Source organism: Mesorhizobium sp. 113-3-9, assembly GCF_016756515.1.
Classification (GTDB): Bacteria; Pseudomonadota; Alphaproteobacteria; order Rhizobiales; family Rhizobiaceae; genus Mesorhizobium.
The window spans coordinates 6,116,973-6,174,192 of sequence record NZ_AP023246.1; the positions used below are offsets into that span (position 1 = coordinate 6,116,973).

Consider the following 57,220-nt stretch of genomic DNA (forward strand, 5'->3'; position numbering starts at 1 on the left):
TACATGGCGTTCCAGCAGGCAGCGTCCGACCGCATCCTTTCCGGCATGACTTCCGGGCACCAAGCCGCCCAGGTCGTTGCCGATCTCAATCGCCTGTTCAGGGAGAGTTCCCCCGCACAGGTGTCCGGCGTTGCCGGTGGAGGAGCCTGAACGAAACCGAACGGAGGAGACACAATGAAAAACATGATGCGCGGCCTGATGGCCGCAACCGCCTTTGTATCCATAACAAGCGTTGCCCATGCCCAGGATGTGCAAGGCGTCATCGGCGGCCTGCCGACCGAACTCAAGGCACAGTATGACGGCGCGCCGCAGAAGGTGATGCCTTCGGCCTGGGACAATTTCACCCCGCCGCCGAAGCCGTGGAAATGGTGCCATTCGGAATCCTACCAGGGCAATCCGTGGCGTGTGACGGTGACCAAGGAGCTGAAGCGTCTCGTCGACGGGCTGATCGCCGATGGCACGGTATCGAGCTTCGAAGTGTCTGATTCCAACAACGATGCCAGCCAGCAGATCAACCAGATCCGTGCCTTCATCGACAAGAAATGCTCGATCATCACCTCGATCCCGGGCTCGGCTACCGCACTCGATGACGCCATCGATGCCGCCGCCAAGGCCGGTATTCCGTTCATCACCGCCGCCGGTTCGGTAACCAGCCCGAATGCGATCAACGTCGATTCCAACTATGCACGCTGGGGCTATGACATGATGACGGCGATCGGCAAGGCTCAGCCGGACGGTGCCAGCATCCTGCTCGTCGAAGGCATTGCCGGGCATCCGATCGTGGTGCAGGAACGCCAGGGCGCGGACAAGGCGCTGGCAGAAAATCCGAAGCTGAAGATTTCGCGCAACGTCAACGGCAACTGGACGGCTAACGTCACCAAGACGGTGGTTCTTCAGGCGATCGCCACCAATCCTGCACCGATCGATGCGGTGTGGACGACCGGCAGCGAGAGCCGCGTCGTCGCAGAGGCCTTCGCCGAGGCAGGACGACCGGCGCCGCTGATCACCGGTTCAATCACCGGTGACGCGCTGGGCTATTGGAAAGCCAATCCCGACAAGTACCGCTTCGAAGGCCATGCCGTGCTGCCGCACTGGACCGCCGAGACGCTGTTCCGTGTCGGTGAGCGCATGCTCGACGGCCAGAAGCCGAAGCTCAACACACTGCTGATCCCGATCCCGCCGGTGCACAGCGCCGATCTCGGCCAATGGTACAAGGACTGCATGACGACGGATGCCGTCTCGATCTTCCCGATCCCGCCCAAGGATCCGATGCCGGAGGAATGGCTCGATGCCTATTTCTCCAACCCGGCGCCGACCAAGGGCTGGGATTATTCAAAGGTACCCGACGCCTGCGCCAAGTGACGGCTAGGACAGACCCAGAAAGCCGGCTCCTTTCGGGGAGCCGGCTTGCCAGCTTCGAAACACGGCATGCTTGAAATCAGAACCATATCCAAACGCTATGGCGAGACGGTCGCGCTCGCGGACGCCTCGATCGCGTTCCGGCCGGGCACCATCCACACCATCCTGGGCGAGAACGGTTCGGGCAAGAGCACGATGGTCAAACTGCTGTCCGGCATCGTCCAGCCGGACAGCGGCGCGATCCTGCTGCAAGGCAAGCCATTTTCCGGCGCCAGGCCTTCGGCCTTCCAGGCGCAAGGTTTTGCCACGGTGTTCCAGGAGGTGCTGATCGCACCGGACCGCAGCGTGACCGACAACATCCTGCTCGGCCTCGACGGGCTGATCCGGCGTGCCGTGCCGCGCAACGAGCGTCGCGACCGGGCAGCCGCCGCATTGAAGCGCTTCGCCGTCACCAAGGTCCCCCTCGATACACCAGCCGGCCTGTTGCCGTTGGCCGCGCAGCAATTGGTCGTTCTCGCCCGCGCGATCGTGCGCAACCCGAAAATCCTTATCCTCGACGAGGTGACCGCGGCGCTCGACTTCGCCGACCGCGAATCCGTCTTTTCACTGATGCGCACCCTTGCCGGCGAAGGCTGCCTTATTCTGTTCATCACCCATCGCATGGATGAGGTGATGTCGCTCTCAGATCGCATCTCGATCCTGCGCGGCGGCGGCGTGGTGCGGACCGAGGAGCGCGGCACCTCGACGCCGGCGGAACTGCTCAAGGCGATGGCGCCACGCACGGCAGCGGAGCTGGCACATGGCTGATCTAACGGCTCCCGACTTTCGCGGCCTCGCCATTCGCGGCCTCGTTATCGCGCCGGGCGCCAGCGCGATAACGCAAACCATCGCTCCCGGCGAGATCGTCGGTCTTGCCGGCCTCGACGGCCATGGCCAGGAACTGTTCCTCAAGATGCTTGCCGGCCTGACGCCTTCACTGGGCGGCGCGATTGAACTTGCCTTGCCGAATGGCCGCCGAGAGATCACCGGGTTCCGCAAGGCGGTCGCCAGCGGCATCGCCTACCTGCCACGCGACCGGCGCGCGAACGGCATCTTTCCCACGCAATCGGTGCTCGATAATTTCGCCGTTTCGACCCTGTCGCGTGATACGCGCCTTGGCCTGATCAGCCCGGCGGCGCGCAAGGTGCGCTACGACATCTACCGCGAAAAACTGTCGATCGCAGCGCCCCGTCCCGATGCGCCGATCACCACGCTGTCTGGCGGCAATCAGCAGAAGGTGCTGCTGGCACGGGCGCTGGCGCTGGAACCGGCCATCCTGCTGCTCAACGATCCGACGCGCGGCGTCGACGTGGCGACGCGGCATGTGCTCTACGACGTCTTTCGCGGCCTGGCGGCCGACGGCATGGGGCTGGTCATCCTGTCCAGCGAGATCGAGGAGATCCTTCTCCTGTGCCATCGCGTGCTGGTGTTCAGGGAAAACGAGGTCGCGGCCGAAATCACCGGTGAAGCGATGACCACCGGCAGCGTGATCTCCGCCATGTTCGGACGCGCGGCATGAGCCCTCTCGCGCGCATTCTGTCGCTTGGGCGAAGCCTCGGCTTCGCCGTCGTGCTGCTGGCCATCCTGCTTGCGGTCAATCTCATCCTCAGCCCGGCACGATTCCAGCCGGGGTCCTGGGGCGCGCTCATCGGACTGGCCGCGCCGCTGATCGGCGCAGCGATTGCCTCAACGCCGGTGATCCTCGCCGGGCGTGGCGGCATCGACATCTCGGTCGGACCCTTGATGGGGTTCGTCAATGCCGTCGTGATCCAGCTGTTGTTTCTCAAGGCCGGCATCTCCTCGCCGCTGCTGCTTGTCCCGGGGGCCCTGCTCATCGGCGCGCTGGTCGGCGCGGCGAACGGTTTCCTGGCGACGGTCGTGCGCATCCAGCCGATCGTCGCCACGCTCGGCACCTATCTGATCCTAACCGGTGTGACGCTGACCATCCTGCCGGCGCCGATCGGCCCGGCGCCCGCCTGGCTCAAGGCGTTGGCGGGTCCTTGGTCGCTGCTGCCGCTGCTGTTGATGTTCCTCGCCTGGTGGCTGGTACGGCGCACGCCCTACTACGACCAGCTGATGGCGGTCGGCAGCGACGATCGCGCCGCCTACACCGCCGGGGTCGATGTCACGCGCGTGCGCTTCATCGCCTATGTCATGACCGGCATTCTCGGCGGCTGTGCCGGGCTCATGCTGACGGCGCTGATCGGTTCGGCCGATCCCAATGTCGGGCCGACCTACACGCTGATCGCCATCGCCGCCGTAGCACTTGGCGGCGTCAGCCTGGCCGGCGGCCGTGGCGGCGTCGCCGGTGCCGCGATCGGCGCCATAGACATCTTCCTGCTGCAAAGCGTGCTGACGACGTTCAACGTCTCCACCTTCGTGCTGCAGATCGCCTATGGCGCAATACTGGTTCTGGCCGTGATGCTGACGGCGCTGCAAGAACGCCTTGCCACGAGGGGACGCTGACATGACCGGGCGAAACCTGTTCGCGACCACCAATGCCCGCGTCGTCGGCGCCTTCTGCGTCGCGGCGCTCCTGCACCTCGCCGGTGCAGTCCTCATTCCCGGCTACTCCTCGCCTTTCGCGGTGCGCGCCATGCTGGTGCTCGCTTCGCTGCTCGCGGTCGCCTCGATCGGACAGACGCTGGTCGTCATCATGGGCGGCATCGACCTGTCCATCCCCTTCGTCATCGGCTTCGCCAATGTCGTGGCCGCGCAACTCTACGGCGATGGCTGGAATTTTGCCCTGGTCTGCAGCCTCGTCGGTGTACTGGCGATTCTGATCGGCGGCCTGAACGGCCTGATCGCGCGCAGCCTCGACATCCAGCCGCTCATCGTCACGCTCGGCGTCGGCATGGTGGTGCAGGGGCTGGTGTTGTTGTGGACAGCCGGTTTCCCGTCAGGCTCGGCACCGCAAGCGGTTTCCAGCTTCGTGTCGATCGGCGGATCGGCCGGGCCGCTGCCGGTGCCGTGGCTGGTGCCAAGCCTAATCGTGGTGGCGGCACTCGTCGTGTTGGTGCTGGAGCGGACGCCCTACGGGCGCCGGCTCTATGCGCTGGGCAGCAATCCGGGCGCGGCACCGTTGGCGTTGATCGATCCGGTTCGCATGTGGATGATCACCTACGCGGCGAGTGCCTTCGTCGCGGCCGTCGCGGGCGTGCTGTTGCTCGGCTTCACCGGCTCGGCCTATGGCGATGTCGGCCAACCCTATCTGTTCCAGACCATCGCGGCCGTGGTCGTTGGCGGCGCCGCACTTGTCGGCGGCCGCGGCAGCTATCTCGGCACCATCGCCGGCGTGCTGGTGCTGACCGAGATCAACACGCTGCTGATCGGCCTCGGCTTCCAACCCTCGGCGGTGCAGGCCGCACTGGGGCTCATCATCGTGCTGCTGGTCTCGCTCTATGGCCGCGAGCGGCACGTCTCGACGACGATCTGAAGGCGATTGTTTGTTTGACGCAATTCCGGACGGAAAACCGCTCCGCACTTTTCCTGGAATTGCTCTACTTCAACCGCCAGAGCTTGCCGGCATTGCCCGACAACAATCTGTCGCGCTCCGCGACGCTGCAGCCGGAAAGCAGCGCATGGGTAGCGGCAACCCAGGTCGAGAGCCCGCCGCCAAGCGTGCAGACCGGCCAGTCGCTGCCCCAGACGACACGGTCCCAGCCGAACGCAGCGATGGTGTGTTCGACATAGGGCCGCAGCGTCTCGACCGTCCAGTTGCCAGGATCGGCATAGGCGACGACGCCGGATATCTTGGCCATGACGTTCGGGCGCCGCGCGATCTCGCTCATGTGCTCGCGCCATGGGTGCTCGCCATTGCCCTTGATGTCGGGGACACCGCAATGGTCGAGAACGAACTGGACATCGGGCGCCAGGTCGGCCAGCGCGACCGCCTTGGGAATCTGGTGCGGCAGCACGACGAGATCGAAGGTCAGGCCGGTGCCGCCAAGCCGCTTGATGTTTTCACGGAACAGATCGCCTTCCGACAGGTCATCGGGCACAACGTGGAGCACGCGGCGGAAGCCCTTGACGAAGGGATTTGCCCGCTGGCGTTCGAGATAGGCGGCAAAGTCAGCCTCTTCCGGCCGACACGATGCGATCACTCCCGCCAGCATGCTGCCCGCCTGCCGCGACAGGCCCTGGACGCGGGCGGTCTCTGCCTCGATGTCGGCCGGATCGACATCGACCTCCATGTGCAGCACGCGCTGGACGCCGACACGTTGCGCCTCGGCAGCGTATTCCTCATAGGAGAAATCGCGGTTGAGCGCCGGCACGCCGGCAAGCCAGGGATAGCGCAAGGCCGAGCGATCGATGAGATGCAGATGGGTGTCGATGATCATGGCGAGGCTCCTCCCCCAGCGCTTTCAAATCATCTCACGGAGGAATTCTTCATTCAAATAAGAATTCATGCCGATGAGCCGACAGTCGAACCTGCCAGATGCGACAGCTTCTCGCATGTCGCCAGCAGGAGTTCGATGGTCCGGGTAATGTCCGGCGCGGAAGGCGTGTTGACGACGGTGATGTAGGGGATCGACAGGGCGGCGATCGCCTTGCCGTCGGAACTGCGCACCGGTGCCGAAAGGTTGAAGACGCCGGCGGTCTGCATCGAGGCCATCATCTCGTAGCCACGGTCGCGGATCTGGTCGAGACGAGTGAAGAACTCGGCCGATTGCGCCGTCTTGTCGGTGCTGCGGACGTGCTCGGAGATCATCATCTGCCGCTCTTCCTGCGAGCGGAAGGCGAGCAGCACATGGCCCGAACCGGTATCGAACAGGCTGATGTGCGAGCCGACCCGGATCGAGATGCCCCAGTAATTCGGCGCCTCTTGCTGGGCGATCACGACGGCGGAACCACGATCAAAAACAACGAGTTGGTTGGCCTGTTGCGACGTCTCGGCCAGTTCGCGCATCAGTGGCGTGGCGTAGGAAACCAGTCGCCGCACCGGGGCATGCAATTGCGCAAGGCCGAACAGTTTGAGCGTCAGCGAGTAGCGGTCGCCGTCCAGCCTTGTGACGTAGCCGCGCCGGACCAGCCGGTCCAGCATGCGGTAGAATTCGTTGGGACTGCGGTCGAGTTTCTTGGCGATTTCCGCCTGCGTCAGGCCGCCATCGACGCCGGCCAACAGCTCCAGGATGTCGAGCCCCTTGTCGAGCGCCGGCGCGCGATAGCGCTCGTCTTCGCTGTCATCCATGGGCATTTCTCCAGTGAATTCTGTCCTTCATATACGCAGGAACGTGGCCGGCGGAAACAAATTTCGCCTTGACGTATGTATGAATGTTTTGTTTGTATATGAATGTAGCACTTCTTGTCACGCGGACAAGTTGCGGTCGCGCCAAGGCGCACCCAGGGAGGAAACCAATGAACAGACTGCTTTCCGGCGTCTCCGCCGGCGCATTGGTGCTTGCATTTGGTGCAGGCACGGCCCTTGCCGGCGACCTGCCCGGCAAGTTCGAAGGCGTGACCGTCGACGTGAAGCTGATCGGCGGCCAGCAATATGAAAAGCTCTATGAGCGCATTCCCGAATGGGAGAAGGCGACCGGCGCCAAGGTCAACATCCTGACCAAGAAGAACGGCTTCGACATCGACAAGGAGCTCAAGTCCGACATCGCCTCGGGCAGCACTAACTGGTGCGTCGGCTGGAACCATTCGTCCTTCGCGCCGCAGTATACGGGCCTCTACACCGACCTCAGCAAATTGCTGCCCAAGGCGGAGATCGACGCCTTTGTGCCGTCAACGATCAAGGCCGCGACCATCGACGGCAAGCTGGAAATGCTGCCGCGCGCCCAGTTCGACGTCTCTGCCCTCTATTACCAGAAGAGCCTCTACGAGAACGCCGACAACAAGGCCAAGTTCAAGGCCAAATACGGCTATGACCTGGTGCCGCCGGACACATGGAAGGAAGTCACCGACCAGGCCGAGTTCTTCGCCAACCCGCCCAATTTCTACGGCACGCAGTTCGCCGGCAAGGAAGAAGCCATCAACGGCCGTTTCTACGAGATGGTGGTCGCCGAGGGCGGCGAATATCTCGACAAGGACGGAAAGCCTGTCTTCAATTCCGAGGCCGGCATCCGGGCTCTCGACTGGTTCGTCAACCTCTACAAGGCCAAGGCCGTGCCGGCCGGCACCACCAATTACCTCTGGGACGATCTCGGCCAGGGCTTTGCCTCGGGCACGGTGGCGATCAACCTCGACTGGCCGGGCTGGGCCGGATTCTTCAACGACCCGAAATCGTCGAAGGTCGCCGGCAATGTCGGCGTGAAGGTCGCGCCGAAGGGGTCTTCCGGCAAGCGCACAGGCTGGTCGGGTTTCCACGGTTTCTCCGTCACGGAAAACTGCCCGAACAAGGAAGCCGCGGCTTCGCTGGTCTGGTGGCTGACCAATGAGGACAGCCAGAAGCTGGAAGCCGCCGCGGGCCCGCTGCCGACCCGCACGGCGGTCTGGGACTGGGACCTGAAGCAGGCCGAAAACGACCCTTACAAGAAGGAGGTTCTCTCAGCCTTCCAGGAAGAAGCCAAGCACGCCTTCGCCGTGCCGCAGACACCTGAATGGATCGAGATCTCGAATGCCGTCTATCCCGAACTGCAGGCGGCGATCCTTGGCGACAAGACCTCCAAGCAGGCACTGGACGAAGCGGCCGCCAAGGCGACGCAGATCCTGCAGGACGCCGGCAAGCTCTAGCAAAAGCTCCCAAGGCTGCCTCCCCCATCAGGAATGGGGGAGGCGATCGCGTCTTGCCGGTGCGGCCCCTAACCTTATCCCAGCTAGGGCTCGACGAACGGGGATACAAACCCAAAGGACTCTGATGAAGGACTTCAAGCCATCGGCGCCGTTCCTGCTGCTGCTTCCGGCCTTCATCGTGCTGGCGGCGGTCGTTGTCGTGCCGCTGCTCTTGTCGCTCTATTCCAGCTTCACGCCCTTCCGCCTGACCAAGCCCGAGACATTCTTCGTTTTCGTCGGCTTCCGGAACTATCTCTCGATCCTGGCCAACACCGATTTCTGGTGGGCATTCGGGCGCACGGTGCTGCTGCTGACCATCGCGCTCAATCTCGAAATGCTGCTGGGCCTCGGCCTCGCCATGCTGGTCGAGAAGGCGACGCGAGGCCAGCGCATCCTGCGCACGCTGATGATGTTTCCGATGATGTTCTCGCCGATCCTCGTCGGCTTCCAGTTCAAGTTCATGTTCAACGACAATATCGGCCTGGTGAACAACGCCCTGCAGTCGCTCGGCATCACGCAGGATGCCATACCGTGGCTGATCGAAGGCCATCTCGCCTTCATCGCCATCTCGATCGCCGAGATCTGGTCGTCGACCGCGATCTTCGCCATCCTGATCCTCGCCGGCCTGCTCGCCATGCCCAAGGAGCCGATCGAGGCGGCGCGCGTCGACGGCTGCACGCCATGGCAGACATTCCGTTATGTGACGTGGCCGTTCGTCATGCCCTTCGCCTACATCGCCATGACCATCCGCTCGCTCGACGTGGCGCGCGCCTATGACATCGTCAAGATCATGACCGACGGCGGCCCGGCCGGCCGCACTGAACTGCTCTGGACCCTGGTGGCGCGCACCGCCTACAGCGACGGGCGCATGGGCATGGCCAATGCCATGGCCTATTTCTCGATCCTGCTGTCGATCGCCTTCACCGTCTACTTCTTCAACAAGCTCGCCGCGGCGCGCACGCAGATCGGTGCGGAGTGGTAATGGACGAGAATTCTTCCGCCCGCCTGAAGCGCCGGCTGCTGGGTGTCGTCTACCGCATCGGCCTGTTCCTGGCGATGTTGACCATCTGCCTGCCCGGACTGTGGATCGTCATCTCGTCGCTGCGGCCGACCGTCGAGATCATGGCCAAGCCGCCTGTGTGGATCCCGCAGGAAGTCTCATTCGACGCCTATGTCGCGATGTTCTCAGGCATCGGCAAGGGCGGCATCCCGGTCATCGAATATTTCCGCAACTCGCTGATCATCTCAGTGACTTCGACTGTCATCGCGGTCGCCATCGGCATGGCCGGCGGCTATGCCTTCGCGCGCTATCGTTTTCGCGGAAAGTCCAGCGTCTTCCTCGGCCTGATGCTGACGCGCACGGTGCCCGGCATCGCGCTGTCGCTGCCGCTGTTCTTTCTCTATGTGCGGCTCGGCATCATCGACACGCATTTCGGGCTGATCCTTGCCTATGTCGCGCTCAACGTGCCGTTCACCATCTGGCTGATCGACGGCTTCTTCCGCCAGGTGCCGAAAGACCTCGCGGAGGCGGCCCAGATCGACGGCTGCACGCGCTGGCAGGCGTTCTGGCAGGTCGAGTTCCCTCTCGCGGGGCCGGGCATCGCGTCGGCCGCCATCTTTGCCTTCCTGACCTGCTGGAACGAGTTTGCCTTGGCCTCGCAGCTGACCCGTTCGGTCAGTGCCAAGACGCTGCCGGTCGGCCTGCTCGACTATACGGCCGAATTCACCATCGACTGGCGCGGCATGTGCGCGCTCGCCGTGGTGATGATCATCCCGGCGCTCACCCTCACCTACATCGTCCAGAAACACCTTGTCGGCGGCCTGACCTCCGGCGCGGTGAAAGGCTGATCCCATGGCAACGGTTTCCCTCAAAAAGCTGACCAAGCGCTACGGCAATGTCGGGATCGTGCATGGTATCGATCTCGATATCACCGACCGCGAATTCATCGCGTTGGTCGGTCCCTCCGGCTGCGGCAAGTCGACGACCTTGCGCATGATCGCCGGGCTCGAAGAGATCAGCGCCGGCTCGATCGAGATCGGTGGGCGCGTCGTCAACGATCTGCCGCCGCGCTCGCGCAACATCTCGATGGTGTTCCAGTCCTACGCGCTCTATCCGCACATGACGGTGCGCGAGAATCTCGGCTTCTCCCTGAAGATCGCCGGTGCCGCCAAGGAAGAGATGGACCGCCGCGTTGCCGAGGCCTCGGCCATCCTCGGCCTCGACACGCTGCTTGACCGCCGACCGTCGCAACTGTCCGGCGGGCAGCGACAGCGGGTCGCCATGGGCCGCGCCATCGTGCGCGACCCCGACGTCTTCCTGTTCGACGAGCCGCTTTCCAATCTCGACGCCAAGCTCAGAACGCAGATGCGCACCGAGATCAAGAAGCTGCATGCCAAGGTACAGTCGACGGTGATCTACGTCACCCACGACCAGGTCGAGGCGATGACGCTGGCCGACCGCATCGTCATCATGCGCGACGGATACATCGAACAAGTCGGCACGCCGGACGAGGTTTTCCGGCGACCGGCGACACGCTTCGTCGCCGGCTTCATCGGCTCGCCGCCGATGAACCTGCACGAGGCGACGATCGATGACGGCCAGATGGTGTTCGCCAGTGGCGAGAAACTGCCTTTGCCCGGCCAGTTCAAGGCCAATGTCGCGACCGGCGACAAAGTGGTGTTCGGGCTGCGGCCGGACGACATCTATCCGACCGGCCACGGCATCAGCTCCGGCGGTGCGGCAGATGTCCACCAGATCGAATTGCCGATCACAGTCACCGAACCGCTCGGCAACGAGACGCTGGTGTTCGTCGAATTCAACCGCGAAGACTGGGTGTCGCGCATGCTGAACCCGAGGCCGCTCAAGTCGGGCGAGCGGGTCGCCATGAGCCTTGACCTGTCGCAGGCACATCTGTTTGCCACTGAGACCGGAAAGACATTGCGGAGCTGACCGATGGCTAGAATCGAGAAAATCGAACTGCGGATGGTAGACCTTGTGCCCAAGGTCAAGCGCACCGACGCGATCCAGAGCTTCGTCAGCCAGGAAACGCCGATCGTCACCATCACCGATTCCGACGGCGCGGTCGGCACCGGCTACAGCTACACGATCGGCACCGGCGGTTCATCGGTGATGCGGCTCTTGTCCGATCATCTGGCGCCGCGCCTGATCGGCCGTGACCCCGACATGATCGAGGCTATCTGGCACGATCTCGAATTCGCCACGCACGCCACCACGATCGGCGCGATCACGGCGATCGCCGTCGCGGCGATCGATACGGCGCTTTGGGATCTCAGGGCGAAGAAACAGAACCTGCCGCTGTGGAAGCTGGCCGGCGGCGCCAAGGACCGCTGCCCGCTCTACACCACCGAGGGCGGCTGGCTGCACATCGAGACGGCCGCACTTGTCGACGATGCGCTGGCCGCCAAGGCCAAGGGCTTTCGCGGGTCGAAAGTGAAGATCGGCAAGCCGCACGGTTCGGAGGATCTGGCGCGCCTGTCTGCGGTGCGCAAGGCGGTCGGCGACGGCTACGAGATCATGACCGATGCCAACCAGGGTTTTTCCGTCGACGAGGCGATCCGGCGTGCGGCGAGGCTGCGCGAACTCGACCTTGCCTGGATCGAGGAGCCGCTGCCGGCCGACGACATTGACGGGCACGTGCGGTTGTCGAATTCGACGCCGACGCCGATCGCCATTGGCGAGTCGCTCTACTCCATGCGCCATTTCCGCGAATACATGCAGAAAGGCGCCTGCTCGATCGTCCAGGTCGATGTCGGCCGCATCGGCGGCATCACGCCCTGGCTCAAGATCGCCCACGCGGCGGAAGCCTTCGACATTCCGGTCTGCCCACATTTCCTCATGGAACTGCATGTCAGCCTGACCTGCGCTGTTCAGAACGGCCGCTATGTCGAGTACATTCCGCAGCTCGACCAGTTGACCGGCAAGCATATGCGCATCGAGGATGGGCATGCACTGGCGCCCGACGAGCCCGGCATCGGCGTCGATTGGGACTGGGACGCGGTCAAGGCCATGAGCATCGCCGAGTTCACCACGGCGATCACCAAATAGGAGACGGATATGCAGCGGATGGGGATGGTGCTGGGGTTGAAACCGGAAAAGGTCGAGGAGTATGTCCGCCTCCACGCCGCCGTCTGGCCCGACGTGCTGACGATGATCTCGGCCTGCAACATCAAGAATTATTCGATTTACCTGAAGCGGCCGGAGAATCTCTTGTTTTCCTATTTCGAGTATCACGGCACCGACTACGCGGCCGACATGGCCAAGATGGCAGCCGACCCGAAGACGCAGGAATGGTGGGCGGTCTGCATGCCGTGCCAGGAGCCGCTGGCGACCCGCAAGGAGGGCGAATGGTGGGCTTCGATGGACGAGGTCTTCCATCATGACTGAGGTCGGTTTCGACCCTGCCTCGCTCATCCAGTCCTGGCCCAAACCCTCGAAGCCCCGGCCGATCGTCACTTTCGGTGCAGGTTCGATCGTCGGAGATGCGCATTTCCCGGCCTACAGAAAGGCAGGCTTTCCGGTCGCCGGACTTTATGATCCGGACCAGACAAAGGCGCAGACCCTGGCCGAGAAATGGGGCGTCACCGCATTCCGCTCGGTGGAAGAAGCGGCCACCGTCGAGGATGCGATCTTCGATCTGGCTACGCCGCCGGGACGGCACGCCGAGATCCTGAAGGCTCTCCCGGACGGCGCGGTCGCATTGATCCAGAAGCCGATGGGCAACTATCTCGGCGAGGCAACCGAAATCCTCGAAATCTGCCGCGCCAAGGATCTCAAAGCGGCCGTGAACTTTCAGCTGCGTTTCGCGCCGATGATGCTGGCGCTCAAGGATGCCATCGCCAAGGGCTGGCTCGGCGAGGTCGTCGATTTCGACGCCTGGCTGGCGCTGGCGACGCCGTGGCAATTGTGGGAGTTCCTGCTCAAGGCACCGCGCGTCGAGATCGCCATGCACTCGATTCACTATCTCGACCTGATCCGGCAGTTGCTGGGCGATCCGAGTGGCGTCCACGCCAAGACGCTCGGCCATCCCAACCACAAGGTGGCGCAGACGCGCACCAGCGCCATTCTCGACTATGGCGAGACGGTGCGTTGCGCCCTGTCGATCAATCACGACCATAAATTCGGCCGCCGGCACCAGGCCTGCGAATTCCGCATCTGCGGTACCGAAGGTGCGGCCTACCTCAAGCTCGGCCTCAATCTCGATTATCCCACTGGCGAGCCGGATATCCTGGAAATCCATCCGAAGGGCGGAACGGACTGGGTTACCGTGCCGCTTGCCGGTGAATGGTTCCCCGACGCCTTCGTCGGGCGCATGGCCAATGTGCAGCGCTTTGCGGCCGGAGAAGACGACGAACTGGTAAGCTCGGTCGAGGACGCCTGGAACACCATGGCGCTGGTGGAAGCCGCCTATAAATCGAGCGCGGCGCCGGCGACGCCGATCGCGGAAAGACCCTGATGGAACGGATTCAATATTTCGAGGATTACGAGATCGGCTCGTCGCGCCTGACCAGCGGCCGAACCATCACCGAGACGGATTTCATCGTCCATGCCGGGCACACGGGCGACTTCTTCCCCCATCACATGGACGCCGAATACATGAAGACGACGCCATTCGGCCAGCGCATCGCGCATGGCACGCTGGTGTTCTCGGTCGGCATCGGCTTGACGGCAGCCATCGTCAACCCGGTCGCCTTCTCCTATGGCTATGACCGGCTGCGCTTCATCAAGCCGGTGTTCATCGGCGACACGATCAAAACCCGCACGACGATCACAGCCCGGGAAGACGATCCCAAGCGGCCGGGTTCGGGACGGGTGATCGAGCGCTGCGAGGTGATCAACCAGCGCGGCGAAGTGGTGCTGGCGGCCGACCACATCTACATCGTCGAACGCAAGCCGGCGCAGAGCTGAAGCTCAGGCAATCCTCAAGAACCGGTGGCGCGTGCAGTGATGCGCTCGAGACCAAGCAGCAGAACCAGCGTCGCCGCCACCAGGATCATGGTGAGCGCTGCTCCGGCAAAAATATCGCCGCGATCAGTGAGGCTGAAGATCGACACCGGCAGCGTCACCCAGCCCGGGGGATAGACCATGACGGTGGCGCCGAGTTCGCCCATCGACAGCGCGAAGCTCAAGCCGAAGGCAGCGACCAGATAGGGTGCGAGCAGTGGCAGCGTGACGTGCCAGAGCCGGTAGGCCGGCCGCGCGCCGAGGCTTGATGCCACTTGCTCGAAGTCGGGCGAAAGCCGTGCCAGCCCGGCCGAGACATTGCCGAAGGTGAAGGCCGAGATCAGGACGAAATGCGCGATCATGACGATCGCCACCGTGCCGTTGAGCAGCAGGGGCGGATGGCTGAACGCAACCAGCAGGCCAAGGCCGACCGACACAGAAGGCACCGCACTGGGAATGAAGAACAGCAGGCCGAGCAGGCGCTTCAAGGCGTGCCCCTGAAGGCGAAGCGAAAGGGCAGCCCAGGTACCGCTGACCAATGCCAGCGCACTGGCCAGGAAGCCGGTGATCAGACTGGCCTTGACCGAGTTCCAGGCCGACCCTTTGACCACATCGGTGTAATGCTCCGTCGTCAGGCCATTGGGCAGCACGCCGTTCCACTGGTCGGCAAGGCTGGACAGAAGGATGACAGCCAGCGGCGCCAGGAACAGCACGCCGAAGATCAACGCAAAAAGCAACCACAACACGATGCGACCAGGGCGAGACCAGACCAGCATGGCTAGATCCCCAACCGGCCGGCGGCGAAACGGTAGAGACCGAACAGGCCGAGGGACAGCGCGATGTTGACCACTGCGATGATGCAGGCCACCTGATAGGCCGATTCCTGGATCGCCTTGCCATAAATCAGCAGCGGCAGCGTGATGACGCCCTTGGCGCCGATGAACAGCACGATGCCGAACTCGTTGACGGTCAACAGCAGGCAGAGACTCCCGCCGGCTATGAGCGCGGGCACCGCCGCCGGAAGGATTACCTGGCGCACGATGCGGAACGGCCTGGCGCCGAGCACGCTTGCCGCTTCGATCTGGCCCCGGTCGACGAGCGAAAAGGCAGCGAGCAGCGGCCGCAGGATGAAGGGCGTGTAGACCGTGACTTCGGCCAGCACCACGCCCCATGTCGAATAGAGGAAATCGACGGGGGGCAGCGGCAGCGAGAAGGCCTCCATCAGCCCGGTGTTGAGCATGCCGGCGGAGCCGTAGAGGAAGGTGAAGGCGAGCGTCACAAGGAAGGTCGGCAGCGCGATGAAGGTGTCGATCAGCCGGGCGATGAAACCGCTGCCGGGGAACGGCACAAAGGCCAGGATCAGCGCCAGCACGAGGCCGACGATCAAGCATCCGGCCGTCGCCGCTACCGAGATCGTCACTGTGTTGATCAGCGCGTTGAGGAAGAAGCGCGAATGCAGTACGCGAAAAATCTCGGCGGCATTGGCAACACCACTGTCGTCAAGGAAGGCCTGCCGGGCAATGAGCGCCAGTGGATAGAAGAACAGCAGCGCCAGCAGAGCCGCCGGTGGCACGATCCAGAATTTGCCGGGTTCCCGCCTGATCGCCGGCGCGTCAAGGGCGATCGCCTCAGACACCGGCGTCTTCCGGCAGGAGCGAAGTGTCGGCAGGGGAGAAGAACAGCGGCACCTGGGCGCCGGGTTTGGGCAAGGCGATCGGCAGCTTCGTCGCCGAGACGCGAACCGGCGTGCCCTCGACATCGAGTACAAGATGAGTGAGTTCGCCCTGCCAGTGCACTTCCCTCAACGTGCCGACGATGCGGTTGGTGTGCTCTGCGTCGGCCGTCAGGCTGAGATGCTGCGGCCTGATGCAGAGCAAGCTCTTGTCGCCGGCCTTCTCGTCGCGACCGGCGCCTGTGAGTACCGCATCGCCATGCCTTGCCGTGGCAAAGCCCTTCGACCCAACGCCCTCGGCGACCGTCACCGGCAGGAGATTGGCGCGGCCGAGGAACTCGGCGGTGAACCGGTTCGGCGGGCGGCGGTAGAGTTCCGTCGTCGGTCCGTGCGAACAGACCCTGCCGTCACGCATGATGGCGATCTTGTCGGCGAGCGTCAGCGCCTCGGTCTGGTCGTGAGTGACGTAGAGGATGGTCAGGCCCGGCAGGCTGCGGTGCAGGCGAGCGATCTCCTCGACCATGTAGCGGCGGATCTGTGCGTCGAGCGCCGACAGAGGCTCGTCGAGCAGCAGCACACGCGGGCGCACAGCCAAGGCGCGGGCAATCGCGACGCGCTGCTGCTGGCCGCCCGAAAGCTCGCGCGGATAACGCCGGGCAAAAGTCGCCATGCCGACGGTGCCGAGCGCATCCCTGACCCGCTCCGCGATCAGCGCCTTGTCAGAGCCTTGAGCCCGCAGGCCAAAGGCAACGTTGTCTTCCACCCGCATATGCGGAAACAGCGCATAGTTCTGCACCACCATGCCGAGCCCTCGCTCGTAAGGCGGCAGATCGGTCACGTCTGTCGCGCCGATGCGGATGCGGCCACTTGCCGGCCGCACGAAACCTGCGACGGCCCGCAAGGCGGTGGTCTTGCCGGAACCGGACGGGCCGATCATCGCCAGGATTTCACCGGGCGCGATATCCAGGGTCAGCGGATGCAGGACGACATGCGCTCCATAGGCGACGCTGACCTTGTCGAAGTGGACATTGGAGCCGGCGCCGCGAATTTTCGCGGCGTCGATGTCCATGACACTGGTCCCAGTAAAGGCGGCGGCCGACATGGCTTGGTCCTCCGGATCTCTGCCCTCGGGTATCAGCTTCCGGTCGCCTCGTTCCATTTCTTGACGTAGTCGGGAAGCTTGCTCAGCGCCTCGTCCCAATTCGGCGACCAGATGGTGACGCCCTTCATCGCCTCCTGCGCCTTTGCGAAATTGGCGTCATCCGGCTTCACGTCCTTGCGGGCCGGTAGGCCGAGCGCAACCGAGCTCACTGTCGACTGGGCTTCCTTGGAGAGCAGGAAGTCGATCAGCTTCTTGCCGTTGTCGGCATTGGGTGCGCCGGTGACCAGACCAATTTCATAAGGCAGCGCAAAGGTGGAGCGGGTGCCATCCGGGCCGGCGGGCCAGAACACCTTGATGTTGGGATTGTCGGCCATCTGCGACATGTTCATCTGCAGATCGCCATTGGCGACATGCAGTTCGCCCTTGTTGACCAGCGCGGTCAGCTTGCCGGTCGACGCGGACGGACCGACATTGTTGTCCTGCAGCTTCTTCATGAACTCGAAGCCGGCATCCTCGCCGCCGAAAGCATGGATGATCTGCAGCATGACGGCGGTGCCGTCGCCGGCCTGGCCGGGGGTCGAATACTGGATCTTGCCTTTGAACTTCGGGTCGAGCAGATCGTTGTAGCTCTTGGGCGCTTCCGACAGCACGGCGCTGTTGTAGATGAAGTTCATGTAGTTGTTGACCAGCGGCCGGTACTTGTCGGCGCCGCCGTCGATCTGGTCGGCGCCTGCCGGCTTGTAGTCCTGCAGCAGGCCGTCGGCGGCGGCGCGCTGGACGAAGGGCGGCAAGGTCACCAGTACGTCGGCCTGCGGGTTCGATTTTTCCTTGGCGACACGCTCGACGACACCGCCGGAGCCGGCCTCGATATACTGCACGGTGATGCCGGTCGCCTTGGTGAAGGCGGCGAATTCGGTCTCGTACCAGCTGCCATTACCGTCATGCAGGCCGTCGGCGGAATAGATGGTGACGACGCCGTCGGCGAATGCCGGTCCGACGAGAGCCGACGACGTCAGGAGCGACGCGGCGAAAGCCATGGCGATGGTTGCATTGCGCGATTTCATGGATCAGTTCCCCTGTGATTGTTGGCACATTCTTCGATGCACTAGGACCAATCGGCTTCGGATCTCTGGCGGACGTTGAGCCGACTGGATGTCGTCGTTGTGACAACTCTGAGGATTGGGGATCGATAAGTAAAATCTATTTATTTTATGACAGACAAGCTTCTACTGATATTTGTCATGGAACTGTCGCATCCCTGTCTTGGGCGCGATCGCGGTTGCGCGGGAGACATCTATCCATTTGAAAAACAAGGCCTATCAGGTGAACGAAACGCCCGATGTCTGCGCCCGCAAACGCGGATCATGCGAGCGGATGGTCACCGGCCGACCTTCGAGGATCTCGAAGCAGCGCGCGAGCGTGTCGTCTTCGAGCCGCCGCATCGCCTCATGCGTGAAGAAGGTAAGATGCGGAAACAGGATCACATTGTCGCGATCGAACAGGGCGCTCATCGGATGGCCTGACCTGGCCAATGGCTCGACCGAATAGACGTCGAGCGCGGCGCCGCCGATGCTGCCGGCAACGATCGCCTCGACAATCGCCGCCTCGTCGATCAGTGCGCCGCGCGAGACGTTGATGATGATTGCGGAGGCCTTCAGGAAAGCGAGTTCGGCCTTGCCGATCAGGCCGCGCGTCTTGTCGTTGAGCACGCAATGAAGGGAAACGAAGTCGCAGGCGCGCAGCATGGCCTGGAGGTCGTCGACCTTCTCGATGCCGGCAGCGTGCATCGTCGTGGCATCGACACCGGGATCGAAGCCGAGAACCCGGGCATGAAACCCTTGACCCGCCATGCGCGCCATGCTGCGGCCGATCTTGCCGCAGCCGACGAGCCCCAGCGTGGCGCCGGACACGTCTCGGCCGAGCCAGCGCTGCTCGGGCCAGACCCAGCCGTCACGCGATACCGCCGCAGTGATCGCCGGCAAGCGCTTGGCAAGCGCGATCATCAGGGCGAAAGCGCCCTCGGCCACGGTTTCCTCGGCATATTCGGGCACATTGACGACGGGAATGCCACGCCGCATCGCGGCAGGGATGTCGATCGCATCGATGCCGACGCCGTATTTGACGATGCCCTTCAATTTCGGTGCCGCGTCGATCACCGGCGCGGTGACGGGCGTGTAGCACATGAGAAGGAGATCGGCGTCGGTAACGGCGTGGATCAAGTCCGCCTCGGCAATGCCGTCCGGCAGCGTCACCAGTTCGACGCCGCTTGCCCGCAAGCCGGCATCGATGCCTGGGCATTCGAGTTCCCGGTCGGTGCGAACGGCCTTCATGGTCAGGCCGCAAGCACGGCGCGCTCGACGATGTCGAGCGCGCGGTCGAGATCGGCTTTCGAGATGACCAGCGGCGGCGACAGCGTCAGCACATTGCCATGGCTGATCTTGAAGCTCAGGCCTTGCTCCAGGCAGGCGTAGAAGACGCGTTCGGCAAGGTCGCGTGCCGGCTGGCGCGTGGCGCGGTCCTCGACCAGCTCGACACCCACCATCAGCCCCCTGCCCCTGACGTCACCGACTTCAGGCGAACGCGCCATCAGGTCCTGCATGCGTCCAAGCATATGCCGGCCGAGTTCGGCCGACCGTTCGACCAGCCCCTCTTCGAGGATGATGTCGATGGTGGTCAGCGCGGCACGCGTCGTCACCGGATTCTTTTCGTGGGTGTAGTGACCGATGGCAAAGCCGCCGGTGACGTCGAGGTCGCGGCGGGCGATGACGGCAGCGATCGGCAGGATGCCGCCGCCGAGCGACTTGCCGAGAACGACGATGTCGGGTGTCACGCCGTCATGCTCATGGGCGAAAAACTTACCTGTCTTGCCGAGACCAGTCGGAATTTCGTCGAAGATCAGCAGCGTGCCGTGCCGGTCGCAAGCCTCGCGCACGCGCTTCCAGAAGCCGGGCGGCGGCGGGTTGGGTGTCGCCCGCATCGGTTCGGCGACGACCGCCGCCACATCCTGCTCGCGGCCAAGCACATAGGCGATCATGTTGGCGCAGGCGAGCCCGGACGCTTCAAGGGAATCGTGGCCGTACGGGCAGCGATAGCCGTCCCATGGCGCGACATGCTCGGTACCGGTCATCATCGGGCCTGATATGTGCGAGCGGAAGGTCGCCTCGCCGCCAACACTTGCCGCGCCGAAGCCGGCACCATGAAACGCATCCCAGAACGACACTGTCTTGAAGCGACCGGTTGCCGCTCGCGCGATCTTCAGCGCCACCTCGATGGCGTCGGAGCCGCCGGTGGTGAACAGCACCTTGCCTAGATCGCCGGGCGCCAGTGCCGCCAGTTTCTCCGCCAGTTCGACAGCGGGCTCGCAGGTGAAGCGGCGCGGCGCGAAACAGAGCTCATCGAGCTGCTTCTTGATCGCTGCCACCAGCCTGGGATGAGCGTAACCGAGGTGATGCACGCTGTTGCCGTGGAAATCCATGAAACGACGGCCCGCAGTGTCCTCGATCCAGATGCCTTCCGCCCTGGCGATCGTCGACAGACAGGGGCTGGAGAGGCTCTGATGCATGAAGGCGGCCGCGTCGCGATCGAGCAGACCGCGGATGCGAGGATCGTCCTGGCCGGCGTCCCAGCGGCCGCGTGCCGCCGTGGTGTTGGAATCGCCCTCGGTATGCACAAGCTCTGGTATTGCGGCCATCATCGTCTCCGAAACGCGAATGACGGAGCGTGGAACGCCCCCTCGATTATTCTGCCAGTCGACGCTGCCCGGTCACGACCAAGGCAGCGAGAATGTCTTCACATTGGTGTAGCTCTTCATCGCTTCGATGACGCCTTCCTTGTAGCCGTTGCCCGAATCCTTGATGCCGCCGAAGGGCGACATCTCGATGCGGTAGCCCGGCACTTCCCAGATGTTGACCGTGCCGACCTGCAGGCCCGCAATGTATTTCTGCATGCGCGGAAAGGAGTTGGTGCAGACACCCGACGACAGGCCGAAGGCGGTCGAGTTGGAGAGTGCTATCAGCGCCTCGTCATCGTCCGGCGCGCGCACGATCGGGATGATCGGCCCGAACGTTTCTTCCATCACCAGTTCGGACGTATGCGGCACGCGATCGACGACGATCGGCGGCAGCAGCGCACCCTGCCTGCCCGGATTGTAGAGAATTTCGGCGCCTTGCTCCGCGGCCATGTGGACGCGGGTTTCGAACAATGCCGCGGCCTTCTCGTGCACGACGGTGCCGAGATCGGTCGAGCGGTCCATCGGATCGCCGAAGCGGATTCTTTTCGCCCGCTCCAAAACCAACGGGACGAAACGGTCGGCGACGCTTTCCTGGACAAGGATGCGCTTGACCGCCGTGCAGCGTTGGCCGGAGTTCTTCGTTGCACCGGCCACCGCGAGATCGGCCGCCTTGGCGAGATCGTCATCGGAGAGATCGTTGAGGATGATCAGCGGATCGTTGCCGCCGAGTTCCAGCACCTGGCGTTTATAGCCGGCGGTACGGGCAATCATCTTGCCGACCGGCACGCCGCCGGTAAAGGTGATGAGATCGATGTTCTCGTTGGTGATCATCTCGTTGCCGATATCGGCCGGCCAGCCGGTCACCACCGACAGCATTTCCGGCGGCAGTCCGGCTTCGTAGAGAATGTCGGCCAGAAGCAGCGCCGTCATCGGTGTCAATTCGGTCGGCTTCACCACCACGCAATTGTTGGTGGCGATCGCCGGCGCCACCTTGTGCGACACCATGTTGAGCGGATGGTTGAAGGGCGTAATCGCCGAAATCGCCTTCAGCGGCTCGCGGGTGGTGAAGATCTTGCGCGCCTTACCGTGCGGGGTGAGGTCGCAGGAGAAGATCTGGCCGTCATCCTGGATGCACATCTGCGCCGACAGCGTGAACACGTCATAGGCACGACCGACCTCATAGAGCGAGTCGGTCTTGGAGATGCCGAGTTCGAGCGTGATGAGATCGGAGATCTCTTCGCGGCGCGACGCCAGCGCTTCAGCGGTGCGAAACAGGATCTGCTGGCGCTCGTAGCGCGTCAGTTTCGACTTGTAGCCAGCGGCGATCCCGAAGGCTTTTCGCGCATGCTCGGCGCGACCGGCTGGCACGGTGCCAATGACTGCGTTGGTGTAGGGGTAGTGAACCGGGACGACGTCATCGGCGTCGACCTTGTGACCCGCTATGCGCATCGGCTCGTGGCGAACTTTGATTGAGGTGTCGAGCTTGGTCATTTCGAGTTCCCGGTCCTCGGTAGGCAACATTGATCTTCCATCAGCAAGGCCACCGCGTCTCGGCAATGGCTTCCCTCACTCCGTCGCCGCTTCGCGGCGCCACCTCTTCCCCCTCCGGAGGGAGAGGAAGGGAGCCATGGTCGGCCAGATCGGCGCCCTTCCTCTCCCCGTCGATCGGGGGAGAGGTGGCCCGAAGGGCCGGAGTGGGGGTCGACCGGCGCCATGATGGACGGCCACATACCCGCTGGCGCCCAATTCACTCAGCCCGCTAGCGCCGCCGCCATCGTCGCATAGTAGAAGGCGTCGAAATTGCGCAGCGTCGGCTCGTTCGGCAGGTCGGGCAGCACACGATTGACGATGAACGGCACCTCCTGCTCGGTCAGCCCGCCATGCGAGCGCAGCGGCTCGTTGAGGGCCGCCAGATCATGGCGATGCTCCGACGTGCCGATCGTCTTGTTCTCGGTCGAGATCAGCACGATGTCGCCGATCCTATCGGCAGGAAGCTCGAAGCGCTCGCAGGCGGTCGGGCTGTCGACGACCAGCATGATGCCGTCTGTCTTGGCGAGCCGTGCCATGATGCCGGCCTGGTCGGCGCCATCGGGCAGATAGGCGGTGGCGAAGGAACCGAGCGCGCCGTGGTGGACGACATAGGGGTCGGTGATCGGCAGGATGACACGGGCGGCATCCTTGCCGAGCCACTCGTCGAGCAGGTCCTGGACATAGACCACATCTGGCGAACCGTCCGCCTTATGCTTGGGCTTCATGCCATGGTCGGCGGTGACGACGATCGCCGCGCCCAGCGCATCGAGTTCGGCCAGGTACTTGTCGAACATCTCGTAGAAGGCGTTGGCCTGGGGCACGCCCGGCGCGTATTTGTGCTGCACATAGTCTGTCGTCGTCAGGTACATGATGTCGGGACGGAATTCCCTGAGCAGTTGGACACCGGCGGCAAAGACGAACTCCGACAGTTCGGCCGAATAGACTTCAGGCACCGGCAGTCCGAAGTGCTTGGAGGCATTGTCGATGCCGTGCTCGGCCTTGGTGGTGGTGTCGGACTTTTCCGCCGAGAAGCACAGTGCGCGGCCCTCATCGAAAGCCAGTCCCTTGCCGAGCAACGCGCGCAACTTGTCCTTGGCGGTGACCACGGCAACCCTGGCGCCGGCATCGTAGAAGGCCTGGAAGATCGTCGGCGCGCGCAGGAAGCGCGGGTCGTTCATCATCACTTCCTTGCCGGTCTCGCGCTCGTAGAGATAGTTGCCGCAAATGCCATGCACCGACGGCGGACGGCCGGTGGCGATCGACAGATTGTTGGGGTTGGTGAAGCTCGGAATGACCGAGTGCGCGAAACGCACCGTGCCCTTCTCCTTGATCCTGACCAGAGCCGGCATCAGCCCGGCCTTGATCGCCTCGTCGAGATAGGCCGGCTCGCAGCCGTCAAGGCAGATGGCGATGGCCGGCACGCGCGGCCAGGCGTAGGTGCGGCCGTTGACGGCGACATTGACGGGAGACATCTGGTTCATCTGATATCCTCGAAATCGGCCGCGTCAGGCGGCGAGTTTGGCGCGCTCGGCGATTGCCGCGGCAGGTGGGGCGGCGGTGTCGACGCCCATTTCATCAAGCGATTGCGCCGCCGCCTCGACGACGCGGCGCATCACATGTTCGTCCATCTGGCCGATGCAGCCAACGCGGAAGGAATCCACGACCGTCAGCTTGCCCGGATAGATGATGAAACCCTTGTCCTTCATCAGTTCGTAGAAACGATCGAAGGCGAAGTTGGCGTGGGCCGGATTGAAGAAGGTGACGATGATCGGCGACAGCCAGCGATCCCTGAGCAGCGTCTCGAAGCCGAGCTCGCGCATGCCGGCAACCATGACGTCACGGTTCCTGGTGTAGCGGGCGCCGCGGCCGGCGACGCCGCCTTCGGCCTCGTGCTGGCGCAGCGCTTCGAGGAAAGCGGCGACGACATGGGTCGGTGGGGTGTAGCGCCACTGGCCTGTCTTGTTCATGTGCGCCCATTGCGCATGGACATCGAGCGACAGCGAATGGCTGCGGCCCTTGGCGGCTTCCAGTTCGCTCTTGCGGGCGATGATGAAGCCAAAGCCCGGCACGCCCTCGATGCATTTGTTGGCGGACGAGACCATCGCCTCGTAACGGATCTCGTTGACGTCGAGCGCGACGGCGCCGAAGGCGCTCATGGAATCGACCAGCAGCTTGCGGCCCTTTGCATGGACCGCTTCGGCAATCTCGGCGACCGGATTGAGGATGCCCGAGCTGGTCTCGCAATGGATAGCGATGACATGGGTGATGGCGGGGTCCGCCTCGAGAGCGGCCGCCACCTCGTCGCCGCGCGGCGGCAGGTAGTCGCCCTTGTCGATCAGCGTATAGGCGCGGCCGAGATATTGCATGGTCTGCGCGGCACGCAGGCCGTAGGCGCCGTTGGCCAGCACCAGCACCTTGCCGTCCCTGGGCACGAACGAACCGAGCATCGCCTCGACGCAGAAGGAACCGCTGCCCTGCATCGGCACGCAATCAAACTCGTCGTTCGCGTCCCCGGTCAGTGCCAGCAGGCGGCGGCGCATGTCTGATGTCATTGCACGGAAGTCGCCGTCCCAGGATCCCCAGTCGCGCAGCATCGCCTGCTTGACCGAATAGGCCGTGGTGAGCGGGCCCGGGGTCAGCAGATACGGCTCGCCCAGCGCCGGCCTGGCCAGCGGCTCCGCGGCAAATTTCGTCTCGGCGAGCATGGTGTCCTCCGACAGATCGCTGCTGCTTTTTATGTGGCCTCATTCTTGGCCCGCACGACGTATTTGTAAAATCGTTATTTTGTATCGAAGTATCGATTCTGACGATAGTCAGCGAGGGCCACGCGATACAAATCGCATCCGGTCATGACACGGTTGTGAAGCCGGATAAGTTCGCCTTTTCAACATAAGCCAAATCGTTCATTTCTGACTTTTGAAAATCCAGGCTTATGGTAGATTACCCGCAATTCCGGTGCCTCGAGGTGACAAAGATGCGCTATGTCCAGCTGCGAGCCTTTCATCAAGTAGCGATCTCCGGCGGTTTTTCGCGGGCCGCCGAAGCGCTGTTCCTGACCCAGCCCGCCATATCGGATCAGGTGCGCAAGCTGGAGGAAGAGTATGACGTGCTGCTGTTCAACCGGAACAAGAAGCAGGTCACGCTGACCCATTCGGGCCAAAAACTGCTCGAGATAACCCATCGCATGTTCGATACCGAGCAGCAGGCGCTGGAACTTCTGACGGAGTCGCGCGCGTTGCGTTCCGGCACGCTGCGCATCGTTGCCGATGCCGCGCACCATTTGCTGCATATCCTCGGCAGCTTCCGGGCCCGCTATCCCGGCGTCCAGGTTTCGGTGCGCGCCGGCAACACCGAGACGGTGATCAGCAGCCTCTACAGCTACGATGCCGATATCGGCGTGCTGGGCGAGGTGCCGACCGGGCGCGATTTCGAGGTGCTGAAACTGAATTCGACGCCGATAATCGCCTTCACCTCCATCGACCATCCGCTGTCGGGCAAGAAGTCGCTGACGCTGAAACAACTCGCGCAGGAACCACTTGTCATGCGCGAGCGCGGTTCGAAGACGCGCCAGAAGCTCGAGGACCTGGCCGCGGCGTCGAAGGTTGAACTCAGGCCAGTGATCGAGGCGGAGGGCCGCGAAGCCGTCCGCGAGATCGTGGCCTCGGGTGCCGGCATCGGCTTTGTCTCGGCGGCCGAGTTCGGCCAGGATTCGCGTCTGGTGGCGATCACCATCGACGCACCCGAAACCCTGATGGACGAAGCGCTGATCTGCCTGCGCGAGCGCAGCGGCGGCAAGCTCGTGCGTGCCTTTCTCGATATGGCGCGCTCGATGTCGGCGGATTAAGCGGCGGCCCTGATCTCTAACGCATCCGCCTTCACCCGCTCCGACTTCGGATCGTAGGGGCTGCGCAGATGCGCTGTGGCGGCATGGCGCACGCCGGCAAGGTCGATTTCGAAACGCCCGCTGGCAAGGAACGCGGCATCGACGCCGGCTTCATTCTCGATCAGCCCGAGCGCCACCGATCGGCCGAGCGTGTGGCCGTAGGCGGCTGAGCGAACCTCACCGACCGGCCTGCCGTCGCGCAGGATCAGTTCGCCGCCCCACAGCATCGGCTCGGCATCGTCCAGCGTGAACAGCACGATCCGTTTTGCCGGTGCCTTTGACGACCTTGCCTCGACCAGTGCGTCGCGGCCGATGAAGCCGCCCGGCTTGTCCATGGCGACAGCGAAGCCAAGCCCGGCCTGCCAGGGATTGATATCAGGCGTCAATTCCCTGCCCCAGGCGCGAAAACCCTTTTCGATGCGCAAGGCGTCGAGTGCGTAGTAACCAGCATCGATCAGCCCAAATTCACGGCCCGCTTCATGCAGCGCCTCGTAGACGCCGACGGCGAACTCGGTCGGCACGATCAGTTCCCAGCCGAGTTCTCCGACATAGGTCATGCGATTGGCATAGGCGGTGGCGTAGCCGATATCGATCTCGCGGATGGTGGAGAAGGGGAAACCGGCATTGGAAAGGTCTGCCGACGACAATTTGCCGAGGAGGCCGCGCGAGCGTGGCCCCATCACAGCCAGCAGCGCATAGGACGAGGTGACGTCGGTCAGGATCGCATGGGCATCGGATGGGCTGTTCTTGACGATCCAGTCAGCGTCGTGGACCGCTTGCGCCGAGCCGGTGACAATGAGGAATTTTTCCGTGGCAAGCCGCATCACGGTGAGATCGCTTTCATAGCCACCGCGCGCGTTGAGCACACCGGTGTAAACCGAGGTGCCCACCGGCACGTCGATATTGCCGGCGCAGATCCGGTTGAGCACCGCGCAGGCGTCAAGGCCCTGGACAAGAAGCTTGGCGAAGGAGGTCTGGTCGAAGATGGCGACGGCTTCGCGCGTCGCTTTCATCTCGCGCCGGACCGCCTCGTGCCAGTTCTGGCAGCCAAAGGCATAGTCATTCTCGGCCTTCTCTCCCGGGGCCGCGAACCAGTTGGCGCGCTCCCATCCCATCTTGGAGCCGAAGCAGGCACCCTTGGCGGCGAGCCGGTCATAGAGTGGCGAGCGGCGGAACGGCCTTGCGGTATCCAGTTCGCGGTTCGGCCAAGGCATGGCGTAGTGCAGGCCGAGCGTCTCCTTGACCCGGTCATGCAGCCAGCGCGGATTGTTGTTGAAGGAGGCGAAGCGCCTGATATCGACCGGCCAGAGATCCATGGTCGGCGCGCCGTTGACGATCCATTCGGCGAGCGCCCTGCCCGCGCCGCCGGCGCTGGCAATGCCCATCGAGTTGAAGCCGGCGCCGACATAGAAATTCTTCAGCTCCGGCGCCTCACCCAGGATGAAGTTGTTGTCCGGCGTGAAGCTCTCGGGGCCGTTGTAGAATTTCTTGACCTCGGTCTCAGCCAATTGCGGCACGCGGACCAGCGCGTTTTCCATCAGGATCTCGAACTGGTCCCAATCGTCGGGCAACAGCGCGAATTCGAAATTTTCGGGAATGCCGTTCATGCCCCATGGCTTGGCATGCGGCTCGAAGCCGCCCATGACCAGGCCGCCGACCTCTTCCTTGAAGTAGATGAAGCCGTCGGGGTCACGCATGACAGGCAGATCCGGATGCACGCCCTCGATCCTGCCGGTGACGATGTACATATGCTCGGCCGAGTGCAGCGGCACCGAGACGCCGCACATCAGCCCGACCTCGCGCGCCCATTGACCGGCGCAGTTGACGACGATCTCGGCCGCGATGTCGCCGCGATCCGTCTCGACACCACGGACGACGCCGTTCCTGACGCTGATGCCGGTGACCTTGACCCGCTCGAAGATTTTCGCCCCGCGGTTACGCGCGCCCTTGGCCAGCGATTGCGTCAGATCCGTTGGATTGGCCTTGCCGTCGCCCGGCAACCAGACGGCGCCGACCAGATCGTCCGTCGCCATCACCGGCCATAGATTTCCGGCTTCCCTGGGCGAGATGACATCGATCTCCACCCCTTGAGCACGGGCCGAAGCGGCCGTGCGCTTCAGCACTGTCATCCGGTCGGCGGTACGCGCCACCGACAGCGAGCCGCAATTCTTCCAGCCGGTGGCAAGACCGGTCTCGGCCTCCAGTTCGCTGTAGAGCTGCGTGGAATAGCGGATCAGGCTGGTCATGTTGGAGTGGCTGCGTAACTGCCCGACCAGGCCGGCGGCATGCCAGGTGGTGCCGCCGCTGAGTTGGCCCTGCTCGAGCAGGACGACATCGGTCCAACCAAGCCTGGTCAGATGATAGGCGACCGAGCAGCCGATAATGCCGCCGCCGACAACGACAACCCGTGCCTGGGAGGGAAATTCATGTGCCATGAGCGTTCCGCCATGTGAGGAATGGCCGGCACACTAACACAGGAAAGTCAAATATCAACTCAAAAAATCACAAAAAATCACATCAGCATTGCCACGATGAGTTCAGGCCCCTTTTGCGAAAGTGCTTCGACAAGCGCCGGTTCGGGACTGGCGTCGACGATCACTCCGGCAGCGCGGTCGAAGTTTGGGATCCTGAGCGGCGTCAGCTTGCCGAACTTGCTGCTGTCGAGCACGAAATAGGCCTTGCCGCCGAGCGCGATCATGCGGCCACGCTGCTCGGCCCCGGCGCGAGTGAAGTCGGTCACCTCTCCGTCCGGTGACAGGGCACCGCCGCCCAGAAAGGCGATGTCGACGCGAAAGCGGGCCATGGCATCGAGCGTGTCGATGCCGGAAGCCGCTTCCTCGCCCGGATCGATCTCGCCACCCAGCATGTGCACGCGCATGCCGGGGACATGGCACAGATGCAGTGCGATCTTCAGGCTGGCGGTGCAAATGGTGAGATCGCGCAGGCCGGCCATGGCTTGCGCGACAGCAAAAGTGGTGGTGCCGGAATCGAGGAAGACAACCATTCCGTCCTTGATCAGGCCGGCGGCCGCCTTGCCGATTGCCGCCTTGCCTGGGGTATTTTCCTGGCTACGCAGGCTCATCGCCGGTTCACTCGGCTCGAAGCGGGCGGCACCGCCATGCACGATGCCGAGCCGGCCCTGGTCCGCAAGCAGCTTCAGGTCACGGCGGATGGTTTCGCGCGAGACATCGAAGAACTCGGCCAGTTCGGCGACGCTGACGGAACCCTGGGCGCTGAGCCGCCTGAAGATCTCATCGTGGCGGCGCGGGGCAAGGGCGCGCGCCGGCAAGTGACTGACGGGAGACATGGCGATCCTCGCGGGGGCATTGATGTTGCAATATGTGGCAGCTAACGGATATTGACGCAACTGCACCTGGCGTGCCGGCATCGATCAGCCCTCGGCATTGCCTGTCGGGGCTCGTATTTTTCGCGACAGACCGCCACCCTCTATCGCTTTGACGAGCGTCTCGCTTCCTTCGCGCAGATGCCGCCGCAGAATGCTCACGGCCGTCTTGCCGTCGCGCTGGCGGCAGGCGGCCAATAGGTCGCGATGCTCGCTCTGCGAGCGCGCACGATAGTCGAGGTTCGATAAGAGGATGCGGACATAGCGATCGGCGGCGTTGTGATGCGCCTCGATCAGGCCGAGCAGACGCCGGTTGCCGCAGGCATTGTAGAGCGACAGATGAAAGGTGCGGTTCAGGGCACCCCAGCGGCCGATATTGCGCTCCGCATCGATCTGATCGAGCGCCTGTTCGGCCTCGTCGAGCCTGCCGCCGGACAAGACGGGCACGGACAGCCGCAGCGCTTCGCACTCGAGCAATTCGCGCACGGCGTAGATCTCGCTGATTTCGGCGCCATCCATGCGGGCGACATGCGCGCCCTTGGTCGGATGGATGGAGACAATGCCCTCCGCCTCCAATTGGCGAAGGGCGTCTCGAATCGGCATGCGGCTGAAGCCGAACTGCTCGGCTAAGTCGTCCTGGCGCAGCGCGGTTCCCGCCTTCAGCGTCCCGCTGGCTATGGCCTCGCGCAGGACATTGGCAACCTGCTCGGCCACGGTCTGCGGCCTCCCAATCAGGCTTTCGGAAAATCCGCGCAATCGATGCTCCCCTGACACGCGATATCCAGCCTAGTGGAAAAGCACTGGGGATATAAGTATCCTCGTGTACGAGCGGGGTCCGATTGCAGTCTGGCGCCGACTGCCGGCGCCTTAGGCTGCGGCGGCTGGCCGCCCAACCGGGATCGGATCGGCGCTTGCCGGCTCCGTGTATCGCATACGCATACGCAGGAACGGTGCTTCGACACAGGTGTAGCTGAGATAGCCGATCGGGATCGTCGCCAGGAAGCACAGGCCGGACCAGACGCAAGCAAGGTAGAAGTTGCTGATATTCATGACGTTCGTGTTTATGAACGCGGCAAGCTGCATGACGAAGAACAGGTGCAGAAGGTAGATCGAGTAGCTGTAAGCGCCTGCCTTCTCCACGACCTTGAAAGGCAGGCTGGTTCGCTTCCTTGGAAAACTTGTGTCGTAGTAGGCAATGCCGAAGGAATAGGCCGCCGCCTCCAGCGTTGGCAGTATGATCCATATCGAATGGGGCGACGGATAACTCCCAAGCTGGTAAAATCCGCCGGCGGCATCGAACCACCAGAAGAACCCCGAAAATGCCATGAGAACGACCAATGCCAGCCAGTGCCGATCTTTGGCATGGGCACGGAGATGAAAAGCGAGAATGCCGGCCAGAAACTGATCGGCATGGCCTATGATGGTCCAGGCCGCCGCCAACTGCACCTCGCCGAGATGCACGTAGAGCGCCGACCTCAGCAAAATCGCTGCCGCGATGAATAGCAAGGGCGCGAACAGGAAGCGTCTGGACGCCATCAGCAGGAACGGCAGCAGAATGTAGAAGTGGGCTTCCACGGTTATCGACCAGCCGCCGCTCGGAAGAGTCGGGAAAATCAACCCCTTGCCAACATCGGTGAAATACTCGCCCAGGGGCTGGCCCGCCTCATATCTGCGGCAAGCCTCGATTGCTATCACGGCCAGCAAAAGCGGAAGCAGCCTCAGCGCTCGGTTGGCAAAGAAGGGCAGATACCTGACTTGTTTTCCATCGAGAAGCTTGGCGAACAGATAACCTGAGAGCGCCATGAACAGTGAAACGCCGGTGTTTCCTTCATCCAGCAGGCTGAAGATGGGTAAAGCCGGCACGAAGCCATAAGGAACCGGACCATCGGGAGACTGGTGAAGGAAATGCCAGGTGAAGACCAGAAAAGCCGCAAGGCCACGAATATGGTCCAGCGCCGGATAATGCTCTCCAGTCGAAGACTTCATGATTCAGACCAAGCGCCCCGTGCCTTGAACGATCGTCGCCACTGCGCCCGGCCAGCAATGGCACCGGAGCGGGGATTCCAACCCGCCCATGCCTACTTTGTCTGTCTCTCGTTAATTTTGATTTCCATGTGCCGGGAAAATCTATTCCAGAACAGCCCAGCGAGCGGATAGCCTCCCACCGGAACTGTCGTAAGGGGCCACGACGGGCGGCCCGATCGCGGCCTCAGGCCTGTCGCGCAATATGCAGGCCGTCCATGTCTCTGTCTTGTTCGAGCAAAGACCGATTGATCAATCGACCTGCACGGCGACCACCGCCACGCAGTCGCCGGCCTTGACCAGCCCTGGAAAATGCCGAGCCGCCAGCATGCCCGACATTTTTGCCCGGATTTCCAGCGGAGCGATGCCGGTGCGGCCAACGGAGTGGATGCGCGCCAGAACCGAGCCTTCCTGGACGGGCTCGCCGAGATCGACCATGGTCTCGATCATGCCGTCGTCCTCGGCGAAGGAGAAGCAATCGCCGGACGGCATGTCCAGCCACTGAGTTCTGCCCTTCTCGACCGCACCGGCAACAATGCCGGCATGGCGCAACACATTGAGAATGCCGCGCCGCGCGATCCGCACCGTTTGCGCGCGTGAGGTGCCGCCGCCGCCAAGCTCGGTGCTGACGAACACCTTGCCCATTTCCTCCGCTGCCGTGTCGTACATGCCGACGGCATCGATCTCGATCATACGCATCGAGAACGGGGCAGAGAATGCCGCCACCGCATCGAAGGCTTTCTGCTCGAGCGCCTTGTCGGGCAAAGTGTGCGCGGCGCAGAACGGGACGAAGTCCAGCGTCCTTCCACCAGAGTGAAAATCGAACACGATGTCGGCGCGGGGCAGTAATTCGCGCTGGAAATAGTCGGCGATCTTCTCTGTCACCGTACCATCCGGCCGGCCGGGAAAGCTGCGGTTCATGTTGCCTTTGTCGATCGGCGATGTCCGCGTGCCGGCTCTGAAAGCAGGATAGTTCATCGCCGGCACGATGATCACCGTGCCGCTGACTTGCGCGGGATCGAGCGTACGGGCGAGATCGTAGAGCGCCAGCGGCCCTTCATACTCGTCGCCATGGTTGCCGCCGGAAAGCAACGCCGCCGGTCCCTTGCCGTTGCGGATGACGCAGATCGGGATCATCACCGAACCCCAGGCAGAGTCGTCTCGGCTGTAGGGCAGGCGCAGGAAACCGTGCTGGACACCGTCGCGGTCGAAATCGACGGTCGGTGCGATCGGCGACGGGCGGAGGCTGGACAGCGGGCTCAATTCTTCACCACCAGTTTGCGCGGCACATTGGCCAGGCACTCTACACCGGTTTCGGTGATCAAGATGGATTCGGTGATTTCCAGGCCCATCGTCTCCAGCCACAGGCCGGTCATGAAATGGAAGGTCATGCCGGGCTTGAGTTCGGTGCGGTCGCCGGGGCGCAGGCTCATTGTGCGCTCGCCCCAATCCGGTGGATAGGACAGGCCGATCGAGTAGCCGGTACGATTGTCCTTGACGATGCCGTATTTCTTCAAGACGGAGAAGAAGGCGTTGGCAATGTCCTCGCAAGCGTTGCCGGGCTTTGCGGCCGCCAGCCCGGCCTCCATGCCTTCCAGCGTCGCTTTCTCGGCATCGAGAAATTCCTGCGTCGGTTTGCCGAGGAAGACGGTGCGCGACAGCGGGCAATGGTAGCGGTTGTAGCAGCCGGCGATCTCGAAGAAGGTACCCTCGCCCCGCTTCATCGGCTGGTCGTCCCAGGTCAGGTGTGGCGCTGAAGCGTCCACGCCCGAGGGCAGCAGCGGGACGATCGCCGGATAGTCGCCGCCGATACCGTCAACGCCGCGCGTGCCGGCGTCATAGATCTCGGCGACGAGGTCGCATTTGCGCATGCCGACTTCCATTCTGTCGACGATGCGCTGATGCATGGCTTCGACGATGCGGGCGGCCTTGCGCATATAGTCGATCTCGGTCGGGCTCTTCACCGCGCGCTGCCAGTTGACCAGGGCGGTGGCATCGACGAAGCGGGCATTGGGCAGATGCTTCTGCAGCGAGGCGAACGCAGCGGCCGAGAACCAGTAATTGTCCATCTCGACGCCGATGGTGAGCTTGCCCCAACCGCGATCGGCCAACACGCTCGACAGGAAGTCCATCGGATGGCGCTCGGTCGACTGCACGTAGTGGTCGGCGTAGCCGACGATGTTGTTATGCGCGAGATAGGCGGTGCGTTTGGCGCCATTGGCGTCCTGGCCTCGGCCATACCACACCGGCTCGCCCGACGGCGGCACGATGACCGCCTGGTGCACATAGAACGACCAGCCGTCATAGCCGGTCAGCCAGGCCATGTTGGAGGGGTCGCTGACAACAAGGAGATCGATGCCCTTGACCTCCATGGCTTTCCGCGTTTTCGCGAGGCGATCGGCAAATTCGCCGCGCGAGAATTTCAGGTTTGGTTGCATTGTTCTGGGTCCTCGTTTGTTGGAGCTTGCGCATGATCTTTTTCGGAAAACCGGTTTCCGCTTTTCCGGATCATGCTCCTGCGGCCAGCATCAGCTTTCAAAAATGGTTCCGGCGTTGGTCGCCCACGCGCGTTCGCGGGCGAGCGTGGCGATCGCGGTATCCTGCACGCCAGTGCCGGTGAGATCAGCGATGGTGATGTCGCTGGCCGAGCGCCGGCCATGTTTGACGCCGGCGATGATCTGGCCGAGTTCGATGACTTCAGCATCAGCCGCCATCACTCCCGCCGCGATCGCATGGTGGAGCTCGCCCAGCCGCCGTGTCTGGCGGGCGCTATCAGCGACATAGAGATCGGCCATGCGCAGGATCGCAGGCGCGATCTCGTTCTTGTGCTCGGCGTCCGAGCCCATGGCGGTGATGTGCTGGCCGGCGGACACAAAGCCGGCCTTGATCAGCGGCTCGGTCGACGGCGTGGTGGTAACGACGATGTCGGCGCCGGCAACGGCGCTTGGCGCGTCACGCTCGGCGCGCACGACAATGCCCAGTCTTTCGCTCAAGCGGGCAGCGGTGGCTTCGGCCTTGGCGGCATCGCGCGCCCAGATGCGTGCTTCCTTGATCGGCCTGACAAGGCGCAGTGCCTCCAATTGCAAACCTGCCTGCAAACCGGCGCCGAAGATCGCCGCTACGGTGGAGTCTTCGCGCGACAGATGCTTTGCCGCGACCGCGCCTGCCGCGGCGGTGCGGACATCGGTCAGGTAGCCATTGTCGAGCAGCAGCGCTTCGACCACACCCGTCTTTGCCGAAAGCAGCACCATCATGCCGCCACCGCTCGGCAGGCCGAGTTTTGGATTGTCGAAGAAGCCGGAGCTGATCTTGACGGCGAAGCCGTCGATACCGGGTACGTAGGCGGACTTCACGTCGACCTCGCCGCGATGTTCCGGGATGTCGAGCCGCAGGATCGGCGGCATCGCCACCGGCAAGGTGGCGAGCGCGCGAAAAGCGTTTTCGACGCAGGTAATGGCGTCGAGGTCGAGCGTCACGATCTTGCGCAGCTCTCTCTCGGTGAGGACCGTCATTCGGCTCATGCGGCACGCTCCGCGATCGCCGCACCGCAGATGATCCCGCGGTGCGCATTCATGTCGATGTTGCGGCCGGAGAGCAGCACCACCACAGGTCCTTTCGTCTTGACCTTGCCGGCGAGCAGGGCGGCGATGCCGACCGCGCCGGCACCCTCGACGACCTCGCGTTCCTGTTCGTAGGCATGGCGGATGCCGGCGGCGATCTCGTCCTCGCTGAGCAGAATGACATCGTCGAGCAGGTCACGGCACATGGCGAAAGTCAGCCTGTTGTCGAGGCCGATGCCGCCGCCGAGCGAATCCGCGAGCGTCGGCAATTCCTCCACGAGAACGGGGTGGCCGGCATCGAGGCTCGCTTTCATCGCGGCACCCCGCGCCATCGAAACCCCGATGATTTTTGTCCCGGGGCTGACAGCCTTCACCGCTGCGGCAACGCCGGCGGCCAAACCACCGCCGGAGAGCTGCACGAGAACGAGATCGGCATTCGGGACCTGCTCGATCATCTCCAGCCCGAGCGTGCCTTGCCCGGCGATGATGGCGGGATGATCGAAGGGCGGTAGCATCAACAGCCCCTCCTGCGCCACCAGCCGCTCGACCTCCTGCTGCGCGTCGTCCTGGCTGTTGCCGACGATGCGGACCTCGGCGCCGAGCCGGCGGATTTCGTCGAGCTTGTTCCGGGGCACCAGACGCGACATGCAGATAACGGCGCGCATGCCTTCGAGTTTCGCCGCGTGCGCCAGTGCCCGACCGTGATTGCCGGTCGAGGCAGCAACGACACCGCGCGTCTTCTCTCCCGCGCTGAGCGAGGCGACGGCATTCGAGGCGCCACGCAGTTTGAAGCTACCGGTGGTCTGGCGGTGCTCGAGCTTGAGGTAAACCGGCACGCCAAAGCGTTCCGTAAGGCTCTGGGACGTGACGGTTGGTGTCCGCTCGACCTTGTTGCGAATTCGCTCGCGCGCGGCATGGATATCGCTCAGGCTCACTGTCGCCATAGTGGTCAGTCGCGCGGCAAAGGCAGCGTCATCAGACGGCCGAATTCAGGATGGGCTGTGTCGTCGCCACACAGCCGCAGACAATTCCAGGCGCTGGCCTGGTTGCTGGTGACCACCGGGCGACCGATCGCCTGTTCCATCCCTGTGACCGCAAGAGCGCCGCGCAGCGCCGTGCAGGACACGAACAGGGCGTCGGCCTGCGGGTGGGTCGTCTGCCGCGCGAGATCGACAAGCGCTGCCGGCGGAATCCGCGCCATCTCGCGATCGTCCTCAAAGCCGAGACAGGTGAAGCTGGCGATCTCGAAGCCACGCGCCGCGAAATACGTCGCCATCGGCCTGGAGGTTTCGACCGTGTAGGGCGTCAGGATGCTGATACGACGCACGCCAAAGGCGTTCAGCCCGCGCACGCCTGCCATCGGCGGCGTGACCACGGGAATGCCTGATTTGGCGGCCTGGATTGCCGTCTCGATTTCGGCATCGCCGATCACCACCGAGGCCGAGGTGCAGGAATAGCAGATCGCGTCGAGCTTTTCGTCAGGCAGGATCAATGCCGCGCCTGCCGTCAGCGCCGGCTGCATCTTGCGCAGGTTTTCCGGCGTTGTCGGATTGGCATAAGGGATGCGCGCGACATAGACGCCGATGCGCTCGCTCGCGACCATGCGGCGAAAGTCCGGTTCGCTGGTGTGATCCGTGGCCAGGATGATCAGGCCGATACGCTTGTCGAGCGGACGATCATCGAGCAATGGCCGCTTCGGATGGACTGTGATTTCGGGCAAGGGTTTCATCGGTTACCTCTCGATCTTGCCGTAACGACGCTCCAGCCAGCGCAGCAGCACGACCGAACAAAGACTGATGGCGAGGAAGAAGGCGCCAACCAGCGTGATCGGCTCCAGATAACGATAGTAGGTGTTGGCGACGCTTTTCGCCTGGTTCATCAATTCCAGTACGGTGATCGCCGAAAGCAGCGGCGTCTCCTTGAACATGGCGATGAAATAGTTGGCCAGCGCCGGTATCATCGGTGGGATGGCCTGTGGGATGATGATGTGCGTCCAGGTCTGCCGGGCGTTGAGGTTGCAGGCCTTGGCGGCCTCCCACTGGCCACGCGGTACATTGTCGATGCCGGCGCGGTAGACCTCCGCCGTGTAGGTGCCGTAATGCAGCCCAAGCCCGATGACACCGGCAACGAGCGGCGGCAGAAGAATGCCGATGTCGGGCAGCACGTAGAAGATGAAATAGAGCTGCACCAGGAGCGGTGTGCCGCGGATGAATTCGGCCGCCCAGCCGACGGTACGCGACAGCACCTTGTTGGGCGAGCGGCGCGCCAGCGCAATGCCCAGCCCGACGATCGCCGCCAGCACCGAGCCGAGCAGCGTCGCCAGGATGGTGATCTTCACCCCCTGGATCAGCGTCGGCAGGATCTGCAGGACAAAATCCCAATCCCAATCCATCAGCGAACCCTTGCCATCAGCGCGCCCCGGCCATCAGACACGCACTCCGTCAAGGCCGCGCGCCATGCGGCGCTCCAGCGAGCGCACGCCCCATGAGATGAGCAGCGCCAGGATGAAATAGATGACCAGGATGGTTGCGAACGGCACCATGGTGTTGCCGGTCTGGGCGCGCACCACCTGCGCCTGGAAGGTGAGATCCGCGAGCGAGATGAGAGAGACGACCGATGTCGCCTTGAGCAATTCGATGGCGTTGTTGCCGAAGGTCGGCAGCATCACCAGAAACGCCTGCGGCAGGATGACGTGGCGCAGGCCTTGCCAGCGGCCGAGATTGAGCGCGATGCAGGCTTCATGCTGTTCGCGGCCGATCGATTGCACGGCGCCGCGCACCACCTCGGCGGCATAGGCGCCGACATTCAGGCCGAGCGCCAAGACGCCGGCCTGCAGCGGGGTCAGTTCGAAACCCACCAAGGGCAACACGAAATAGGCGAAGAACAGCTGCACGAAGATCGACGTGCCGCGGAAGAATTCGATATAGGCGGTGGCAAGCGCGCGCAGCATGAAGAAGCGCGACAGTCGCCCCATGCCGGCAAGAAAGGCCATGATCAGCGCAAGCACCGACCCCATCAGCGTCAGCTCGATGGTGACAAGCGCTCCCTGCAATATCAGGCCGAAATAGCCGGACCACTGGGTCATGTAATTCGAGGTTTCCAACGTTAGGTTTAGGAGCCTTCTCCCCGTTCACGGGGAGAAGGCAAAAATCACTTCGCGGCGCAGAGCTTCTCGCGCGTCGTCGACATCGCGGCGGCGGCCGAGAAGCCGTAAGGCTCGATGATCTTGGCGAAATCGCCCGACTTCTTCATCTTGGCGAGCTCGACGTCGAAGGCATCGCGCAGCGCCTCGTCGCCCTTCTTGAAGGCGGCGCCATCGCAATAGACCGGCGCACCCTGCACCGGCGCGATAACCTCGAGGTTCGGATCATTGGCCTTTTTCATCAGATCGTTGATCGACAGAACCGGCAGCGAGTAAGCGTCGATGCGGCCATCCTGAACCATCTTCAGGCCGCTCTGGCCGTCCGGCACGACGATGACACGTTCGCGCGGCACGCCGGCGTTGAGCGCCAGTTTCTCCTCGGTGCCGCCGCCGGGCGCGCCGATGGTGGCGGATGTGTCCTTGGCGACGTCCTCGTAGCTCTTGAAGCCCTTCGGATTGCCCTTCTTCACCAGCATCGCCTCGGCGTCGCACAGCACCGGTTCGGAATAGGCGACCGCGGCGCAACGCTCCGGCTTCATGAACAGGCCGGCGGTGACGACATCGAAGCGACCGGCCTGCAGGCCGGGGATCATGGCGCCATATTCCGAGATCGAGGCAACGACATCGGCGACGCCCAGCCGCTTGAAGATCTCGCGCGCCACGTCGGGCGCGGCGCCCGAAACCTTGCCGTCGGCGGCGACCGCCGTATAGGGCGGTTCATTTGCGATGGCGAGGCGGGCGAAGCCCTGCGACTTGAGCTGCTCGAGCTTGCTGTCGTCGGCCGAGCCCGGAATCGAGGCGGCCAGCACCGCCGTCAGTGCAAGGCCGGCGACGCCGGCCAGAATGCCAAGTTTCTTCATTGTTCCCAACTCCTTGTTTCTTGGTTTTGTCATTTTGGTTTTGATTGCGGGACGGCTTCGCCTTCCCTCAGGCATGGCGGTCAGACGCGATGTCCAGCCGCGATGATCTTCTTCAGGAAGCCTTGCGTGCGCTCCTGCTTGGGATGGCGGAAAATCTCGTCGGGCTTGCCTTCCTCGACGATCTTGCCGCGATCGAAGAACAGCACCCGGTCGGCGAAGTCGTGGGCGAAGCCCATCTCATGAGTGACCAGCAGCATGGTCATGTCGGTCTCGGCGCAGAGCCGCCACAAGACGTTCAACACCTCCTCGACCAGCTCCGGATCGAGCGCCGATGTCACCTCGTCGAACAGCATGATCTTGGGCTGCAGAGCGAGTGCCCTGGCGATCGCCACGCGCTGCTTCTGGCCGCCGGACAGCTGCGCCGGCATCGCCTTGGCCTTGTCGGCCATGCCGACCATGTCGAGCAGCTCCATCGCCCGCTTCTCGGCGGCAGCGCGCGGCGTGCCCTTGGTCAGCATCGGCGCCAGCGTCACATTGTCGATGACGCTCTTGTGTGGAAACAGGTTGAACAGCTGGAAGACCATGCCGATCTTCTGGCGCATCCGCGCCAGATGCCGCTCGTCGGCCGGCAGCAGCTGGCCGTTGCGCTCCATGTGGTAAAGATGTTCGCCCTCGATCTGGATGTGGCCGCCGTCGATGCGCTCCAGCGTCATCAGGATGCGCAGGATCGTCGTCTTGCCCGAGCCGGAGGGGCCGATCAGGGCCAGCTTCTCGCGCGGCATGACCTGCATCGACAGGCCGTCCAGCACCTTGAAGGCGCCGAAGCTCTTCGAAATGGCATCGACCTTGATGATGGGTGCGGACAAATGAATTTCCCCGTGCTGGAGAAGCCTGTGCCCTTAACGATGCGGAACGCGCCAAATCATGTCAATTGGGAAAATAATATCATGACAATTATTCTGATTCCGCACAATTTCGAAGCATAGTCGGCCTAAATCGCCAGCAGCAGATGCTCCGGATCGCCAAGCAAGAGCTTGGTGACAACGCCGAGACCGGCGCGCAGTTCCCCTTCGGTGGTCGAGCCCAGCGAGATACGGACAGCCGGATGCCAGGGCGCATCCGAAATGCGGAAGGATGTGCCAGGGGCGATCGCCACGCCCTGCAGCCGGGCCTGGGCGACAAAGCCCTCCTCGGCGCGGTCGTCGGGCAGCTGCAGCCAGACGTGCAGCCCGTCGCGCCGGGCGCGATAGTCGATCCCGGCAAGCACCTCCGCTGCGATATCCTGCCGCCGCCGCAGGGCCGTGCGCTGCCAGCGGACGAGTTCCATCGCGGTGCCGTCGGTCACCCATTTGGTGGCGATCTCGGCCACCAGCGGCGTTGCCATCCAGTTGGAGACCAGGTGCCGGTTGGCGACAGCGGCGACATAGCGGTCGGGCGCGGCGAGATAGCCGATGCGCAGGCCGGGCACGGTGATCTTGGTGAAGGAGGTGACGTAGAGCGTGCGCTCCGGGGCGAAGGCGGCAACCGGCGGCGGCCGGTCCTCGACCAGCGGCCCCAGCACATCGTTCTCGATGATGGCGATGTCGTGCTTGCGCGCGACCGCGGCGATCTCGGCGCGCCGTGCCGCATCCATCAGCGTTGCCGTCGGATTGATCACGGAGGGCTGCACAAACACGGCGCGGATGTCGGAAAGCCTGCAGGCCTCGTCCAGCGCTTCCGGGATCAGGCCATTGTCGTCGATCGGCAGGCCTTCGAGGTTGAAGCCGAGATAGCGCGCCAGCGGCACCAGCGTGTGATGGCCGATCGCCTCGGTGGCGACGGTCGATCCCGGCGGCGCCACGCTCATCAGCGCCACCGTCATGCCGGCGGTGGCGCCGTTGGTCAGGCTGATGTTCTGCGCCGAGGCCTCGAGCCCGCACAGTTTCAGCCATTCGACCGCCACGGCACGATGGCGCGGAAACACCATGTTGGGCCGGAAGGACAGCGCCGAACTCGACGGCAGGTTTTCGGCTAGCCAGCCCAGCGCCTGCTTCAACCGCTCCAGATGCATAGGCTCGCAGACCGGCTTCAGGATGGACAGGTCGATGACCTCGCCGAGACGCTCCGGCAGGTAGGGCGGCTCCGGTTCGCGGCGCTGCGTCTGGACAAAGCTGCCACGACCGATCTCGCCCGAAATCAGGCCGCGCCGGATCAGTTCCTCATAGGCGCGGCTGACCGTTTGCACCGACAGTTTGAGGTCATCGGCCAGGCGGCGATGCGTGGGCAGACGGGCGCCATTGGCGAGGCGCCCGTCATGGATGGCACGCGCGAACTGGTCTGCCAGCGATTGATAGGCTGGCCGCCGGATGAGCGCGGGATCTGGTTGCCACAATGTCATGACTTATTAGAGATCGAAATCAGTGCAATTGACAATCGAAATAATGCGCCATCATGGTACCGTGGACGAAAAAGTGGGCTCTGATGACTACTGCGAAACTCGACGCTATCGACCTCAAAATCCTCGACGCCATCCAGCGCGACGGGCGCATCACCAAGCTGGCGCTGGCCGAGCAGGTGGGACTGTCGCCGACGCCGTGCTGGATGCGGCTGCGCAAGCTGGAAAAGGCCGGCATCGTTTCGGGCTATCACGCCCGGATCGCCATGCGCGTCGTGGCGCCGGTCGCCACCGTACTGATGGAGGTGACGCTGGCCAGCCACCGCCAGGCTGATTTCGACCGCTTCGAGCGCGTCATCCGAGACATCCCCGAGATTGTCGCCTGCTGGTCGGTGGGCGGCGGCGTCGATTATCTGCTGAAGGTGATGGCGCGCGACATCGACGCCTACCAGCGGCTGGTCGACGGCTTGCTCGAGCGCGAGATCGGGATCGACCGCTACTTCACCTACATCGTGACCAAGACGGTGAAGGAAGAGATCGCGCTTCCCATCGCCGAGTTGCTGCCGGCGTCGCCGTAGTGCCGGAGAGATCGTCTGCCGAGACAGCACAATAGAGAGAATCTCTCTGCTTCAGGGCGCCCAAACAGCCTCTCTGTCCGCGCATGACGGATAGTCTTCCCGCATCAGTCCGAACCGGGAGGCCTCGACCATGTCCGCGCATTTCGCCCGCTCGCATCGCCACGAAGCGCTCGACCGCCTCGCAGACCGCCGGCTGTTGCGCGAACTCGCCTATGTCGACGGCCATTGGACGGCGAGCGAGGCCGCCGAAAGTTTTGAGGTCACCGATCCGGCGACCGGCACCACCGTTGCCTTCGTTGCCGCGCTGGATGCGCGGCAAACGACAAAAGCGATCGATGCCGCCGCGCGCGCTTTTCCTGCCTGGCGGTCGCTGCTGCCGCAGGAGCGGTCAAAAATCCTGCGAAAATGGTTCGAGCTGATCATCGGCGCCAAGGAGGACCTCGCCCTGCTGATGACGCTGGAACAGGGCAAGCCGCTGCAGGAGTCGCTCGGCGAAATCGACTACGCCGCCTCCTTCGTCGAATGGTACGCGGAGGAAGCCAAGCGCCTCAACGCCGAGAGCGTCACCAGCCATCTGCCGTACGCGGAAATGATGGTGCGGCGCGAACCGCTCGGTGTCGTCGGCGTCGTCACGCCGTGGAATTTTCCGTCGGCCATGTTGACCCGCAAGGCCGCCGCCGCCCTTGCCGCCGGCTGCACCATCGTCGCGCACCCGTCCTCGGAAACGCCGCTGTCGGCGCTGGCGCTGGCCGAACTTGGCGAGCGCGCCGGCCTGCCGGCCGGCGTCTTCAACATCGTCACCGGCAAGGCCGCGACGATCGTCGGGCGGATGTGCGAGGATCCGCGAATCCGTGCCATGAGCTTTACCGGCTCGACCGAAATCGGCAGGCTCATCGCGGCGCAAAGCGCGCCGACGATGAAGCGGCTGGTGATGGAACTCGGTGGCCACGCGCCGCTGATCGTCTTTGCCGATGCCGATCTGGACAAGGCCATGAGCATTGCCATCGATGCCAAATTCGCCACATCGGGTCAGGATTGCCTTGCCGCCAACCGGATCTATGTCCAGCGTCCGCTCTACGAGCGCTTCTGCGCCGCCTTTGCGAGGCGCATCGAGGCGCTGCGGACCGGTAACGGCCTTGTCGATAAAACCGACATCGGACCGCTGATGCATGAGCGCGCCGTCACAAAGGTCGAGGAGCAGGTCGCCGATGCGCTTGCCCATGGCGCGCGCTGTCTCACTGGCGGCAGGCGGCATCAGGCCGGGTCATTGTTCTACCAGCCGACACTGCTGGCCGATGTCACCGATGAGGCGTTGATCATGCACGAAGAGACCTTCGGGCCGGTCGCGGCGGTCACGCCCTTCGACAGCGAGGATGAGGTCATCGGACGGGCCAACGCCACCGAATACGGCCTGGTCGCCTATGTCGTGACAGAGAACGGCGCGCGCCAGCAGCGCATGGGCCGCGCGCTCGACTATGGCATGGTTGCCGTCAATCGCGTCAAGATCACCGGCGCGCCGATCCCGTTTGGCGGCGTCAAGCAATCCGGCATCGGCCGCGAAGGTTCGCGCCATGGGCTGGAGGCTTTCACCGATCTCAAATATCTCTGCCTGGATGTGGCGTAAGCCGCGCCCGGTTTGTCTTTCAAGGAGTCAAGAAAATGCTCGACCAGTCCAACGAACTCAATGCCTGGGATCGCGACCACTTCTTCCATCCCTCGACGCATATGGGCACGCATGCGCGGGGTGAGAGCCCGACCCGCATCATGGCCGGCGGTGAAGGCGTCACCGTGTGGGACAACAATGGCAAGAAGAGCATCGATGCCTTTGCCGGCCTCTATTGCGTCAATGTCGGCTACGGCCGCCAGAAGATCGCCGATGCGATCGCAACCCAAGCGAAGAACCTTGCCTATTATCATGCGTATGTCGGCCACGGCACCGAGGCCTCGATCACGCTTGCCAAGATGATCATCGACCGCGCGCCGAAGGGCATGTCGAGGGTCTATTTCGGCCTCTCCGGCTCGGACGCCAACGAAACCAACATCAAGCTGATCTGGTACTACAACAATGTGCTGGGCCGGCCGGAGAAGAAGAAGATCATCTCGCGCTGGCGCGGCTATCACGGCTCGGGCGTGATGACCGGTTCGCTGACCGGGCTCGACCTGTTCCACAACGCCTTCGACCTGCCGCGCGCGCCGGTGCTGCACACCGAAGCGCCTTACTATTTCCGCCGCGCCGACCGCTCGATGAGCGAGGAGCAGTTCTCGCAGCATTGTGCCGACAAGCTCGAGGAGATGATCCTGGCCGAAGGGCCCGAAACGGTTGCCGCCTTCATCGGCGAGCCGATCCTCGGCACGGGCGGCATCGTGCCGCCGCCGGCCGGCTACTGGGAGAAGATCCAGGCCGTGCTGAAGAAGTATGACGTGCTGCTGGTCGCCGACGAGGTGGTGACGGGTTTCGGCCGGCTGGGCACCATGTTCGGCTCCGATCACTACGGCATCAAGCCGGATCTGATCACCATCGCCAAGGGGCTGACCTCGGCCTATGCGCCACTTTCGGGCGTCATTGTCGCCGACAAGGTGTGGCAGGTGCTGGTCGAAGGTTCCGACAAGCTCGGCTCGCTCGGCCATGGCTGGACCTATTCTGCGCATCCGATCTGCGTTGCCGCGGGCGTGGCCAATCTCGAACTGATCGACGAGATGGATCTGGTGACAAATGCCCGCGAGACCGGCGCCTATTTCCGGGCCGAACTGGCAAAGGCAGTCGGCGGCCACAGACACGTCGGCGACGTGCGCGGCGACGGCATGCTGGCGGCGGTCGAGTTCGTCGCCGACAAGGACGACCGGGTGTTCTTCGATGCTTCGCAAAAGATCGGTCCGCAAGTGGCGACGGCGCTCGCCGCCAGCGGCGTCATCGGCCGCGCCATGCCGCAGGGCGACATACTCGGCTTCGCGCCGCCGCTGTGCCTGACGCGCGAAGAAGCCGACATCGTGGTGGCCAAGACCGCCGATGCGGTGAAAAGCGTGTTTGCCAATCTCTAAGATCGACTCATGAATGCCATGACAAGAAATCTCCCCGCCACCATGGCCGCCGTGCTGCTCACCGGGCACGGCGGACCGGAAAAGCTCGTCTACCGCACCGATGTGAAAGTGCCGGCACCCGCGCCTGGCGAAGTGCTGGTCAAGGTCACGGCTTGCGGCATGAACAACACCGATGTCTGGGTGCGCCAGGGCGCCTATGGCACGGAGGAAGACGCTTCCGCCGTGTCGACCTGGCGGCGGCAGGGCAACACGCTTGTTTTCCCGCGCATCCAGGGCACCGACACGGTCGGTGCCGTCGTTGCCGTCGGCGCCGACGTTTCGCCGGACCGTATCGGCGAGCGGGTTATGGTCGATTTCTCGATCTACAATCGCGATGACGATTCACTGGCCGACATAGACTATATGGGCCATGGCCGCGACGGCGGTTACGCCGAGTATCAAACAGTGCCGGCGCAGAACGCGCATGTCCTCGACACGGAGATGAGCGATGTCGAACTCGCCACCTTCTGCTGCGCCTACCTCACCGGCGAGCAGATGCTGGAACGCGCTGGTCTGAAGGCCGGCGAGCGGGTGCTGGTCACCGGCGCCTCCGGCGGCGTTGGCTCGGGCATTGTGCAACTGGCACGGGCGCGCGGCGCTATTCCCTATGCCGTCGTCGGCAAGGGCAAGGAACAGGCGGTGCTCGACATCGGCGCCGAGGCGGTCATCACCCGTGGCGTCGCCGACCTGCCGCAAGCCGTGACTGAGGCGACCGGCGGCCAGCCGATCGACGTGGTGGCCGATCTCGTCGGCGGCGCGATCTTCAATGATCTGTTGCGCATTCTCAGGCCCGAAGGCCGTTACACCACCGCCGGTGCGATCGCCGGTCCGGTCGTGCAGCTTGATCTCAGGACCATGTATCTCAAGCAGCTGCAGTTGCATGGCTCCAGCCAGGGCACGCGCGCCGACTTCCGCCGGATCGTCGGATATATCGAGGCGAGAAAAATCCGGCCGCTGGTCGGCGGCATCTACAGGCTCTCCGATTTCCACCGCGCGCAGGCGGATTTCGTTGCCAAGGATTTTGTCGGCAAGCTGGTGGTGGTGCCCGATGCTGTCGCGGAGCAGCCGGCGTCGTAGCAACAAAAGTCCTGGGCCTTCGCTTGTTAGCTTGGCTTCCAGACTCTGCCCCAATCGGAATGGCTTGCAGTCAGATCGGCAAGCCGCCACAAACAGTGACGCCCACCGCGCCGCTGGTCCGGGCATCAGGTCACAGGATACAGGCGAGACATGACAGGCCGAATGATACTGCTCGACGCCAAGCCGCTCGGCGTGGCTGACGTCGCCGAGATCGCACGGCGCAACGCCCGGCTCGTGCTGGGTGAAGCGGCACTGAACCGCATCCGGGCGAGCCGCGCCCTCATCGAGCATCTCACCGGGCTTGGCAAGCCGATGTACGGCGTCACGACAGGCCTCGGCGCATGTGTCGACACGCCGCTCGCGCAGGCCGACCTGATCGCCTTCCAGCACAGCGTGCCGCTCAGCCACAGCATGGGCATCGGCCCCGCCCTGCCAACCGAAGCGGTGCGGGCGCTGATGATCGCACGCATTTCGGGCATGGCCGCCGGCGGCACCGGCACCTCCGAACGCGTGGTCATGGGTCTTGTCGCCGCGCTCAACGCCGGCGTCCATCCGGTGATCCCCACCTGGGGATCGATCGGCGCGGCCGACCTTGCCCATCTCGGCCATATGGCAAGGTCGCTGCGCGGCGATGGCGAGGCGGAGTTCCAGGGCAGGATCATGCCCTCCGCCGAGGCATTGGCTCTCGCCGGGCTCGAGCCGCTCGACCTGCGCGAAAAGGACGGCCACGCCATCATCGTCGCCAACAGCCTGTCGACCGGGACGGCGTGCCTGTGCCTCGAAGACGTCGCCCATCTCATCGACTGGGCGCTGGCTGCAGTGGCGCTCAACTATGAGGCGTTTCGCTCCTCCCTCACCGCGATCGACGCGGATGCCCTTGCCGCGCGGCCGGCCTTCGGCCAGCGCGAGATCGGCGCGCGGCTGCGTAAGGAGCTTGTGGGTAGCCGCCTGTGGCAGGACAAGGCGGCGCGGCGCCTCCAGGATCCGCTCAGCTATCGCTGCGTGCCACAGGTCTGGGGTGGCCTGCTCAATGCGTTCGAACAGGCAAGGCTGGCAACGGAGATCGAACTGACCCATTCGGGCGACAACCCCGTCATCCTGCCGGAGGACGAGCGGGTGGTTTCCAACGGCAATTTCGACCTCACTGCAATGACGCTCGCCTGGGAGCAACTTGGCCAAGCACTTGCGCATTGCGCCGTCGGCACCGCCAATCGCTGCATGAAGCTGATGTCACCTGTTATAGCGGACCTGCCGCGCTTCCTGTCGGCCAGGGGCGGCAGCCGCCAGGGCTATGCGGAGTTGCAGAAACCATTGTCAGCGCTCGAAGCCGAAATCCGGCATCTGGCCAACCCGATGTCGCTGAGCCCGCTGGCGGTTTCGGACGGCATCGAGGACCAGTCGTCGATGGCGCCGCGTGTGGTGGCCAAGACGGCCGAGATCATCGAGCGCATGCGCTATCTCGTGGCGATGGAACTGATCTTCGCGGCGACGGGCGTGGAGTTGCGCGGCGTCGTCGACAGCCTGGGCGAAGGGCCGCAGCGCACCTTCGCCGCTGTGCGCGCGCTCGTCAGCCCGCTCGACGACGACCGCGAGATGAGCGCCGACATGACGCGGGTGGCGCGGATGGTGGCGGGACCAAGATACTGAGCAAGGCGGACCTCACTCGTCTGCCGCGCTTTGCTCCCTAACGGCGGATGGCGCCACGCCATAGCGCTTCCGGAAAGTGCGGTTGAAGTAGGAAATATCTCCGAAGCCGACTTCGTAGGCGGTGGCGCCGATCGAACGCGCGCCCGAGCCCCGCGACAGCAGTTTGCGCGCCTCGGCGAGCCGCCGTTCGAGAAGATACTTCGAAAAGGTCGTCCCCTCACGCTGAAACAGCTGCTGGACATATCTCGGCGTGACACCGAGAACTCCAGCCACGATGGAAATGTTGAGACCACCATCGCGCAGATGGTCGTCGACGTAGCGCTTCACAGGCGACAGCCGATCCCGGTCCTGCTCCGATGGAGCTTCCAGATAGGCAACGACCAGTGGCAGTATTTCGTTGAAATGGGCGTTCGCCATCTCAGCCTCGCCAGCCGAATGCGGTCCACGCATCAGCAGATAGGCGCCGTAGGTGATCAGAAGCTGCAGCGGCGGGAACGTCCTGGGGATCGGTCGCAGCATCAGCTTCGACAGGGTTTCGTTAGAAATCCTGAACGCGCTGCCCGGCAGGCTGCCGCAGTCCAACCGCCCACCTTCCGGCAGATACCAGCTAAATGGCGTCTCGCCGGATACGAAAAGAAAATCGCCTAGCGCGGCTTCCGTCCTCAGCCCGCCCTGCTCGACGACGAGGGGACCTTCCATGCTTCGCAACATCAGAACCCTGTCCGAACCGGACGTTCCCTTGCCTGACAGTCGCAATGGCGAGGACGGGAAGAAGCATGTCATGACGCTCAGATTGTCGAGACCGCATCTGACGCCGCGCATCCCCGGAAGGACACCCCGGCCTGCCTCCAGCGCAACCTCGCCGATGATCTCGCGGAGATGAGCGGCGCATGATCGCCTGGCTTCGGCATCGTCATGACCCGACATGTCGAAGTTCACCGGGCTGATCCCGCCGGCATTGATAGGCCTGTGATATAACTGCAACATTTCCAAATCGGCTTGTCCGAGTTCGTTTTCAGCAGTGCCGGCTTCGCTTTACCCCAAGCGTGCCGCCGCCCCGATCGATAACATGAGTAATTGAGACATGTTTATTCGATCCGGGACAACGGAGCCAGCGCTTTATGGCTCGCGCCTTGACGGCGCCCGAATGGCCAAATTGGGGGTGCCACTATGTTTGACAGGTTGCTCGCGGGGACTTGCCTCGCACTGCTTCCACTTGTTTCCACCACGCTTCCGGCTAGCGCTGAGGACGGGACGGAACAGACGCCCGCAACGCTGCTCGAGACGGTGGTGGTGACGGCGGGCCGAACGGAGCAGCCGATCTCCAGCATCCCCGGCTCAATTCAAGTCATCGAAGGTGCCGAGCTTGCGCAACAGCTGAAGCAGACGAGCGACCCTGCAACGCTGATTTCCAGGCTGGTACCTGGATTTTCGATCGCCAACCAGACAATTTCGGGAGCTTCCGAAAGCTTTCGGGGCCGTGGCGTGCTCGTGTTGGTCGACGGCGTTGCGCGCAACACGCCGCTGCGCGACGTTTCGCGCACGCTTGCGCTGATCGACCTCGGCAAAGTCGAGCGCATCGAGGTGGTCAACGGGGCGAGCAGCCTCTACGGCTCGGGCGCCACCGGCGGCACCATCAATTTCATCACCAGGCGAGACGCGACCGAAAAGCCGACCGTGACGGTCGAGACGAAGGTGAAGGCCTTCACTTCCAATCCCGGCAGATCCGCGGCGCCCGAAATCTCGCTCTCGGCCACGCAGAAGATCGGCAAGTTCGATTACCTGGTCTCGGCAAGCGGTCAGCGGACGCGGCGGACCTATGATGGCGATGGCCGCGAGTTGCCATCCGATGCCATGCTTGGCCAGGGCGGCGGCGACCGCACGGACTTCGGCAACCTCTATGCAAGGCTGGGATATGAGGATGGGTCTCGCCGCTTCGAGGTCTCCGGCGAACTGGTCCGCATGGAGCAGAATCCGGACTGGTTCTCCAATTTCCAGGCCACGCCGGCGGTGCCAGACTACACGGCGCCCTATACGGGCGAATCCGTGATGGAGAATTCGAAGTATTTCACCGCGCGCTATACCGACACGGCCTTCGCGCTGGGTTCGCTCGAAGTGAAGTCTTTCTACAACGACATGGAGAAGCGCTTTCCCTTCACGCGCTTCGACCGCTTCGTCAACAATCAGGTCTATTATTCAGGCAACCCGCTCAACCCGCAGGCGAGTTTTGCCCAGACCACGCTCTTCAGCAAACGCGCTGGCGTCACGGCGACGGTCGAGACCCCTCTCGACGTGCTGCTGCAAGGCGCGACGCTGACCTGGGGGCTGGACTTCGTTCATGACAACACCTTCCAGCAGCTCGAGAACGGCTGGGACGTCATCAGCCCGATGAAGCAGAATTCGGTCGCCGGCTTTGCCCAGCTGCAGGTTCCGGTAACGGACCGGCTTCGCCTGCAGGGAGGGTTGCGCTACGAGCGCTACTTCCTCGACATTGAGGACTTCAATCGCCCGGCCATCTTCTACATCAACCGGCCCTATCCGGCGATCGACGTCATCGGCGGTTCGTTCGACTACGACAATCTGACATTCAACATCGGCGGCACGTTCGACCTGACGCCCGATGTCCAGCTTTATGGCGGCTTCTCGCAAGGGTTCTCGCTGACCGACATCGGCAGCTTCACGCGCCGGGCCGGCGCCAACAGCAGTGCCGAGCTGTGCGACGCCTATGGAGCGCTGGCGTGCCCCGGCGCCGGTGCGCCGGACTATACGGTCAGCTACGCCGATATCGCGCCCAGCCCGCAGATCGTCAACAATTACGAGATCGGCGTTCGCGGCGGCGAGGCCGACCATGGCGGCTCGCTGTCGGCTTTTCTTTCCACCTCCGACCAGGGCGTCAACTACGACATCGCCTCCAACCGCGTCTCGCAGCAGAAGGAGGAAATCTGGGGCGTCGAAGCCACCGCGTGGTGGAACCTCACCGGCAACCTCACTGTCGGCGGCATCCTTGGTTACACCGAAGGCCGCTACGACAAGGATGGTGATGGCAAGATCGACGACTGGCTGCCGAACAACAGGATAGCCACGCCGGTGCACGGCACCGTCTACGGAACCTATGTCTTCGACAACGGCCTCAACCTGCGCGGCGAAGTCCAGTTCTTCACCGGCCGGGACAAGATCACGACGGTGCCCGAGATCAAGGGAGCGGCGCTGGTAAACGTCCTTGCGAGCTACAAGGTCGGCGAGGGCGACCTCAGCGTCGGCATCGAGAACCTGTTCGACACCGACTACATGAACCCGACAGCAAGCGCCACGCGCAACAACGTCGTCAACGGTTTCGGCCGGACGATCTCGCTCGGCTACAAGGTCACCTTCTGAGATGGTCCACTTCGAGATGCATGATGACGGTATCGTCGATCTGCGGCTCTACCCGCCGCACGCGCAAACCGATGAGGCCGACTATCTCTCCGCGCTCGACCGCATCGGCCATCTCGAAGGGCCTTATGCCATCGTGGTCGACATTGCGGGCAACACGCATCTGTCCCGCGAGGGTGAAATTCGTCAGGCGGCATGGGCAAAGGCGACACGACAACGCATTTCCAGTTCGTGCCGGGCGCTGGCGTTGGTGCGCGAGAATCCCAACCCACGATCACGCCAATCCTTCGAACGGCTCTGGGCCATTCCGGTCCATGTCACCAGCAACCGCGACGAAGCGCATCAATTCGCCGCCAGGCATCTCGGCAGGGCCGCAAGACCATGACCGAGCTCGCGCCGCAAGCCATTGGTACAACGGCCGGCCAGCGGGGTTCGGGCCGCCTGCGGCTCTTTGCCGTCCTGGCTGGTCTGTATCTCGCGCAAGGCATTCCGGGGTATCTCCTGGTCGCCGCCGTGCCGCCGATCATGCGCGAACTTGGGGTGTCGCGAACCGCCATCGGCATGCTTGCCATACTGATGATCCCGCTGACGATCAAATTCCTCTGGGCGCCGCTGGTCGACCGTATCAGGCCGATGGCGATCGGGCATCGCCGTGGCTGGATCCTTCCCACGCAGATCGGCACGGTGATCGCGATCGCGGCACTTGCCCTGGTGGAACCGACCGATCTGAAAGCCATATTCGTCATAGGGTTCGCGATTGCGGTGCTGACATCGACGCAGGACATCGCCACCGACGGCTATGCCACGCTTGCCCTGGAGCAAGAGGATCGTGCCATGGGCAATGCGATCCAGGGCGGAGCGGTTGCGCTCAGCGTCATCGTCGGCGGCACGGTTTCGCTGCTTCTCTACGGCTGGGTCGGCTGGCAAGCCATGGTGCTGACGATCGCGGCGATCTCGGCATTGCCGTTGATCGCGATCGCCTTCATGCCGGAGGACACGATCACAAGAACTGTGGAGACGCGTGCAAGACCATCGCTTTCCAGCTTCCTGAAGCGGCCGGAGGCCGTGACGGTTCTGATGATCGCCTTGACCTACCGCGCGAGCGAGGGGTTGGTGAAATCCATGGAAGGGTCCTATCTGGTCGACGCCGGCTTGCCGTTGTCGGCGATCGGATATCTGAGCGGCATCTCGGCGGCAACGGCCGGCATTGCCGGTTCCTTCATCGCGGCCATGCTGGTTCGACGCTCGGGTGCGGGCGGGACGTTGCTTTTGCTCGGCACGCTGCGCACGGTCTGTTTCCTGTTGTTTGCCCTCCACGCGGCCGGCCAGGTGACAGGCATATGGGCATTGCTGGGAGCGGCTGGATTTCAGACCTTGATCCGCTACATGGAGATCGTCGCGCTCTACAGCCTGTTCATGGCGGTGTCGTCAAAGGACCAGCCGGGGACCGACTTCACCATTCTATCCTGTGCCCAGATCATCATCTATCTGGTTGGCTCGATGATGGCCGGGGCAATCGCCGACCGCATCGGCTATTCCGCGCTCTTCTTCATCGCCACACTTGTTTCCGGTCTGGCCACAGTGCTGACGGTGCATCTTCTCTCGAGGCTCGCGAGAAAACTGCCTGGAGCAGGATAGCGTCCTGAAATGACGCGCCTGGGTGGGGCACGGCAGGCCGAAACTATTGGTAAGGGCCCCTGAGATTGAGCTTGTCGGCCAGGAGGCAGAAGCGGTCGATCAGCCGGACAAGTTCTTCGCCCTGTTCACCGACAATCGCGCCGCGCTCGGCGGGCGGCGCATCCGATAGAGCCTTCCACAAGCGGCTTTGCCGGTCACAGACATCAGCCAGTTCGGAGCATTCGCCGGCGGTCAGTTTCAGGAGATGATCAGCCGTCACCGGTCCGATGCCGGGCGGCGTCGTCGCGCCAAGGGAAAGATAGCCCGGCGGCACTGTGCCTTTCGCATTGGTCACCGATTTGCGGCAGATGACATCGAAAATCTGGTCGACGGCCTGCTTGGCACCAGCGACGCGCGAGGGATGGTCCGTGTCGGCCGCGGCATGCGGCAGGAGTTCAAGCCTGGCGCCATGCCTTTCGACAAGGTCGAGATAGGGCAGCATCGGGCCGGAGAGACGCCCGGTCGATACATCGCTGAAGAGATCGGCATCGATGGCGGCGTGGCGCACCTGCCCCGCATCCAGCGCGTCGCCAAGCGCCGCAACGTCGACAAGCTCACCGCGGTCGTAATTGACCAGCACCGCGCCCCTGTTCATGCGTAACAGGACACCCGAACCGATGAGCCCGGCATTGGCGTAGCGGCCAGTCTGCGCGTCCTGCTTGCCCAGGCCGACATGGACACTCAGCACATCGGCGCCTTCCGCCGCATCGACGAGGTCCGCCGCATAGGTGAAACCCTCGGCTTCGATCCAGTCGCGATGCCGTGGCCGTGCATGGATCACCACGCGCATGCCGAAGGCGCGGGCGAGCTTGGCCACCTCGCGGCCGATATTGCCATAGCCGATGATCGCGATCGTCTTGCCTTCGAGCTTCTCGGTCGGAAAATCGCGCAGTTCCCTGCCGGTATCGAAGGCGCCGCGCGCCACCCGGTCGTGCAGCAAGTCGACCGGGAGATCCGGCAGCACTTTGAGGATCGCCTTCATCACCATCTGCGCGGTGGCGCGGCTGTTGATGCCGGGCGTGTTCATCAGCACCGCGGTGCCGCCCTCGCCGCCGCCGCCCCAGGAGCGAGAGCCCATATTGCCGGTGCCGGCGCCGATGCGCACGCCGGCCAGCGGAAAAACGGTCTCGGCGGGCAGAAAGGTCGCCGCCGCGATGACGGCGTCATAGCGTCCGTCGCCCGCGGCTTCGATCAGCTCTTCCCGGTTGCTGAGGTCCGGCTGGTAGAAGAAATGCACCCGGCCGCGCTCAAGTCGCGCTTTGTCTCCAAGCGCAGCAGCGTGGAACCGGCCGCCCTTGGCTTCGATATGGGCGCGCACTTCGCTCGGGTCAGGCTTGCCGTCGGGTCCGAGGCGCAGGCCGACCAGATCGCAGATCAGCACGGTGTAGACGGTTTGCGCATCGATCGGCTCCGCGGCCTGTGTGCTGGTGTTTGTGGTCACGTCGTCCCCCAATGCAAGTGCGGCAAGCCCTACTGCGGCAGCAAGGTATCCTGAATAATCAGAACCTATCCGCCCGGAAAGGTGTCTGATCGATCGCTGGCGGCAAACCGGCGGCAAGTTGCGACACGATCGCCTTTTCAGGCACAGTGCGATGCCGCCTTTGGCCCCTTGAAGGGTCAAGTCGGACACGCGTAACATCGCGACATCAGAACTGAGTCTGCTTTATTCATCCGGGCTAATGTCCGGATTAGACTGGATATTTTCCTTTGAGTACGGATGCAGCCAGCAGCGTGGCGAAGCGCGGCAAATCGTTTGCCCATGTGGCGGAAGCCTCCTGGGGCAAAGGCCTCAGCACCTTACTGCGGATCGTGCGCATGACGCTGCGCCATCCCTGGCAAGTCGCCATCACCCTCGCCTCGACCTTCATCGCCGCGACGCTGCAGCTTTTCATTCCGCGCTTGCTCGGACGTGCCATCGACCAGGCTCAAGGCGTGATGGCCGCGGGTGCCGGAACCGCGGCCGAGCAGGCGCTCTGGAACACGGCGCTGACACTGCTCGTCGTCAGCATCCTGCGTGGCCTCTTCACCATGGCGCAGAACTATTATGGCGAGGCGGTCGGCCACCAGACCGGCTATGAATTGCGGCTCGCCTTCTACGAGAAGATCCAGCGCCTGAGCTTCTCCTTCCACGACCGGGTGCATACCGGCGATCTCATCACGCTCGGGCTGCTCGATCTCGACGGCGTGCGCATGTTCTTTTCCACCGGCATCCTGCGCGTGGTGCTGCTCGGCGTGCTGATCGGCGTTGGCGCCTACCTCTTGATCAGCACCGATCTCGTGCTCGGGCTGCTCAGCCTCAGCTTCGTGCCGTTCGTCGCCTGGCGCTCCTCGGTCACTCAGTTGAGACTCCGGAGCACCTGGCTGACGCTGCAGGAGCGGCTGTCGGTGCTGAGCCGGGTGATGGACGAGAATCTCGGCGGCATCCGTGTCGTGCGCGCCTTCGCGGCGCAGCGCCATGAGCTCGCAAAATTCGACCGCGCCAAGCAGGACGCGCTCGAGCTGGCCAATGAACGCGTCGACATCCGCGTCTCCAACACCAGCGCCATGAATTTTTCCTTCCTCGCCGCCATGGGGCTGGTTCTGTGGTTCGGCGGCCAGAAGGTGATCGAGGGCCAGATCAGCGTCGGCACGCTGGCCCAGTTCCTCACCTTCATGACCATCCTGCAGATGCCGGTGCGCCAGCTCGGTCTGATGGTCAATTCGTTCGCGCGCGCCTCCACCTGCGGCACGCGGCTGTTCGAACTGCTCGACACCGAGCTCGACATCAAGGACGCGCCCGATGCCAGGGAACTGGTCATCACCGAGGGCGTGCTGCGTTTCGACAATGTCGGCTTCCGGTATGAGGGCGCGGGCGGCCGTCCGACCCTGTCCGGCATTTCTTTCGAGGCCAAGTCCGGCGAGACGGTCGGCATTGTCGGTCCGCCCGGCAGCGGCAAATCGACCATCGCGCATCTGATCCCGCGCTTCTACGACGTGACCTCGGGCGCGATCACCATCGACGGCCAGGACATCAGCAAGGTCACGCTGCAATCGCTGCGCAAGGTGGTCGGCGTCGTGCAGCAGGACGCGTTCCTGTTCACCACGTCGATCGAGAACAACATCGCCTACGGCAATCCCTGGGCGCGGGAGACGCGAATTGGACAGGCCGCCGAGTATGCCCAGTTGCACAACTATATTATCGGGCTTCCGGCCGGCTACACCACGGTCGTCGGCGAGCGCGGCGCGTCGCTTTCCGGCGGCCAGCGGCAGCGCCTGACCATCGCGCGCAGCCTGATGCTGCGGCCATCGGTGCTGGTGTTCGACGATTCCACCGCGGCCATCGACGCCGGCACAGAGCAGCGCATCCGGGCGGCGATGAAACGCTTCGCCAAGGATCGTGTGACGCTGATCATCTCGCACCGGCTGAGTTCACTGATGCACGCCGACCAGATCCTGTTCGTCGAGGGCGGCCGAATCGTCGAGCGCGGCACGCATGAGGAATTGCTGGCGCTCGGCGGGCGCTATCGCGCGCTCTACGACCTGCAGCTGCGGCCGGACGAAGACCGGCTCGAGGGAGCCGCATGATGCCGACGCAGGACGACGACGAGAAGGATGACAAAAGCGGACGGCCGACAAAGGCGGTCGTCGGCTCGCACCGCGACGAGGAAGAGGTTTTCGGCAAGGCCTATGACCCCCGCATCATCAGGCGCATCTGGAGTTTCGTCAGGCCGTATCGGGGCCAGATCTTCATCTCGGTCGCCGCTGTGCTGGTGTTCACGCTGACCCAGCTGGCGATCCCGCTGGTGATCCGCTACGCCATCGATCATGGCATGACTCCGGGCAAGCTCGACCGTTCGGTGATGATCTCCGCGATCGCCGCCTTCACCGTGATCATCCTCGTCAACTACGCCGCCAGCCATGTGCAGGAGAGCGTCGTCGGCAAGGTGGCCGAGAACGTGCTCTCCGACCTGCGCCGCGCCATGTTCAGTCATCTCCAGCGCGTCTCGCTGAGCTTTATGGACAAGACCGAGGTCGGCCGGCTGATGTCGCGCCTGCAAGGCGACGTCAATTCGATGCAGGAATTCCTCGAAACGTCGGTCATGTCGGTGGGCGACATCGTGCTTTTGTTCGGCATCGTCACCGTCCTGCTCTGGCTCGATTTTCGGCTCGGGCTGCTGACGCTGTCGACCATGCCGATGCTGTTCATCGTGCGCCTGTTCTGGCTGCCGCGCGCCAAGGTCGCCTTCATGGCCGCGCACGAGACCAACTCCATCGCCAATGGCGCTCTGGCCGAAGGGATCCACGGCGTGCGCACCGTGCAGAGCCTCGAGCGCCAGCATGTCAACTTCGACCTGTACGACGAGAAGGTGCTGGCCAATCTCAATGCTCATCTGCGGTCTGCGAAATACGCGCAGGTGATGGTGCCGATCGTCGACACGCTTACCGGCATCGCCATGGCGACGGTCATCGTGGTCGGCGGTTCGATGGTGCTGTCACACAGCCTCGATGTCGGCGTC

At 63.5% G+C, this 57,220-nt stretch carries 52 protein-coding genes (2 of these 52 only partly in view); 25 read left to right on the forward strand and 27 right to left on the reverse strand.

Going from position 1 to position 57,220, the window contains the following annotated elements; translation table 11 throughout:
- From MesoLj_RS29860 to MesoLj_RS29885, 6 genes are all read left to right on the forward strand, one after another.
- On the forward strand, positions 1-150 hold the 3' portion of the coding sequence (locus tag MesoLj_RS29860; RefSeq protein WP_202327521.1) for an extracellular solute-binding protein. It extends 996 nt beyond the left edge of the window; the window shows 150 of its 1,146 coding nt (coding positions 997-1,146); its start codon lies off the left edge, out of view; it ends in the stop codon at positions 148-150.
- Between the two features lie 24 nt (positions 151-174).
- A complete protein-coding gene (locus tag MesoLj_RS29865; RefSeq protein WP_202323548.1) occupies positions 175-1,362 on the forward strand; it encodes an ABC transporter substrate-binding protein in 1,188 nt (395 codons plus the stop codon).
- Between the two features lie 66 nt (positions 1,363-1,428).
- Complete coding sequence (locus MesoLj_RS29870) at positions 1,429-2,166, forward strand: ATP-binding cassette domain-containing protein (protein WP_140769399.1); 738 nt, start codon at positions 1,429-1,431, stop codon at positions 2,164-2,166.
- The gene (locus tag MesoLj_RS29875; protein WP_202323549.1) at positions 2,159-2,917 is read left to right on the forward strand and encodes an ATP-binding cassette domain-containing protein; all 759 of its coding nucleotides are present in this window, start codon (positions 2,159-2,161) and stop codon (positions 2,915-2,917) included. Before MesoLj_RS29870 ends, MesoLj_RS29875 begins: the two co-directional genes overlap by 8 nt.
- The gene (locus MesoLj_RS29880; protein ID WP_202323550.1) at positions 2,914-3,864 is read left to right on the forward strand and encodes an ABC transporter permease; all 951 of its coding nucleotides are present in this window, start codon (positions 2,914-2,916) and stop codon (positions 3,862-3,864) included. The genes MesoLj_RS29875 and MesoLj_RS29880 overlap by 4 nt, the downstream gene beginning before the upstream one ends.
- Before the next feature lies 1 nt (position 3,865).
- Entirely contained in the window at positions 3,866-4,834 is a 969-nt protein-coding gene (locus MesoLj_RS29885) for an ABC transporter permease (protein ID WP_202323551.1), read from the forward strand.
- Between the two features lie 64 nt (positions 4,835-4,898).
- On the opposite strand, the gene MesoLj_RS29890 is transcribed toward MesoLj_RS29885, so the two are convergent.
- Together MesoLj_RS29890 and MesoLj_RS29895 are read right to left on the reverse strand one after the other, a co-directional pair.
- Positions 4,899-5,738 (reverse strand): amidohydrolase family protein, encoded by an 840-nt coding sequence (locus MesoLj_RS29890; protein WP_202323552.1) that lies wholly within the window; start codon positions 5,736-5,738, stop codon positions 4,899-4,901.
- A gap of 65 nt (positions 5,739-5,803) precedes the next feature.
- Entirely contained in the window at positions 5,804-6,589 is a 786-nt protein-coding gene (locus MesoLj_RS29895; RefSeq protein ID WP_202323553.1) for an IclR family transcriptional regulator, read from the reverse strand.
- Positions 6,590-6,756: 167 nt separating this feature from the next.
- Between MesoLj_RS29895 and MesoLj_RS29900 the strand changes: the two genes are divergently transcribed.
- The 8 genes from MesoLj_RS29900 (at position 6,757) to MesoLj_RS29935 (ending at position 14,041) form a co-directional block, all read left to right on the forward strand.
- Positions 6,757-8,076 (forward strand): ABC transporter substrate-binding protein, encoded by a 1,320-nt coding sequence (locus tag MesoLj_RS29900; protein ID WP_140769411.1) that lies wholly within the window; start codon positions 6,757-6,759, stop codon positions 8,074-8,076.
- A 124-nt stretch (positions 8,077-8,200) separates the two neighbouring features.
- Positions 8,201-9,097, forward strand: coding sequence for a carbohydrate ABC transporter permease (locus MesoLj_RS29905; protein ID WP_202323554.1), 897 nt, complete (start codon positions 8,201-8,203; stop codon positions 9,095-9,097).
- Entirely contained in the window at positions 9,097-9,963 is an 867-nt protein-coding gene (locus tag MesoLj_RS29910) for a carbohydrate ABC transporter permease (RefSeq protein WP_140769415.1), read from the forward strand. The genes MesoLj_RS29905 and MesoLj_RS29910 overlap by 1 nt, the downstream gene beginning before the upstream one ends.
- 4 nt (positions 9,964-9,967) lie before the next feature.
- On the forward strand, positions 9,968-11,065 hold the full coding sequence (locus tag MesoLj_RS29915) for an ABC transporter ATP-binding protein (RefSeq protein WP_202323555.1): 1,098 nt from the start codon (positions 9,968-9,970) through the stop codon (positions 11,063-11,065).
- A 3-nt stretch (positions 11,066-11,068) separates the two neighbouring features.
- Complete coding sequence (locus tag MesoLj_RS29920) at positions 11,069-12,181, forward strand: mandelate racemase/muconate lactonizing enzyme family protein (RefSeq protein ID WP_202323556.1); 1,113 nt, start codon at positions 11,069-11,071, stop codon at positions 12,179-12,181.
- A 9-nt stretch (positions 12,182-12,190) separates the two neighbouring features.
- Positions 12,191-12,520, forward strand: coding sequence for an L-rhamnose mutarotase (locus MesoLj_RS29925; RefSeq protein ID WP_056564736.1), 330 nt, complete (start codon positions 12,191-12,193; stop codon positions 12,518-12,520).
- Positions 12,513-13,589, forward strand: a complete 1,077-nt coding sequence (locus MesoLj_RS29930) for a Gfo/Idh/MocA family protein (RefSeq protein WP_202323557.1) — start codon at positions 12,513-12,515, stop codon at positions 13,587-13,589. Before MesoLj_RS29925 ends, MesoLj_RS29930 begins: the two co-directional genes overlap by 8 nt.
- The gene (locus MesoLj_RS29935) at positions 13,589-14,041 is read left to right on the forward strand and encodes a MaoC/PaaZ C-terminal domain-containing protein (protein WP_446720266.1); all 453 of its coding nucleotides are present in this window, start codon (positions 13,589-13,591) and stop codon (positions 14,039-14,041) included. Before MesoLj_RS29930 ends, MesoLj_RS29935 begins: the two co-directional genes overlap by 1 nt.
- A 14-nt stretch (positions 14,042-14,055) precedes the next feature.
- Here the strand turns inward: MesoLj_RS29935 and MesoLj_RS29940 are convergent, their stop codons facing one another.
- From MesoLj_RS29940 to MesoLj_RS29980, 9 genes are all read right to left on the reverse strand, one after another.
- Positions 14,056-14,853, reverse strand: coding sequence for an ABC transporter permease subunit (locus MesoLj_RS29940; RefSeq protein WP_202323558.1), 798 nt, complete (start codon positions 14,851-14,853; stop codon positions 14,056-14,058).
- A gap of 2 nt (positions 14,854-14,855) precedes the next feature.
- Positions 14,856-15,713: a 2-aminoethylphosphonate ABC transporter permease subunit gene (locus MesoLj_RS29945; protein WP_202323559.1), complete on the reverse strand. Its 858-nt coding sequence runs from the start codon at positions 15,711-15,713 to the stop codon at positions 14,856-14,858.
- The gene (locus tag MesoLj_RS29950; RefSeq protein ID WP_244735199.1) at positions 15,706-16,818 is read right to left on the reverse strand and encodes an ABC transporter ATP-binding protein; all 1,113 of its coding nucleotides are present in this window, start codon (positions 16,816-16,818) and stop codon (positions 15,706-15,708) included. The genes MesoLj_RS29945 and MesoLj_RS29950 overlap by 8 nt, the downstream gene beginning before the upstream one ends.
- 65 nt (positions 16,819-16,883) lie before the next feature.
- Positions 16,884-17,915 (reverse strand): 2-aminoethylphosphonate ABC transporter substrate-binding protein, encoded by a 1,032-nt coding sequence (locus MesoLj_RS29955; RefSeq protein ID WP_202323561.1) that lies wholly within the window; start codon positions 17,913-17,915, stop codon positions 16,884-16,886.
- A 255-nt stretch (positions 17,916-18,170) separates the two neighbouring features.
- Entirely contained in the window at positions 18,171-19,181 is a 1,011-nt protein-coding gene (locus tag MesoLj_RS29960; RefSeq protein ID WP_202323562.1) for a 2-hydroxyacid dehydrogenase, read from the reverse strand.
- A gap of 2 nt (positions 19,182-19,183) precedes the next feature.
- Positions 19,184-20,542, reverse strand: coding sequence for a (R)-1-hydroxy-2-aminoethylphosphonate ammonia-lyase (pbfA, locus tag MesoLj_RS29965; RefSeq protein ID WP_202323563.1), 1,359 nt, complete (start codon positions 20,540-20,542; stop codon positions 19,184-19,186).
- Between the two features lie 72 nt (positions 20,543-20,614).
- Complete coding sequence (gene phnY, locus MesoLj_RS29970) at positions 20,615-22,072, reverse strand: phosphonoacetaldehyde dehydrogenase (RefSeq protein WP_202327523.1); 1,458 nt, start codon at positions 22,070-22,072, stop codon at positions 20,615-20,617.
- A gap of 260 nt (positions 22,073-22,332) precedes the next feature.
- Positions 22,333-23,592: a phosphonoacetate hydrolase gene (gene phnA, locus MesoLj_RS29975; protein ID WP_202323564.1), complete on the reverse strand. Its 1,260-nt coding sequence runs from the start codon at positions 23,590-23,592 to the stop codon at positions 22,333-22,335.
- A 24-nt stretch (positions 23,593-23,616) separates the two neighbouring features.
- Positions 23,617-24,816, reverse strand: coding sequence for a 2-aminoethylphosphonate--pyruvate transaminase (locus tag MesoLj_RS29980; RefSeq protein ID WP_202323565.1), 1,200 nt, complete (start codon positions 24,814-24,816; stop codon positions 23,617-23,619).
- Between the two features lie 269 nt (positions 24,817-25,085).
- On the opposite strand from MesoLj_RS29980, the gene MesoLj_RS29985 reads away from it, so the two are divergent.
- Positions 25,086-25,955, forward strand: a complete 870-nt coding sequence (locus MesoLj_RS29985) for a LysR substrate-binding domain-containing protein (RefSeq protein ID WP_140769439.1) — start codon at positions 25,086-25,088, stop codon at positions 25,953-25,955.
- Here MesoLj_RS29985 and MesoLj_RS29990 read toward each other — a convergent pair.
- The 14 genes from MesoLj_RS29990 to ehuR form a co-directional block, all read right to left on the reverse strand.
- Positions 25,952-28,429, reverse strand: a complete 2,478-nt coding sequence (locus MesoLj_RS29990; RefSeq protein ID WP_202323566.1) for a GcvT family protein — start codon at positions 28,427-28,429, stop codon at positions 25,952-25,954. The genes MesoLj_RS29985 and MesoLj_RS29990 overlap by 4 nt on opposite strands.
- Positions 28,430-28,506: 77 nt before the next feature.
- On the reverse strand, positions 28,507-29,301 hold the full coding sequence (locus MesoLj_RS29995) for a DeoR/GlpR family DNA-binding transcription regulator (RefSeq protein WP_202323567.1): 795 nt from the start codon (positions 29,299-29,301) through the stop codon (positions 28,507-28,509).
- Between the two features lie 84 nt (positions 29,302-29,385).
- Positions 29,386-30,051, reverse strand: a complete 666-nt coding sequence (locus MesoLj_RS30000) for a GntR family transcriptional regulator (protein WP_244735200.1) — start codon at positions 30,049-30,051, stop codon at positions 29,386-29,388.
- Between the two features lie 153 nt (positions 30,052-30,204).
- Positions 30,205-31,323, reverse strand: a complete 1,119-nt coding sequence (locus tag MesoLj_RS30005; protein WP_202323569.1) for an acyltransferase family protein — start codon at positions 31,321-31,323, stop codon at positions 30,205-30,207.
- Between the two features lie 288 nt (positions 31,324-31,611).
- Positions 31,612-32,613, reverse strand: coding sequence for a N(2)-acetyl-L-2,4-diaminobutanoate deacetylase DoeB (gene doeB, locus MesoLj_RS30010; RefSeq protein WP_202327524.1), 1,002 nt, complete (start codon positions 32,611-32,613; stop codon positions 31,612-31,614).
- Between the two features lie 5 nt (positions 32,614-32,618).
- Positions 32,619-33,797, reverse strand: coding sequence for an ectoine hydrolase DoeA (gene doeA, locus MesoLj_RS30015; RefSeq protein ID WP_202323570.1), 1,179 nt, complete (start codon positions 33,795-33,797; stop codon positions 32,619-32,621).
- Positions 33,798-33,887: 90 nt separating this feature from the next.
- On the reverse strand, positions 33,888-34,880 hold the full coding sequence (locus MesoLj_RS30020) for a cyclodeaminase (RefSeq protein ID WP_202323571.1): 993 nt from the start codon (positions 34,878-34,880) through the stop codon (positions 33,888-33,890).
- On the reverse strand, positions 34,877-35,863 hold the full coding sequence (gene eutB, locus MesoLj_RS30025; RefSeq protein ID WP_202323572.1) for a hydroxyectoine utilization dehydratase EutB: 987 nt from the start codon (positions 35,861-35,863) through the stop codon (positions 34,877-34,879). Before eutB ends, MesoLj_RS30020 begins: the two co-directional genes overlap by 4 nt.
- A gap of 5 nt (positions 35,864-35,868) precedes the next feature.
- Positions 35,869-36,648, reverse strand: coding sequence for an ectoine utilization protein EutA (gene eutA / locus MesoLj_RS30030; protein WP_202323573.1), 780 nt, complete (start codon positions 36,646-36,648; stop codon positions 35,869-35,871).
- A 3-nt stretch (positions 36,649-36,651) separates the two neighbouring features.
- Complete coding sequence (gene ehuD / locus MesoLj_RS30035) at positions 36,652-37,311, reverse strand: ectoine/hydroxyectoine ABC transporter permease subunit EhuD (protein WP_140769455.1); 660 nt, start codon at positions 37,309-37,311, stop codon at positions 36,652-36,654.
- A gap of 33 nt (positions 37,312-37,344) precedes the next feature.
- Complete coding sequence (ehuC, locus tag MesoLj_RS30040; protein WP_202323574.1) at positions 37,345-38,004, reverse strand: ectoine/hydroxyectoine ABC transporter permease subunit EhuC; 660 nt, start codon at positions 38,002-38,004, stop codon at positions 37,345-37,347.
- Between the two features lie 65 nt (positions 38,005-38,069).
- Positions 38,070-38,921: an ectoine/hydroxyectoine ABC transporter substrate-binding protein EhuB gene (gene ehuB / locus MesoLj_RS30045; RefSeq protein WP_140769459.1), complete on the reverse strand. Its 852-nt coding sequence runs from the start codon at positions 38,919-38,921 to the stop codon at positions 38,070-38,072.
- Between the two features lie 80 nt (positions 38,922-39,001).
- Positions 39,002-39,787, reverse strand: coding sequence for an ectoine/hydroxyectoine ABC transporter ATP-binding protein EhuA (ehuA, locus tag MesoLj_RS30050; RefSeq protein ID WP_274609139.1), 786 nt, complete (start codon positions 39,785-39,787; stop codon positions 39,002-39,004).
- A 125-nt stretch (positions 39,788-39,912) separates the two neighbouring features.
- Positions 39,913-41,298, reverse strand: coding sequence for a MocR-like ectoine utilization transcription factor EhuR (ehuR, locus tag MesoLj_RS30055; protein ID WP_140769463.1), 1,386 nt, complete (start codon positions 41,296-41,298; stop codon positions 39,913-39,915).
- Positions 41,299-41,381: 83 nt separating this feature from the next.
- Between ehuR and MesoLj_RS30060 the strand changes: the two genes are divergently transcribed.
- The 5 genes from MesoLj_RS30060 to MesoLj_RS30080 all read left to right on the forward strand — a co-directional run bounded on the left by MesoLj_RS30060 (position 41,382) and on the right by MesoLj_RS30080 (position 47,675).
- On the forward strand, positions 41,382-41,873 hold the full coding sequence (locus MesoLj_RS30060; RefSeq protein ID WP_202323575.1) for an Lrp/AsnC family transcriptional regulator: 492 nt from the start codon (positions 41,382-41,384) through the stop codon (positions 41,871-41,873).
- A 130-nt stretch (positions 41,874-42,003) separates the two neighbouring features.
- A complete protein-coding gene (locus MesoLj_RS30065; RefSeq protein WP_202323576.1) occupies positions 42,004-43,497 on the forward strand; it encodes an NAD-dependent succinate-semialdehyde dehydrogenase in 1,494 nt (497 codons plus the stop codon).
- A 35-nt stretch (positions 43,498-43,532) separates the two neighbouring features.
- On the forward strand, positions 43,533-44,912 hold the full coding sequence (locus tag MesoLj_RS30070; RefSeq protein WP_202323577.1) for an aspartate aminotransferase family protein: 1,380 nt from the start codon (positions 43,533-43,535) through the stop codon (positions 44,910-44,912).
- A gap of 9 nt (positions 44,913-44,921) precedes the next feature.
- Positions 44,922-46,028 (forward strand): alcohol dehydrogenase family protein, encoded by a 1,107-nt coding sequence (locus tag MesoLj_RS30075; protein ID WP_202323578.1) that lies wholly within the window; start codon positions 44,922-44,924, stop codon positions 46,026-46,028.
- Positions 46,029-46,178: 150 nt separating this feature from the next.
- Complete coding sequence (locus MesoLj_RS30080; protein ID WP_202323579.1) at positions 46,179-47,675, forward strand: HAL/PAL/TAL family ammonia-lyase; 1,497 nt, start codon at positions 46,179-46,181, stop codon at positions 47,673-47,675.
- Between the two features lie 12 nt (positions 47,676-47,687).
- Here MesoLj_RS30080 and MesoLj_RS30085 read toward each other — a convergent pair whose 3' ends face one another.
- Complete coding sequence (locus MesoLj_RS30085; protein WP_202323580.1) at positions 47,688-48,614, reverse strand: helix-turn-helix transcriptional regulator; 927 nt, start codon at positions 48,612-48,614, stop codon at positions 47,688-47,690.
- 231 nt (positions 48,615-48,845) lie between these two features.
- Here MesoLj_RS30085 and MesoLj_RS30090 point away from each other — a divergent pair, with 231 nt between their 5' ends.
- From MesoLj_RS30090 to MesoLj_RS30100, 3 genes are read left to right on the forward strand one after another with little or no spacing between them, the layout of a single operon-like run.
- Positions 48,846-51,050, forward strand: a complete 2,205-nt coding sequence (locus MesoLj_RS30090) for a TonB-dependent receptor (protein ID WP_202323581.1) — start codon at positions 48,846-48,848, stop codon at positions 51,048-51,050.
- A 1-nt stretch (position 51,051) separates the two neighbouring features.
- Positions 51,052-51,432 carry a hypothetical protein gene (locus MesoLj_RS30095; RefSeq protein ID WP_202323582.1) on the forward strand — a complete coding sequence of 127 codons (381 nt, stop codon included), beginning with the start codon at positions 51,052-51,054 and terminating at the stop codon, positions 51,430-51,432.
- On the forward strand, positions 51,429-52,685 hold the full coding sequence (locus tag MesoLj_RS30100) for a RhtX/FptX family siderophore transporter (protein WP_202323583.1): 1,257 nt from the start codon (positions 51,429-51,431) through the stop codon (positions 52,683-52,685). The genes MesoLj_RS30095 and MesoLj_RS30100 overlap by 4 nt, the downstream gene beginning before the upstream one ends.
- Positions 52,686-52,728: 43 nt before the next feature.
- On the opposite strand, the gene MesoLj_RS30105 is transcribed toward MesoLj_RS30100, so the two are convergent.
- Positions 52,729-54,165 carry an NAD(P)-dependent oxidoreductase gene (locus tag MesoLj_RS30105; RefSeq protein ID WP_202323584.1) on the reverse strand — a complete coding sequence of 479 codons (1,437 nt, stop codon included), beginning with the start codon at positions 54,163-54,165 and terminating at the stop codon, positions 52,729-52,731.
- Positions 54,166-54,431: 266 nt separating this feature from the next.
- Here MesoLj_RS30105 and MesoLj_RS30110 point away from each other — a divergent pair, with 266 nt between their 5' ends.
- The gene (locus MesoLj_RS30110; protein ID WP_202323585.1) at positions 54,432-56,288 is read left to right on the forward strand and encodes an ABC transporter ATP-binding protein; all 1,857 of its coding nucleotides are present in this window, start codon (positions 54,432-54,434) and stop codon (positions 56,286-56,288) included.
- A protein-coding gene (locus tag MesoLj_RS30115; RefSeq protein WP_202323586.1) for an ABC transporter ATP-binding protein crosses the window boundary here: on the forward strand, positions 56,285-57,220 show its 5' end (the start). The gene runs 960 nt beyond the window's last position; 936 of the gene's 1,896 nt are visible here — the first part of the coding sequence; its start codon is at positions 56,285-56,287; its stop codon lies beyond the right edge, outside the window. The genes MesoLj_RS30110 and MesoLj_RS30115 overlap by 4 nt, the downstream gene beginning before the upstream one ends.

What these genes read in the sequence shown, in the direction of transcription:
- pbfA (WP_202323563.1), bottom strand. Translation starts at nt 20,542, where the DNA reads ATGGCCGCAATACCAGAGCTTGTGCATACCGAGGGCGATTCCAACACC.
- MesoLj_RS29865 (WP_202323548.1), top strand. Translation starts at nt 175, where the DNA reads ATGAAAAACATGATGCGCGGCCTGATGGCCGCAACCGCCTTTGTATCC.
- MesoLj_RS30060 (WP_202323575.1), top strand. Translation starts at nt 41,382, where the DNA reads ATGACTACTGCGAAACTCGACGCTATCGACCTCAAAATCCTCGACGCC.
- MesoLj_RS29955 (WP_202323561.1), bottom strand. Translation starts at nt 17,915, where the DNA reads ATGAAATCGCGCAATGCAACCATCGCCATGGCTTTCGCCGCGTCGCTC.
- MesoLj_RS29935 (WP_446720266.1), top strand. Translation starts at nt 13,589, where the DNA reads ATGGAACGGATTCAATATTTCGAGGATTACGAGATCGGCTCGTCGCGC.
- ehuR (WP_140769463.1), bottom strand. Translation starts at nt 41,298, where the DNA reads ATGACATTGTGGCAACCAGATCCCGCGCTCATCCGGCGGCCAGCCTAT.
- MesoLj_RS29910 (WP_140769415.1), top strand. Translation starts at nt 9,097, where the DNA reads ATGGACGAGAATTCTTCCGCCCGCCTGAAGCGCCGGCTGCTGGGTGTC.
- MesoLj_RS30020 (WP_202323571.1), bottom strand. Translation starts at nt 34,880, where the DNA reads ATGAGCCGAATGACGGTCCTCACCGAGAGAGAGCTGCGCAAGATCGTG.
- MesoLj_RS29980 (WP_202323565.1), bottom strand. Translation starts at nt 24,816, where the DNA reads ATGCTCGCCGAGACGAAATTTGCCGCGGAGCCGCTGGCCAGGCCGGCG.
- phnA (WP_202323564.1), bottom strand. Translation starts at nt 23,592, where the DNA reads ATGAACCAGATGTCTCCCGTCAATGTCGCCGTCAACGGCCGCACCTAC.
- MesoLj_RS30095 (WP_202323582.1), top strand. Translation starts at nt 51,052, where the DNA reads ATGGTCCACTTCGAGATGCATGATGACGGTATCGTCGATCTGCGGCTC.
- MesoLj_RS30100 (WP_202323583.1), top strand. Translation starts at nt 51,429, where the DNA reads ATGACCGAGCTCGCGCCGCAAGCCATTGGTACAACGGCCGGCCAGCGG.
- MesoLj_RS29995 (WP_202323567.1), bottom strand. Translation starts at nt 29,301, where the DNA reads ATGTCTCCCGTCAGTCACTTGCCGGCGCGCGCCCTTGCCCCGCGCCGC.
- MesoLj_RS29890 (WP_202323552.1), bottom strand. Translation starts at nt 5,738, where the DNA reads ATGATCATCGACACCCATCTGCATCTCATCGATCGCTCGGCCTTGCGC.
- MesoLj_RS30090 (WP_202323581.1), top strand. Translation starts at nt 48,846, where the DNA reads ATGTTTGACAGGTTGCTCGCGGGGACTTGCCTCGCACTGCTTCCACTT.
- ehuB (WP_140769459.1), bottom strand. Translation starts at nt 38,921, where the DNA reads ATGAAGAAACTTGGCATTCTGGCCGGCGTCGCCGGCCTTGCACTGACG.
- MesoLj_RS29885 (WP_202323551.1), top strand. Translation starts at nt 3,866, where the DNA reads ATGACCGGGCGAAACCTGTTCGCGACCACCAATGCCCGCGTCGTCGGC.
- MesoLj_RS29900 (WP_140769411.1), top strand. Translation starts at nt 6,757, where the DNA reads ATGAACAGACTGCTTTCCGGCGTCTCCGCCGGCGCATTGGTGCTTGCA.
- MesoLj_RS29960 (WP_202323562.1), bottom strand. Translation starts at nt 19,181, where the DNA reads ATGAAGGCCGTTCGCACCGACCGGGAACTCGAATGCCCAGGCATCGAT.
- MesoLj_RS29895 (WP_202323553.1), bottom strand. Translation starts at nt 6,589, where the DNA reads ATGGATGACAGCGAAGACGAGCGCTATCGCGCGCCGGCGCTCGACAAG.
- MesoLj_RS30080 (WP_202323579.1), top strand. Translation starts at nt 46,179, where the DNA reads ATGACAGGCCGAATGATACTGCTCGACGCCAAGCCGCTCGGCGTGGCT.
- MesoLj_RS29880 (WP_202323550.1), top strand. Translation starts at nt 2,914, where the DNA reads ATGAGCCCTCTCGCGCGCATTCTGTCGCTTGGGCGAAGCCTCGGCTTC.
- MesoLj_RS29930 (WP_202323557.1), top strand. Translation starts at nt 12,513, where the DNA reads ATGACTGAGGTCGGTTTCGACCCTGCCTCGCTCATCCAGTCCTGGCCC.
- MesoLj_RS29915 (WP_202323555.1), top strand. Translation starts at nt 9,968, where the DNA reads ATGGCAACGGTTTCCCTCAAAAAGCTGACCAAGCGCTACGGCAATGTC.
- ehuC (WP_202323574.1), bottom strand. Translation starts at nt 38,004, where the DNA reads ATGACCCAGTGGTCCGGCTATTTCGGCCTGATATTGCAGGGAGCGCTT.
- MesoLj_RS29875 (WP_202323549.1), top strand. Translation starts at nt 2,159, where the DNA reads ATGGCTGATCTAACGGCTCCCGACTTTCGCGGCCTCGCCATTCGCGGC.
- MesoLj_RS29985 (WP_140769439.1), top strand. Translation starts at nt 25,086, where the DNA reads ATGCGCTATGTCCAGCTGCGAGCCTTTCATCAAGTAGCGATCTCCGGC.
- MesoLj_RS29870 (WP_140769399.1), top strand. Translation starts at nt 1,429, where the DNA reads ATGCTTGAAATCAGAACCATATCCAAACGCTATGGCGAGACGGTCGCG.
- phnY (WP_202327523.1), bottom strand. Translation starts at nt 22,072, where the DNA reads ATGACCAAGCTCGACACCTCAATCAAAGTTCGCCACGAGCCGATGCGC.
- MesoLj_RS29905 (WP_202323554.1), top strand. Translation starts at nt 8,201, where the DNA reads ATGAAGGACTTCAAGCCATCGGCGCCGTTCCTGCTGCTGCTTCCGGCC.
- MesoLj_RS30005 (WP_202323569.1), bottom strand. Translation starts at nt 31,323, where the DNA reads ATGAAGTCTTCGACTGGAGAGCATTATCCGGCGCTGGACCATATTCGT.
- MesoLj_RS29925 (WP_056564736.1), top strand. Translation starts at nt 12,191, where the DNA reads ATGCAGCGGATGGGGATGGTGCTGGGGTTGAAACCGGAAAAGGTCGAG.
- MesoLj_RS30070 (WP_202323577.1), top strand. Translation starts at nt 43,533, where the DNA reads ATGCTCGACCAGTCCAACGAACTCAATGCCTGGGATCGCGACCACTTC.
- eutB (WP_202323572.1), bottom strand. Translation starts at nt 35,863, where the DNA reads ATGGCGACAGTGAGCCTGAGCGATATCCATGCCGCGCGCGAGCGAATT.
- MesoLj_RS29920 (WP_202323556.1), top strand. Translation starts at nt 11,069, where the DNA reads ATGGCTAGAATCGAGAAAATCGAACTGCGGATGGTAGACCTTGTGCCC.
- MesoLj_RS29990 (WP_202323566.1), bottom strand. Translation starts at nt 28,429, where the DNA reads ATGGCACATGAATTTCCCTCCCAGGCACGGGTTGTCGTTGTCGGCGGC.
- MesoLj_RS29950 (WP_244735199.1), bottom strand. Translation starts at nt 16,818, where the DNA reads ATGGACATCGACGCCGCGAAAATTCGCGGCGCCGGCTCCAATGTCCAC.
- MesoLj_RS30075 (WP_202323578.1), top strand. Translation starts at nt 44,922, where the DNA reads ATGAATGCCATGACAAGAAATCTCCCCGCCACCATGGCCGCCGTGCTG.
- eutA (WP_202323573.1), bottom strand. Translation starts at nt 36,648, where the DNA reads ATGAAACCCTTGCCCGAAATCACAGTCCATCCGAAGCGGCCATTGCTC.
- MesoLj_RS29940 (WP_202323558.1), bottom strand. Translation starts at nt 14,853, where the DNA reads ATGCTGGTCTGGTCTCGCCCTGGTCGCATCGTGTTGTGGTTGCTTTTT.
- ehuD (WP_140769455.1), bottom strand. Translation starts at nt 37,311, where the DNA reads ATGGATTGGGATTGGGATTTTGTCCTGCAGATCCTGCCGACGCTGATC.
- MesoLj_RS30065 (WP_202323576.1), top strand. Translation starts at nt 42,004, where the DNA reads ATGTCCGCGCATTTCGCCCGCTCGCATCGCCACGAAGCGCTCGACCGC.
- doeA (WP_202323570.1), bottom strand. Translation starts at nt 33,797, where the DNA reads ATGCAACCAAACCTGAAATTCTCGCGCGGCGAATTTGCCGATCGCCTC.